The organism is Pseudomonas sp. FG13, from assembly GCF_057809755.1.
The window spans coordinates 1-57,671 of sequence record NZ_JBMDKO010000025.1 but is presented as its reverse complement, the minus strand read 5'-3'; the positions used below and the strand labels follow the sequence as shown (position 1 = coordinate 57,671).

General features: G+C 60.3%; 45 protein-coding genes and 1 tRNA gene (1 of these 46 running past the window's edge). 29 read left to right on the top strand and 17 right to left on the bottom strand.

Features of this window, described 5'->3' with window-relative positions:
• From ACODTO_RS19270 to ACODTO_RS19250, 5 genes are all read right to left on the bottom strand, one after another.
• Nucleotides 1-1,200: the 5' portion of an ABC transporter permease gene (locus tag ACODTO_RS19270; protein ID WP_175362418.1), read on the bottom strand. It extends 48 nt beyond the left edge of the window; only the first 1,200 of its 1,248 coding nucleotides appear in the window; its start codon is at nt 1,198-1,200; the stop codon falls past the left edge of the window.
• 201 nt (nt 1,201-1,401) lie between these two features.
• On the bottom strand, nt 1,402-2,445 hold the full coding sequence (locus tag ACODTO_RS19265) for an ABC transporter substrate-binding protein (protein WP_047702277.1): 1,044 nt from the start codon (nt 2,443-2,445) through the stop codon (nt 1,402-1,404).
• A 53-nt stretch (nt 2,446-2,498) separates the two neighbouring features.
• Complete coding sequence (locus ACODTO_RS19260) at nt 2,499-3,623, bottom strand: ABC transporter ATP-binding protein (RefSeq protein WP_139640577.1); 1,125 nt, start codon at nt 3,621-3,623, stop codon at nt 2,499-2,501.
• A gap of 336 nt (nt 3,624-3,959) precedes the next feature.
• Entirely contained in the window at nt 3,960-4,589 is a 630-nt protein-coding gene (locus tag ACODTO_RS19255) for a response regulator (protein ID WP_041023954.1), read from the bottom strand.
• 114 nt (nt 4,590-4,703) lie between these two features.
• Entirely contained in the window at nt 4,704-7,100 is a 2,397-nt protein-coding gene (locus ACODTO_RS19250) for a PAS domain-containing sensor histidine kinase (RefSeq protein WP_139640581.1), read from the bottom strand.
• 74 nt (nt 7,101-7,174) lie between these two features.
• Between ACODTO_RS19250 and ACODTO_RS19245 the strand changes: the two genes are divergently transcribed.
• Complete coding sequence (locus tag ACODTO_RS19245) at nt 7,175-8,170, top strand: alpha/beta hydrolase family protein (protein ID WP_139640583.1); 996 nt, start codon at nt 7,175-7,177, stop codon at nt 8,168-8,170.
• Nucleotides 8,171-8,273: 103 nt separating this feature from the next.
• Here the strand turns inward: ACODTO_RS19245 and ACODTO_RS19240 are convergent, their stop codons facing one another.
• Genes ACODTO_RS19240 through ACODTO_RS19230 form a run of 3 tightly spaced genes read right to left on the bottom strand, consistent with a single transcriptional unit; the run spans nt 8,274 to nt 10,736 of the window.
• Nucleotides 8,274-9,041 (bottom strand): TerB family tellurite resistance protein, encoded by a 768-nt coding sequence (locus ACODTO_RS19240; protein WP_139640585.1) that lies wholly within the window; start codon nt 9,039-9,041, stop codon nt 8,274-8,276.
• A gap of 1 nt (nt 9,042) precedes the next feature.
• Nucleotides 9,043-9,714, bottom strand: coding sequence for an N-acetylmuramate alpha-1-phosphate uridylyltransferase MurU (gene murU / locus ACODTO_RS19235; RefSeq protein WP_139640587.1), 672 nt, complete (start codon nt 9,712-9,714; stop codon nt 9,043-9,045).
• Nucleotides 9,711-10,736: an aminoglycoside phosphotransferase family protein gene (locus ACODTO_RS19230; protein ID WP_139640589.1), complete on the bottom strand. Its 1,026-nt coding sequence runs from the start codon at nt 10,734-10,736 to the stop codon at nt 9,711-9,713. Before ACODTO_RS19230 ends, murU begins: the two co-directional genes overlap by 4 nt.
• 130 nt (nt 10,737-10,866) lie before the next feature.
• Between ACODTO_RS19230 and ACODTO_RS19225 the strand changes: the two genes are divergently transcribed.
• The 11 genes from ACODTO_RS19225 (at nt 10,867) to ACODTO_RS19175 (ending at nt 24,949) form a co-directional block, all read left to right on the top strand.
• Nucleotides 10,867-13,665: an LPS-assembly protein LptD gene (locus tag ACODTO_RS19225; protein WP_175384782.1), complete on the top strand. Its 2,799-nt coding sequence runs from the start codon at nt 10,867-10,869 to the stop codon at nt 13,663-13,665.
• A complete protein-coding gene (surA, locus tag ACODTO_RS19220) occupies nt 13,646-14,962 on the top strand; it encodes a peptidylprolyl isomerase SurA (RefSeq protein WP_139640593.1) in 1,317 nt (438 codons plus the stop codon). Before ACODTO_RS19225 ends, surA begins: the two co-directional genes overlap by 20 nt.
• Entirely contained in the window at nt 14,959-15,948 is a 990-nt protein-coding gene (gene pdxA, locus ACODTO_RS19215) for a 4-hydroxythreonine-4-phosphate dehydrogenase PdxA (RefSeq protein WP_175362411.1), read from the top strand. Before surA ends, pdxA begins: the two co-directional genes overlap by 4 nt.
• On the top strand, nt 15,945-16,763 hold the full coding sequence (gene rsmA, locus ACODTO_RS19210) for a 16S rRNA (adenine(1518)-N(6)/adenine(1519)-N(6))-dimethyltransferase RsmA (RefSeq protein WP_139640597.1): 819 nt from the start codon (nt 15,945-15,947) through the stop codon (nt 16,761-16,763). Before pdxA ends, rsmA begins: the two co-directional genes overlap by 4 nt.
• 108 nt (nt 16,764-16,871) lie before the next feature.
• On the top strand, nt 16,872-17,252 hold the full coding sequence (gene apaG, locus ACODTO_RS19205) for a Co2+/Mg2+ efflux protein ApaG (RefSeq protein ID WP_041023945.1): 381 nt from the start codon (nt 16,872-16,874) through the stop codon (nt 17,250-17,252).
• Nucleotides 17,252-18,130 carry a symmetrical bis(5'-nucleosyl)-tetraphosphatase gene (locus ACODTO_RS19200; RefSeq protein WP_139640599.1) on the top strand — a complete coding sequence of 293 codons (879 nt, stop codon included), beginning with the start codon at nt 17,252-17,254 and terminating at the stop codon, nt 18,128-18,130. Before apaG ends, ACODTO_RS19200 begins: the two co-directional genes overlap by 1 nt.
• Before the next feature lie 31 nt (nt 18,131-18,161).
• Nucleotides 18,162-18,491, top strand: coding sequence for a thiosulfate sulfurtransferase GlpE (gene glpE / locus ACODTO_RS19195; protein WP_139640601.1), 330 nt, complete (start codon nt 18,162-18,164; stop codon nt 18,489-18,491).
• A gap of 300 nt (nt 18,492-18,791) precedes the next feature.
• On the top strand, nt 18,792-20,714 hold the full coding sequence (locus ACODTO_RS19190; protein ID WP_041023943.1) for a PrkA family serine protein kinase: 1,923 nt from the start codon (nt 18,792-18,794) through the stop codon (nt 20,712-20,714).
• Between the two features lie 111 nt (nt 20,715-20,825).
• Complete coding sequence (locus ACODTO_RS19185; RefSeq protein WP_489106912.1) at nt 20,826-22,097, top strand: YeaH/YhbH family protein; 1,272 nt, start codon at nt 20,826-20,828, stop codon at nt 22,095-22,097.
• Entirely contained in the window at nt 22,094-23,659 is a 1,566-nt protein-coding gene (locus ACODTO_RS19180) for a SpoVR family protein (protein ID WP_175384780.1), read from the top strand. Before ACODTO_RS19185 ends, ACODTO_RS19180 begins: the two co-directional genes overlap by 4 nt.
• A 63-nt stretch (nt 23,660-23,722) precedes the next feature.
• On the top strand, nt 23,723-24,949 hold the full coding sequence (locus ACODTO_RS19175; RefSeq protein ID WP_175362410.1) for a multifunctional CCA addition/repair protein: 1,227 nt from the start codon (nt 23,723-23,725) through the stop codon (nt 24,947-24,949).
• 117 nt (nt 24,950-25,066) lie between these two features.
• Here ACODTO_RS19175 and folK read toward each other — a convergent pair whose 3' ends face one another.
• Both folK and folB read right to left on the bottom strand, forming a co-directional pair.
• Nucleotides 25,067-25,594, bottom strand: coding sequence for a 2-amino-4-hydroxy-6-hydroxymethyldihydropteridine diphosphokinase (gene folK, locus ACODTO_RS19170; RefSeq protein ID WP_139640608.1), 528 nt, complete (start codon nt 25,592-25,594; stop codon nt 25,067-25,069).
• The gene (gene folB, locus ACODTO_RS19165; RefSeq protein WP_139640610.1) at nt 25,585-25,938 is read right to left on the bottom strand and encodes a dihydroneopterin aldolase; all 354 of its coding nucleotides are present in this window, start codon (nt 25,936-25,938) and stop codon (nt 25,585-25,587) included. Before folB ends, folK begins: the two co-directional genes overlap by 10 nt.
• A gap of 74 nt (nt 25,939-26,012) precedes the next feature.
• Here folB and plsY point away from each other — a divergent pair, with 74 nt between their 5' ends.
• Nucleotides 26,013-26,582 (top strand): glycerol-3-phosphate 1-O-acyltransferase PlsY, encoded by a 570-nt coding sequence (gene plsY / locus ACODTO_RS19160; protein ID WP_024777402.1) that lies wholly within the window; start codon nt 26,013-26,015, stop codon nt 26,580-26,582.
• A gap of 5 nt (nt 26,583-26,587) precedes the next feature.
• Here the strand turns inward: plsY and tsaD are convergent, their stop codons facing one another.
• Nucleotides 26,588-27,613 (bottom strand): tRNA (adenosine(37)-N6)-threonylcarbamoyltransferase complex transferase subunit TsaD, encoded by a 1,026-nt coding sequence (gene tsaD, locus ACODTO_RS19155; protein ID WP_139640612.1) that lies wholly within the window; start codon nt 27,611-27,613, stop codon nt 26,588-26,590.
• Between the two features lie 199 nt (nt 27,614-27,812).
• On the opposite strand from tsaD, the gene rpsU reads away from it, so the two are divergent.
• The 5 genes from rpsU to ACODTO_RS19130 all read left to right on the top strand — a co-directional run bounded on the left by rpsU (nt 27,813) and on the right by ACODTO_RS19130 (nt 36,354).
• A complete protein-coding gene (rpsU, locus tag ACODTO_RS19150; RefSeq protein WP_002551877.1) occupies nt 27,813-28,028 on the top strand; it encodes a 30S ribosomal protein S21 in 216 nt (71 codons plus the stop codon).
• Between the two features lie 478 nt (nt 28,029-28,506).
• On the top strand, nt 28,507-30,477 hold the full coding sequence (gene dnaG, locus ACODTO_RS19145) for a DNA primase (protein WP_175384779.1): 1,971 nt from the start codon (nt 28,507-28,509) through the stop codon (nt 30,475-30,477).
• A 67-nt stretch (nt 30,478-30,544) separates the two neighbouring features.
• Nucleotides 30,545-32,392: an RNA polymerase sigma factor RpoD gene (rpoD, locus tag ACODTO_RS19140; RefSeq protein ID WP_139640616.1), complete on the top strand. Its 1,848-nt coding sequence runs from the start codon at nt 30,545-30,547 to the stop codon at nt 32,390-32,392.
• 126 nt (nt 32,393-32,518) lie between these two features.
• Nucleotides 32,519-36,262 (top strand): bifunctional diguanylate cyclase/phosphodiesterase, encoded by a 3,744-nt coding sequence (locus tag ACODTO_RS19135; RefSeq protein WP_139640619.1) that lies wholly within the window; start codon nt 32,519-32,521, stop codon nt 36,260-36,262.
• A 15-nt stretch (nt 36,263-36,277) separates the two neighbouring features.
• Nucleotides 36,278-36,354, top strand: a tRNA-Ile gene (locus ACODTO_RS19130).
• A 128-nt stretch (nt 36,355-36,482) separates the two neighbouring features.
• Here ACODTO_RS19130 and ACODTO_RS19125 read toward each other — a convergent pair.
• Both ACODTO_RS19125 and ACODTO_RS19120 read right to left on the bottom strand, forming a co-directional pair.
• On the bottom strand, nt 36,483-37,679 hold the full coding sequence (locus ACODTO_RS19125) for a type II toxin-antitoxin system HipA family toxin (RefSeq protein WP_489106911.1): 1,197 nt from the start codon (nt 37,677-37,679) through the stop codon (nt 36,483-36,485).
• Nucleotides 37,679-37,930: a helix-turn-helix transcriptional regulator gene (locus ACODTO_RS19120; protein ID WP_047702789.1), complete on the bottom strand. Its 252-nt coding sequence runs from the start codon at nt 37,928-37,930 to the stop codon at nt 37,679-37,681. Before ACODTO_RS19120 ends, ACODTO_RS19125 begins: the two co-directional genes overlap by 1 nt.
• Nucleotides 37,931-38,195: 265 nt before the next feature.
• On the opposite strand from ACODTO_RS19120, the gene ACODTO_RS19115 reads away from it, so the two are divergent.
• The 11 genes from ACODTO_RS19115 to ACODTO_RS19065 all read left to right on the top strand — a co-directional run bounded on the left by ACODTO_RS19115 (nt 38,196) and on the right by ACODTO_RS19065 (nt 51,658).
• A complete protein-coding gene (locus tag ACODTO_RS19115; RefSeq protein ID WP_489106910.1) occupies nt 38,196-40,535 on the top strand; it encodes a hypothetical protein in 2,340 nt (779 codons plus the stop codon).
• A 35-nt stretch (nt 40,536-40,570) separates the two neighbouring features.
• Nucleotides 40,571-41,032: an Lrp/AsnC family transcriptional regulator gene (locus tag ACODTO_RS19110; protein ID WP_024779396.1), complete on the top strand. Its 462-nt coding sequence runs from the start codon at nt 40,571-40,573 to the stop codon at nt 41,030-41,032.
• 279 nt (nt 41,033-41,311) lie between these two features.
• Nucleotides 41,312-42,994, top strand: coding sequence for a flavin monoamine oxidase family protein (locus tag ACODTO_RS19105; protein ID WP_139640625.1), 1,683 nt, complete (start codon nt 41,312-41,314; stop codon nt 42,992-42,994).
• A gap of 26 nt (nt 42,995-43,020) precedes the next feature.
• The gene (locus tag ACODTO_RS19100) at nt 43,021-43,815 is read left to right on the top strand and encodes a carbon-nitrogen hydrolase family protein (protein ID WP_175384777.1); all 795 of its coding nucleotides are present in this window, start codon (nt 43,021-43,023) and stop codon (nt 43,813-43,815) included.
• Nucleotides 43,816-43,870: 55 nt separating this feature from the next.
• The gene (gene pqqF, locus ACODTO_RS19095; protein WP_489106909.1) at nt 43,871-46,303 is read left to right on the top strand and encodes a pyrroloquinoline quinone biosynthesis protein PqqF; all 2,433 of its coding nucleotides are present in this window, start codon (nt 43,871-43,873) and stop codon (nt 46,301-46,303) included.
• Between the two features lie 157 nt (nt 46,304-46,460).
• Complete coding sequence (gene pqqA, locus ACODTO_RS19090; protein ID WP_003177660.1) at nt 46,461-46,535, top strand: pyrroloquinoline quinone precursor peptide PqqA; 75 nt, start codon at nt 46,461-46,463, stop codon at nt 46,533-46,535.
• An 80-nt stretch (nt 46,536-46,615) separates the two neighbouring features.
• Nucleotides 46,616-47,527, top strand: a complete 912-nt coding sequence (gene pqqB / locus ACODTO_RS19085) for a pyrroloquinoline quinone biosynthesis protein PqqB (protein WP_175362404.1) — start codon at nt 46,616-46,618, stop codon at nt 47,525-47,527.
• A gap of 194 nt (nt 47,528-47,721) precedes the next feature.
• Nucleotides 47,722-48,474 (top strand): pyrroloquinoline-quinone synthase PqqC, encoded by a 753-nt coding sequence (gene pqqC / locus ACODTO_RS19080; RefSeq protein WP_489106908.1) that lies wholly within the window; start codon nt 47,722-47,724, stop codon nt 48,472-48,474.
• Nucleotides 48,471-48,746 carry a pyrroloquinoline quinone biosynthesis peptide chaperone PqqD gene (pqqD, locus tag ACODTO_RS19075; protein ID WP_175384775.1) on the top strand — a complete coding sequence of 92 codons (276 nt, stop codon included), beginning with the start codon at nt 48,471-48,473 and terminating at the stop codon, nt 48,744-48,746. The genes pqqC and pqqD overlap by 4 nt, the downstream gene beginning before the upstream one ends.
• The gene (pqqE, locus tag ACODTO_RS19070) at nt 48,718-49,869 is read left to right on the top strand and encodes a pyrroloquinoline quinone biosynthesis protein PqqE (RefSeq protein WP_175362403.1); all 1,152 of its coding nucleotides are present in this window, start codon (nt 48,718-48,720) and stop codon (nt 49,867-49,869) included. Before pqqD ends, pqqE begins: the two co-directional genes overlap by 29 nt.
• Nucleotides 49,835-51,658 carry a S9 family peptidase gene (locus tag ACODTO_RS19065; protein ID WP_489106907.1) on the top strand — a complete coding sequence of 608 codons (1,824 nt, stop codon included), beginning with the start codon at nt 49,835-49,837 and terminating at the stop codon, nt 51,656-51,658. Before pqqE ends, ACODTO_RS19065 begins: the two co-directional genes overlap by 35 nt.
• A 122-nt stretch (nt 51,659-51,780) precedes the next feature.
• On the opposite strand, the gene ACODTO_RS19060 is transcribed toward ACODTO_RS19065, so the two are convergent.
• From ACODTO_RS19060 to ACODTO_RS19045, 4 genes are all read right to left on the bottom strand, one after another.
• The gene (locus tag ACODTO_RS19060; protein ID WP_003177654.1) at nt 51,781-51,939 is read right to left on the bottom strand and encodes a YqaE/Pmp3 family membrane protein; all 159 of its coding nucleotides are present in this window, start codon (nt 51,937-51,939) and stop codon (nt 51,781-51,783) included.
• Nucleotides 51,940-52,268: 329 nt separating this feature from the next.
• Nucleotides 52,269-54,047 (bottom strand): acyl-CoA dehydrogenase C-terminal domain-containing protein, encoded by a 1,779-nt coding sequence (locus ACODTO_RS19055; RefSeq protein ID WP_489106906.1) that lies wholly within the window; start codon nt 54,045-54,047, stop codon nt 52,269-52,271.
• A gap of 223 nt (nt 54,048-54,270) precedes the next feature.
• Nucleotides 54,271-56,067, bottom strand: coding sequence for an acyl-CoA dehydrogenase C-terminal domain-containing protein (locus tag ACODTO_RS19050; RefSeq protein WP_489106905.1), 1,797 nt, complete (start codon nt 56,065-56,067; stop codon nt 54,271-54,273).
• A gap of 91 nt (nt 56,068-56,158) precedes the next feature.
• On the bottom strand, nt 56,159-57,448 hold the full coding sequence (locus tag ACODTO_RS19045; protein ID WP_139640643.1) for a GGDEF domain-containing protein: 1,290 nt from the start codon (nt 57,446-57,448) through the stop codon (nt 56,159-56,161).
• Between the last annotated feature and the right edge of the window lie 223 nt (nt 57,449-57,671).

Genomic DNA, 57,671 nt, shown 5'->3' with positions numbered 1-57,671 from the left:
ATAAAGCACGATGGTCGCCAGCAACAGCAGCCCGCCGAGCGCCGTGGCCATGCCCCAGTTGATGCTGGTGTTGGTGTAGAACGCGACGAAGTAGCTGACCATCTGGTCGTTCGGGCTGCCCAGCAACGCCGGGGTGATGTAGTAGCCGATAGCGAGGATGAACACCAACAGGCAACCGGCGCCGACACCGGCATAGGTCTGCGGGAAGTACACCCGCCAGAAACTGGCAAATGGATGACAGCCCAGGGAAATCGCCGCCCGCATGTAGGTGGGCGAGATGCCCTTCATCACGCTGTAGATCGGCAGGATCATGAACGGCAGCAGGATGTGGACCATCGAAATGTAGACACCGGTACGGTTGAAGACCAACTCCAGAGGCTTGTCGATGACGCCCATGGCCAGCAGGGCACTGTTGATCAGGCCTCCGGATTGCAACAGCACGATCCACGCCGCCACCCGCACCAGGATCGAAGTCCAGAACGGCAGCAGCACCAGGATCATCAGCAGGTTGCTCTGGCGCGACGGCAGGTTCGCCAACAGGTAGGCCAGTGGATAAGCCAGTACCAGGCAGATCGCGGTGATGACCAGGCCCATCCAGAATGTACGGGCAAAAATGTCGAGGTAGATCGCCTGGTCAGGTGTGGCCGGGGCCAGTTCGCCGAGGTCGTCGATGCGATGATCGACGGACGCCAGCAGGTAATAGGGGGTGACGTTGCTGGTATTGCGGCGGATCACCTGCCAATACGCAGGATCGCCCCAACGCTCATCGAGGTTTTCCAGTGCTTCTTTATAAGAAGGCGGCTCGCTGGCAAATGGCAACGCACGAGCGGTCTTGGTCAGCAGGCTGCGATAGCCGGCCGATTCCATGTTCAGGCGCTTGGACAAGTCGCCCAGAGTCTGATTCTTGCGCGCTTCGGCCAGGTCTTCACTGGCGGCCTTGTACACCGGTTCCCCAGGTAAACCGCGCCCATCCCACGCTGCAATAGCAGCCACGGTACGCGGCATGGTGCCGACCACTTCCGGGTTGCTGACGCTTTTGAACAACAGCGCCACGATTGGCACCAGGAACACCAGCAACAGAAACAGCACCAGCGGCGCGATCAAGGCCTGGGCCTTCCAGCGGTTGACCCGCTCGGCGCGCTTGAGCCGCTGCTTCAAGGTGGGGCTGGTGCCCGCGTTCAGTGGAACGGCGATGGCCATGGCGAACTCCGCAAATCTTTTTTTATCGTTACAGGGACGGTGTGCCGCCCCTGTTCTTTTGAAACACCCGAGACTGACGTCCTGTGGGAGCGAGCCTGCTCGCGATGGCTGCGACGCATTCATTATCGATGTGTCTGACAGACCGCTATCGCGAGCAGGCTCGCTCCCACATGGACCCTATCCAGCCTTCAGCGGGTCGGGTTACTTCGCAGCCCAGGAGTTGAAGCGCTGTTCCAGTTGCTCACCGTTGTCAGCCCAGAAGCTGACATCGATCTGTACCTGGTTGGCGATGTTTTCCGGGGTGGTCGGCATGTCTTTCAAGACATCCTTGGACAGCAACGGTACTGCCTGGGTGTTGGCCGGGCCGTAGGCGATGTTTTCCGAGTAGGTCTTCTGCTGCTGTGGCGCCACCGAGTAGGCGATGAATTTCTTCGCCGCTTCGGCGCGGGTCTTGTCCAGGCCGCGCGGGATGGCCCAGGCGTCGAAGTCGTAGATACCGCCGTTCCACACCACTTTCAGGTTGCTTTCTTTCTGTACCGCGGCGATCCGGCCGTTGTAGGCCGAGCTCATGACCACGTCACCGGAGGCCAGGTACTGCGGCGGCTGTGCGCCGGCCTCCCACCACTGGATGTTCGGCTTGAGTTCGTCGAGCTTCTTGAACGCGCGATCCTGACCATCCTTGCCAGCCAACACCTTGTAGACGTCTTTTGGCGCGACACCGTCGGCCATCAAGGCGAATTCCAGGGTGTACTTGGCGCCCTTGCGCAGGCCACGCTTACCCGGGAATTGCTTGGTGTCCCAGAAATCCGCCCAACTGGTCGGCGCGGTTTTCAGTTTGTCGGCGTTGTAGGCCAGGACGGTCGACCATACGAAGAAGCCTACGCCGCAAGGCTGGATGGCGCCCTTGACGTAGTCTTCGGTCTTGCCGAACAGCGCCGGGTCGAGTTGCTCGAACATGTCTTCGTCGCAACCACGGGACAATTCAGGGGACTCGACTTCAACCAGGTCCCACGAGACGCTCTTGGTGTCGACCATGGCCTTGACCTTGGCCATTTCGCCGTTGTACTCGCCAGCCACGATCTTGCCGTTGCCGGCCGCTTCCCACGGTGCGTAAAAGGCTTTGACCTGAGCCGCCTTGTTCGCCCCGCCAAAAGACACCACGGTCAGGTCCGGGCCCGCCGCCATCGCGCTTGCCGCACCCATCATGCCCAGGGTCAGGGCGGTGAACTTCAGGGATCTCAACATTTATTGTTCTCTCCACATGCAGGGTTGGTGTGTTGATTACAGCAGGGGGGCGATCAATTCGCCTCTAGAAGTGGGTCGAGCGCACGCACGTGCTCAACCTGCCAGCCAAGCGGAACCACGTCTCCGACGGCCAGCTCGGGATCGAGCTCGGCAATCGGCTGTTTCACGAAGAAGTCGTTCTTGCCGCAGACTTCCAGGCGAACCCGGACGTGGTCGCCCAGATAGATGAATTCCGCCACCCTCCCTGAGAAGCGGTTGACACATTGTTCGCTTGCGCCGTTGAGGCTCACCCGCTCCGGACGGATCGACAGGGTCACCGGCTCGCCAGGCTTGCCGACATTGACCGCCAGTGCCTCGACCTTTTCGCCACGGCCCAACTCCACCAGGCAGCGATCGCCGGTTTGGCTGTGCAGGCGACCGCTGAGACGGTTGTTTTCGCCAATGAAGTTGGCGACGAACGTATTTTTGGGTTCTTCGTAGAGCGTGCGCGGCGGGGCGATCTGCTGGATTTCGCCCTGATGGAACACCGCCACGCGGTCGGACATGGTCAAGGCTTCGCCCTGGTCGTGGGTCACATAGACCACGGTCACGCCGAGACGCTGGTGCAGGTGTTTGATTTCCATCTGCATGTGTTCACGCAGTTGCTTGTCCAGTGCGCCGAGGGGTTCGTCCATCAGCACCAGTTGTGGCTCGAACACCAGCGCCCGGGCCAGGGCGACACGCTGCTGCTGGCCGCCGGACAATTGCGCCGGGTAACGCTGGGCGAAGGTGTCCAGCTGGACCATGCTCAGTACCCGTTTGACGCGGTCGCTGACATCGCTCTTGTTCAGGCCACGCACGGTCAATGGGAACGCCAGGTTCTCGGCGACGGTCATGTGGGGGAACAGGGCATAGTTCTGGAACACCATGCCGATGTCGCGCTTGTGGGGCGGCACATGGTTGATGGCACGGCCGGCCAACTGGATTTCACCGGCGGTTGGGGTTTCAAAACCCGCGAGCATCATCAGGCTGGTGGTCTTGCCGGAGCCGGACGGCCCGAGCAAGGTCAGGAATTCGCCTTTGCGAATGTCCAGGTTGAGGTCCTTGACGATCAGGTTCTCGCCATCGTAGCTCTTTTGCACACCACGAAAGCTGACCAGCACATCACTGGTCCCCGCGCTTGAATCGACCTGGCTCATACCCGCACCTTTTGTATTGATGACTGCTTGTGAATCAAGCCTAGTGGAGCCTCGTGCCCACGCAAATCGGGGCGCAGGAGAGAATCGCCTCAGGCGGATGGAAGAGTCGGGGTAGGGATCGCCCTACAAGGACGGCGGGATTGGATAAAAGCGTCGGGGCTTTTGTGATAAACGCTGAAATTGCGTGCTCTGAGGCATGTCGCAAATGGACATGCCAACTCGAGCGCCCTGTGGGAGCGAGCCTGCTCGCGATGACGGCGGCACATTCAGCATTGATGCAAGCTGACCCACCGCTATCGCGAGCAGGCTCGCTCCCACAAAGGATCTGTGGCGGGCCTAGAGCAACTTATGCTCCATCGCATACTTCACCAGTTCCGCCAGCGAAGTAATGTTGAGCTTCTGCATCAAGCGCGCCTTGTGGGTGCTGATGGTTTTACTGCTCAGGGCCAACTGCTGGGCGATGTCGTTGACGTTGGCACCTTGGGCAAGACGTTCGAAGACCGAGAACTCGCGCTCGGACAGCAGCGAATGCAACGGGCGCGCGTCGGTCAGGCCGACTTCGAACACCATGCGGTCGGCCAGGTCCGGGTCGATGTAACGACCGCCTGCCGCGACTTTACGAATCGCCATGAGCAGCAATGCCGGGTCGCTGTCCTTGGTCGCGTAGCCAGCCGCACCGACCTTCAGCGCCCGGGCCGCCATCTGCGCCTCGTCATGCATCGACAACACCAGGATCGCCGGTGGATTGTTCAGCGCACGGATTCGCGGGATCGCCTCCAGGCCATTGACCCCCGGCATGGAAATATCCAGCAGCACCACTTCGCAGGGCACGTGCCGCAGGGTTTCGAGCAACTGCTCGCCGTTGCTCGCCTCTCCCGCCACCACCAGATCCTTTGCCAGGCCGATCAATTGTTTGATGCCTTCACGGACGATGGTGTGGTCTTCGGCTACCAGTACACGGATCACGTTCTTCTCCAGATTCAGAATCCAATCGCGAGCAGGCTCGCTCCCACATTAATGTCCACATAGCCCTGTGGGAGCGAGCCTGCTCGCGATTGGCCCGCCCAGGCAACCCACCCATCAGCCATCATGCAACGGCACCCATACCGCCAAGGTAGTCCCCTCCCCCGGTTCACTTTCCAGGGACAATCGCCCGCCCATGATCAGTACCCGTTCGCGCATCCCTACCAACCCAAAAGATGTCGGCCGACCTGTATCGGCAATAAATCCTACACCGTCATCACTCACGATCAGACACAATTCATCGCCTTCGCAAACCAGCGTCAACTCCACGGTGTGCGCTTGGGCATGACGCATCACGTTGGTCAGCGCTTCCTGGAGAATACGGAACAGGCCGATCGCCTTGGCATCGCTTAAGGGCGGCAGATTGTCGGGCACCTGCACCAGACACGGGATCTGCGTACGCGCCTCGAAGCGTCGGGCCTGCCATTCGATGGCCGAGGCGATACCGGCATCGAGAATAGGCGGTCGCAACGCCGTCGCCACATCTCGCACCAACTGGAACAGCTGAGCGATCAGACGCTTCATGCTGTTGAGTCGCTCCTGCAGGCCGGGGTCCAGTTGCGCATAGGCCAATTCGCACATGGAAGTCTCCAGCTTCAACACCGTCAACATCTGCCCCAACTCGTCGTGGACTTCCCGGGCGATACGGGCTTTTTCCTCTTCCCGCACACTTTCCAGGTGCGCCGACAATTCGCGCAGTTGCTCCCGGGAGCTGGCCAGCTCCAGCTCGATACGCTTGCTTTCGGTGATGTCCCAGACAATGCCGTCCCAGACGTAGGCGCCATCCTCGAGACGCCGGGTGATTGCCTTGATCTCGGCCCAGCGCTCCCGGCCTTCACGGGTCAGGATGCGCCCCTGCCACGACCAGTCACTGTCGCTGTCCAACGCCTGGTCCTGGGTACGGTGATAATCGGCCTTGTCCTCCGGATGCACCAGGCTGCGCAGACCGGTGTCGCTGCGAGCCAGGGTCGCGGGGGAGTAACCCACCAGGCTTTCGCTGCCTTCGCTGATGTAGGCAAAATCGATCTGCCCGGTCACCGGTGCCCGTTCCAGGCGAAAGACCAGGCCCGGCACGTTGGCCGCGATGCCTTGCAGACGCGCTTCGCTTTCGCGCAACGCCGCCAGCGCGCGGCGGCGCTCAGTCACGTCGTTGAGGTAGACCACCAGGTATTCCGCATCACGGAAACGCAGGAAGCTCAGGGAAACATCGGCCGGCAGGATACTGCCATCGGCCCGCACGCACTCGGTCTCGAAGCTCTGCGGTCCGTCCTCGCTGGCCCGGGCGCGCTTCCACAGGCTCAACCAGCGATCCATGTGCAGGCCCGGCTCGAAATCGATCAAAGGGCGCTCGATGATCGCACCGGGTCCATAGCCAAGCATGGTTTCAGCGGCGCGGTTGGCATAACGCACATGGCTGTCCCAGTTGACCCAGAGAATGCCGACCGTACTTTGATCGATGGAAAACTGGGTGAGCCGCAGCGCTTCTTCGCTGGCGGCACGCTGGGCGATGTCTTCACGCGCAGAGCGCAGACGACGCTCCAGCCCACGTTGCTGGCGACGCTGCCAGAATACGATGGCGATGGCGCTCAATAGCAAGGCCAGCATCAACAACGTCAGGTTCTGCCAGAACCCCGGGGTTTCGGTCAGGCGCGGATACTTGGGCTTGAGCCAGCGGCTGTGCAATTGCTCCAGTTCCCTGGCGGGAATCGCCTGCAGCCCCTTGTCGACGATCTCAGCCAGTTCCGGCCAGTCCCGACGCGTAGCGACCCGCAGCAGTTGCGGCAGCCCGATGTCACCGACCACCGCCAACTCGGCGAACTCCGGCTCGACCATGAGCCTGCCCAACTGCGCCTCGTCGACCACCGCGTATCGGGCCTGCTGAGTGAGCAGCAGTTGCAGGGCCTCACGTTCCATCGGTACGCCTTGCAGATTCAGCATCGGATAGGTGCCATGCAGGTAATCCGCCGTGGCGCTGGGCATGCGTACCGCGACCCGGACCTGGGCGCCGAGCTTTTCCAGCTCCACGCCCTCGGCGCTTTTCTGCTCACCGACAATCAACTGCGGCACGCGCATGTACGGATCGGAAAACAGCCAGAGCCTGAGTCCACCCGGGGTCTGGGTCAGGCCCGGGGCGATATCCACCTCACCGTCGCGCAGCGCGGCCTCCAGTTGCGCCACGTCCTGGAAATTGCGCCAGGTCAGCTCGACATTCAACATCTTGCCCAGCCACTGCATCAACTCGACGTTGGTGCCGGACAGGCGTTGCAGACGCCGATCGTACTGCGCATACGGCGCCTGCAGGACCAGGCCAACCCGCAGTTGGGGATGTTGTGTCAACCATTGGTGTTGTTCGGCACTCCATTGCACGCCATGGGCTGAAGGCGCGGGCGCCGCCCACGTCATCAAGGGAAGCCATAAACAGCCGATAACCCACAGGCAGCAAAAACGCATCATTGAACTCTCATGCACTGACAAATACTGACCAACCCATTAGGCTGCCGGAAATACTTCTGGCCCTGGAATATCCGATGCCCTTTGTCCACCGCCTGGCATTGCCAGCATTGTGCCTGTCGCTGATCCTGCCGAGTGCGTTTTCTGTACAGGCTGCCGAACCGGCGCCTGCCGTGACGGATCAACCCACCGAGACAAAACCGCTCGAGCGCCAACCCCTGCTCGAGCGTAGCCAGGAAGAAGCGGCCGCGCTGGAACGAAAAATCCCGCCACAGGAACAACAACAGCTGCAGACCGGTAGCGATACCTTCCTGGCTCTCTGGAAACCGGCCAACACCAGTGACCCCAAAGGCGCGGTCATCATAATCCCTGGGGCCGGTGAAACCGCTGACTGGCCTCAAGTCATCGGGCCGTTGCGTAAAAAACTGCCCGATGTCGAATGGAACACCCTGAGTATCACGCTGCCAGACCCACAAGGCGATGTCATCGCACCGCGCGCAGTGGAAACCCCGCCGCAAACCAAACCAGCCGACATGGCTGCCGCTGCCCCGGACGCTACGACTGCGGCGCCGATCGAGCAGGTGGCCGGTGGCGAGGCAGACGCTGTCGACCCGGTCGTCGCCGAAGCCGATGAAGAACATGTCAAGGCCGACGCCGAACGCATTTTCGCCCGCATCGATGCGGCACTGGCCTACGCCGAGCAACAGAGCTCGCGCCGCATCGTGCTGTTGGGCCACGGCACCGGCGCCTACTGGGCGGCGCGCTACCTCAGTGAAAAACAGCCTGCGCAAATAGAACGTTTCGTGATGGTCGCCGCGCAGTCCCCGGTTACCGCCAAACCTGGCCTGGCCGAACTCACGCCGACCTTGAAACTGGCAACCGCCGATGTCTTCTACGTGGACAAACCGCTGGATCGCAACGCAGCGCTGGAACGTCTTCAGGCGAGCAAACGCCTGAAGGGGTCGAGTTTCAGCCAGGTTTCTCTCAAGGCCTTGCCCAATGCGGCGGCGCAGCAGGAGCAGTTGTTTCGACGGGTTCGAGGGTGGTTGAACCCACAGACTCCCGGTGAATGAGGCTTACCCGGTGCTTTCGCCAGGCACCGGCTCGTGGCGAGGGGATTTATCCCCTCGGGCGGCGAAGCCGCCCCAGGGCCTCTCCACTATTTATTCAACGACACTAGCGAAAATCCCGTCGTTCCCGAATCAACCGATAAGCGTTATGCAGCTCCCGGGTCTTGTCCGTGGCCTCGCGCACCTGCAAGGGCGTCGCGCCGCTACCGGCAATTTTGTCCGGATGGTGACGGCTGAGCAGCCGGCGATAGGCCCGCTTGATCTGCGAGGGTTCGGTGGTGGCTGACACCCCCAGCAAACGCAACGCTTCCTGATAGGTCACGCCGCTGTTGGGCAGCGACGGCTTCTGTGGTTCGTAATCAATCGCCAGCGCCTGGACCTGCTGGGGCGTCCAGCCCAACCACTTGCCCCACTGGATGAGCAACTCGCGCTCACTGGCGCCAGCCCGACCATCAGCCCAGACCATCCGCCAACAGGCCCGCAATACACCTTCAGCTGCATGAGGCTGGGTGGCGAGACGGCGTAGATAACCGCGCAAGCGGTCGTTTCCGGACTTACCTCGGTTGAATGCCGCAATGGCCCGGCGTTGTGCCGGCTCGCTCAGGTCCAGCGCACGCATTTCCTGGCGAGCCTGCTGGATGTGACCGTCGACCACCCGACCATCGATTTTCGCCAGTCGCCCCAACAAGACAAACAACAGCTCGTCGTTGCGCAACGCCGGACGACCGCCCAGACGCTCACGTACCTGTGCCCAGCCGTGCAGGTTCAGGCGCCGGTCCAGCGCCTGTCCCAACAACGCACCGAGCATGGCCCCCGGAATGCTGGCTATGGCAAAGCCCGCTCCGGCTCCTATCAGAGTCCCTGGCCACCACATATCAACGGCTCGCTTCTATCAAGGTTTCGACTTGCATCAAACGTTCGTGGGTTCCCACATCGACCCAGTGCCCTTCCAGGCGCTCGCCACTGACTTGCCCCTCTGCCATGGCTCGGCGCAGCAGCGGTGCGAGCTTGAACGCGCCATCCGTGCAGCCCTCGAACAACCTTGGGTGCAGGACGGCAATGCCGCTATAGGTCAGTTTGTCGGCAGCCGGCTCCCCTTCGTGAACCTTTCCGTCGGCCAGGATGAAATCACCGCCTGGGTGATGTTCAGGATTATCCACCAGCACCAGGTGCGCCAGCCCTTCAAGCGGCCCACGCAAGGCACTGAAATCGTAATCGGTCCAGATATCGCCATTGACCACCACGAACGCCTCATCGCCCAACAGCGGCAAGGCCCGGAAAATCCCACCGCCGGTCTCCAGCGGCTCCCCTTCTGGCGAATAACGAATCCGCACGCCAAATCGCGAACCGTCCCCCAGATGATCCTCGATCTGCTGACCGAGCCAGGCATGGTTGATCACGATATCGCTGAAGCCGGCCGCGACCAGCGCCTGCAGGTGATATTCGATCAATGGAATGCCGCCGACGCGAATCAGCGGCTTGGGGGTCGTCAGGGTCAAGGGGCGCATGCGCTCGCCCTTGCCCGCCGCCAGGATCATCGCCTTCATACCGTCGCTCCGGCCGGACGAGGCAGGCTGGACAACAAGGCGTGCAACTGCGCCAGTTCAGGACGACGAGCAATGACGGCTTCTATATAAGCGAAGAAGCGCGGTACGTCGCCCAGATAACGCGGCTTGCCATCACGATGGCAGATGCGCGCGAAAATTCCGATGACCTTGAGGTGGCGCTGTACCCCCATCAGATCGCTGGCCCGCAGGAAGTCTTCGATGTCCGGCTGGACGGGGATGCCGAGCGCACTGGCCTGCCGCCAGTAATCCTCCAGCCAGCCACGCACGCGCGCCTCGGGCCAACTGAGGAAGGCGTCCTTGAACAGGCAGGTCACGTCGTAGGTCACAGGACCGTAGACCGCATCCTGAAAATCCAGCACGCCGGGGTTCGGTTCGCTGAGCATCAGGTTGCGCGGCATGTAGTCGCGATGCACCAGCACTTTGGGCTGGGCCAGGGCGCTGTCGATCAGCAGGTCGCTGGCCTCCTGCCAGAGCCGTTGCTGTGTCGAATCGAACTCGATGCCCAGCTCGCGCTTGACGTACCACTCGGGGAACAGTTCCAGTTCCCGACGCAGCAATGCAACGTCATAGCTGGGCAACGGCGCTACCATCGGCAATTGCTGGAAAGCCAGCAGCGCCTGCAGGGCATCACGGAACAAATCGTCGGCATTTTCCCCATCGATCACGTCCAGATAGGTCTGGTTGCCCAAGTCATTGAGCAAAAGAAAGCCGCTTTCGAGATCTTCTGCATAAATTTTCGGCACGTTTATTCCGGATTTCGCCAGCAAAAACGCAATATCCACGAAGGGTTTGCAGTTTTCCTGGGGTGGCGGCGCATCCATCACGATCAGGCTGCGGCCCTCGCCTTCCCAGCGGAAATAACGCCGGAAACTCGCGTCGCTGCTGGCCGCGGTCAATGTGGCCTGGGGGACGGGGCCCCAGCCTTGTGCAGTAAAAAGGATCGGAAGTTGCTCATCGAGCCAAACTTTCAGGTGTTGCAAGCGTACATCTTGGTCGGGCATTGCAAGGGTCTCCGACGGCCCTAGCCGTCAAGCGGGTCATGCTTTATTATCCAGCATCTTTTTCAGACCATCGAGAGGCGTGCGGCCCACACCGCGGGCAGATGGCACGCAGGAAGCCCGGACTAATAAGATGGCATTGAAATCCCCCGCGTTTCGTAAAAAATTTCCGTTGCTGGTCACCGGCAGTCTGCTGGCCCTGCAACCCCTGGCCTCTTCATTCGTCGTCGCGGCGCAGCAGTATGACTGCTCCGTCTCCGCTTCGGGTGCCTGGGACTGTTCCCCCAAGACCCCGGCCGCCGCATTGCCGCCACGTCCGGTGCATGAAGGCAGTGCCGTTGCCGACAGCGGCGACGCTGCAGCCGGCAGCAGTTCGGTTGAAGCAGCCGGCGACAAGCCGGTGCTGGTCACCGAAGCCAAGGGCCGCGGCCTGAAGTCGCGCAGTGCAGACTACAGCCACCTGGACTGGGTTCCACGGGAGAACCTCACCCCTGCGCAATTGGCCGAAACCGGACCTTATTGCTCCGGTGCCTATATCGAGCCGACCCGTCCTGGCATGAATGACAAGACGGCCAAGAGCGACGCGCCGACCTTCCTCGGCGCCAAGGCTTCACGCTACGAGCAGGAACAGCAGGTGGCGACCCTGGCCGGTGACGTGGTCATGCGTCAGGGCAGCATGCAGGTCGAGGCGGACGAAGCCAGCCTGTACCAGGCCGAGAACCGTGGCGAGCTGAGCGGTAACGTACGGGTTCGCGACAATGGTGCGCTGATTGTCGGCGACCACGCCGATGTCCAGCTGGACACCGGCGAAGCCAAGGTCGACAACGCCGAATACGTGATGCACAAGTCGCGCATCCGCGGTAACGCCCTGTACGCCAAGCGTGCCGAGAACGCGATCATCCGCCTCAAGGACGGCACGTACACCACGTGCGAACCGAACAGCAACGCCTGGACGCTCAAGGGCAACAACATCACCCTGAACCCGGCCACCGGCTTCGGTACCGCGACCAACGTGACGCTGCGGGTCAAGGACATCCCGGTCCTCTACACGCCTTATATCTATTTCCCGATCGACGACCGTCGCCAGTCCGGCTTCCTGCCGCCCACCATCGGCAGTGGCAGCGACACCGGTTTCATGTTGGTTACCCCGTACTACTTCAACCTGGCGCCGAACTACGACGCCACGTTGTATCCCCGCTACATGGCCAAGCGTGGCCTGTTGATGGAAGGCGAATTCCGCTACCTGACCAAGTCCAGCGAAGGTCAGTTCGGCGCCGCGTACCTCAACGACGAGGACGACGACCGCAGCAAGCAGACCGACTACAGCAAGACCCGCTACATGTACAACTGGCAGCACAAGGGCGGCCTCGATTCGCGAGTGCTGACGGAAGTCGACTACACCAAGATCAGCGACCCGTATTACTTCCAGGATCTGCAGACCGATCAGATCGGTGTCGAGTCCAGGGATTACGTGAACCAGCAAGGTGCTGTCAGCTATCGTGGCGACACGTATACAGCACGCTTGAACGTCCAGGCCTATCAGATGGCCACGATCTCGAATATCACGCCTTATGATCGACTGCCACAGATCACCTTCAACGGTGCATTACCACAGCATCCTGGCGGCCTGGATATTGCGTATAACACCGAGTTTGTGCGGTTTGATCGTGATTTGAGGAGCGGCAACTACACCGATCAAGACGGCATATCCTCTCCATTCCTAGACCGCAACGTCTCGGGCTTGGCACGCGCTACTGGCGACCGGATGAACCTGGCCCCAGTCATCAGTCTGCCGATGAACGCGAGCTATGGCTTCATCAAGCCATCGCTCAAGTACCAATACACCCAGTACGACCTGGATCTGGACAATCGCGGCAAAACCGATATTGCCAACCAAAATGCTGAAGGCGACCGTCTTCTCGGCACGTACAGCCGTAACCAGAGCCGTGGCGTTCCAATCGCCAGCATCGACAGCGGCTTGTACTTTGATCGCGACACCCAGTGGTTCGGCAAGAACTATCGCCAGACCCTGGAGCCGCGCCTGTACTACCTCTATGTGCCGGAGAAAGACCAGAGCGACATACCGGTCTTCGATACCAGCGAAAGCACCTTCAGCTATTCGTCGCTGTTCCGGGATAACCGCTTCACCGGCTCCGACCGTGTCGGCGATGAGAACAAGTTGTCCCTGGGTGTCACCAACCGCTGGATCGAAGAAAATGGTTTCGAACGCCAGCGCATCAGCGTTGGCCAGGCCTTCTACTTCAAGGACCGCGAGGTTCAACTGCCAGGTATCGATTTCAAGACTCGCGAAGATGCGCACTCCAGCGTTTCCCCTTACGCCCTGGAATACGAATACCGCTGGAACCGCGACTGGCGCACCACCGCCGACTACAACTGGGACCCGGACACCCATAGCCCTCGCTCGGGTAGCGCGATGTTCCACTACCAGCCGGAAGACAACCCGAACAAGGTCATCAACGCCGGTTATCGCTATCGCAATGACCTGGTCCGCTATGACCAGACCACCGGCCGCTGGCAAGTGGGTGGTGGCGACTACGGCACCCCGGGTACACCTGGGTACGTGAAGGACTATTACAAGATCAAGCAGCACGATTTCTCGGTCATCTGGCCGATCGTTCCACAGTGGAACGCGATCAGCCGCTGGCAGTATGACTACAACCGCAATCGTACCCTGGAAGCCTTCGGTGGTTTCGAATACGACAACTGCTGCTGGAAACTGCGCCTGATCAATCGTTACTGGGTTTCCTATGACGAATTCAGTCAGGAAGCTCCGCAAAACGAAAAAGGCGACCACGGCGTCTTCCTCCAAATTGTCCTGAAGGGACTCGGCGGCCTCACCGGCGCCAAGGTAGAGAGCTTCCTCGACAAAGGCATCCAAGGTTATCGTGAACGTGAAGACCAAGCTTTCTGATTGTCTGCGCCCGCTGATGCTGGGCGCGCTGTTCCTGGGTACCGCGGCCAACGCCGCGGTACAGTCCATCGATAAAGTGGTGGCCATTGTCGATAACGACGTGGTCATGCAGAGCCAGTTGGACCAGCGCGTCCATGAAGTGCAGCAAACCATCGCCAAGCGCGGCGGCGGCCTGCCACCGCCGGGCGTGCTGGATCAGCAAGTGCTTGAGCGCCTGATCGTCGAAAACCTGCAATTGCAGATCGGCGAACGCTCCGGTATTCGCATCACTGACGAAGAGCTGAACCAGGCCGTCGGTACCATTGCCCAGCGCAACAACATGACCATCGAGCAGTTCCGCGCCGCGTTGGCGCATGATGGCCTGTCCTACGACGACGCCCGCGACCAGATCCGCCGCGAGATGATCATCAGCCGCGTGCGCCAGCGCCGAGTGGCTGAACGCATCCAGGTTTCCGAGCAGGAAGTGAAGAACTTCCTCGCTTCCGACCTGGGCAAGATGCAGCTTTCCGAAGAGCTGCACCTGGCGAACATCCTGATTCCCACCCCGGAAAGCGCCAACTCCGAAGCGATTCAGAGCGCTTATCGCCAGGCAATGGATGTCTACCAGCAGCTCAAGCAAGGTGCCGACTTCGGTCAAATGGCCGTCGCCCGCTCGGGCAGCGAAAACGCTCTGGAAGGCGGCGACATGGGCTGGCGCAAACCCGCTCAGCTGCCGCCTCCGTTTGACCGCGAACTGAGTGCCATGGCGGTGGGTGACATTACCCAGCCTGCCCGTACTCCCGGCGGCTTCATTATCCTGAAGGTGCTGGAGAAACGTGGTGGCGGCGCGCAGGTGCGTGACGAAGTACATGTTCGCCACATCCTGATCAAACCCAGCGAAATTCGCAGCGAAGCCGAAACCAAGCGTCTGGCGGAGAAGCTCTACGACCGCATCGAAGCAGGCGAGGACTTCGGCGAACTGGCGAAGAGTTTCTCGGAAGACCCGGGATCGGCCCTCAACGGTGGCGATCTGAACTGGGTTGATCCAAACGCGCTGGTCCCCGAGTTCCGCAAGGTCATGGCCGAAACACCACAAGGCCAACTGTCCAAGCCGTTCAAGAGTCCTTATGGCTGGCATGTCCTGGAAGTCCTTGGCCGTCGCGCCACCGACAGCACCACCCAGGCCCGCGAACAGCAGGCAATGACGGTCCTGCGCAATCGCAAGTACGACGAAGAGCTGCAAACCTGGCTGCGCCAGATCCGCGACGAAGCCTACGTAGAAATCAAACTCCCTGGTGCAGACCAGGCAGCGCAGTGAAACCCAAGCGTTTCGCGCTGACGCCCGGCGAGCCTGCCGGCATAGGTCCCGACCTGTGCCTGTTGCTCGCCGCGCAGCCCCAGCCATATCCCCTGATTGCCATCACCAGCCGCAACCTGCTCCTTGAGCGGGCTGCGCAGTTGGGCGTGGCCGTCGACCTGCTTCCAGTGACACCGGATGCCTGGCCGGACACCCCAGCGCCGGCCAACAGCCTGTATGTCTGGGATACGCCCCTGGGCGCCCCGGTCGTCACCGGACAACTGGATAAGGCCAACGCCAGCTTCGTTCTGGAAACCCTGACCCGGGCCGGCCAGGGCTGCCTGGATGGCGCTTTTGCCGGCATGATCACCGCGCCGGTACACAAGGGCGTGATCAACGAATCCGGTATCGCCTTTTCCGGGCACACCGAATTCCTCGCGGACCTGACCCACACCGCACAGGTCGTGATGATGCTCGCTACCCGTGGTCTGCGGGTGGCCCTGGTGACCACCCACTTGCCCTTGCGGGACATTGCCGACGCCATCACCCCGGAGCGCCTGGAGCGTGTCACGCGGATACTGCACGCCGACCTGCAGGAAAAGTTCGGCATCGCCCACCCACGCATCCTGGTCTGCGGGCTCAACCCCCATGCCGGTGAGGGCGGACACCTGGGCCGCGAAGAAATCGACATCATTGAACCTACATTGGAGCGCTTGCGCAGCGAAGGCATGAACCTGCATGGCCCGCTGCCTGCCGACACTCTGTTTACCCCCAAATATCTGGAGCACTGCGACGCGGTGCTGGCGATGTACCATGACCAGGGCCTGCCCGTGCTGAAGTACAAAGGCTTCGGCGCGGCAGTCAACGTGACCCTGGGCCTGCCGATCATCCGCACTTCGGTGGACCACGGCACCGCCCTTGACCTGGCCGGCAGCGGAAAAATCGATACCGGCAGCCTGCAGGTCGCCCTGGAAACCGCCTACCAGATGGCCGAGACCCATTTATGACCGAGCAATACCAACACCGTGCGCGCAAGCGTTTCGGCCAGAACTTCCTGCATGATGCCGGTGTGATCGATCGCATCCTGCGCTCCATCAATGCCAAGCCCGACGACCGCATGCTGGAAATCGGGCCGGGCCAGGGCGCCCTGACCGAGGGTCTGCTCGGTAGCGGCGCGCAACTGGACGTGGTGGAGCTGGACAAGGACCTGGTTCCGATCCTCAATCAGCAATTTGCCGGCAAGAGCAACTTCAACCTGCATCAGGGCGACGCGCTGAAGTTCGACTTCAACAGTCTGAATGCCGCGCCGAACAGCCTGCGGGTCGTGGGTAACCTGCCATACAACATCTCCACGCCATTGATCTTCCACCTGCTGAGCAACGCTGGCCTGATTCGCGACATGCACTTCATGCTGCAAAAGGAAGTGGTCGAACGTCTCGCCGCCGGTCCTGGCGGTGGTGACTGGGGACGCCTCTCGATCATGGTCCAGTACCATTGCCGTGTCGAACACCTGTTCAATGTCGGCCCTGGGGCCTTCAACCCGCCCCCCAAAGTCGACTCGGCCATTGTCCGCCTCGTCCCCCATGCGGTGCTGCCGCACCCGGCCAAGGACCATCGTCTGCTGGAACGCGTCGTACGCGAAGCCTTCAACCAGCGTCGAAAAACCCTGCGCAATACGCTGAAGTTGCTGCTCAGCAGCGCCGAAATCGAGGCCGCGGGCGTCGATGGCAGCCTGCGCCCCGAGCAACTGGATCTGGCGGCCTTCGTGCGCCTGGCCGACAAGCTTAGCGAACAGGCTGCACCAAAAGCCGAAGCCATCTGACGGACAATCGCCGTCTCGGGTAGGATGCCCCTCTGGTTTACTACCCGATACTTGGCCTAGACTGATCCCTTCAGCCACGCCCGCGTCCCGTTTCTAAGGCCCTTTTGCATGTCCGATCCTCGCTATCAGGTCGACGTCAGCGTCACCACCCGCTTCCTGGCAGAACAGTCACAACCCGAACATAACCGTTTCGCCTTCGCCTACACGATCACCGTGCGCAACAACGGCTCGCTGCCGGCCAGGCTGCTGTCGCGGCACTGGGTCATCACCGATGGCGACGGTCATGTCGAAGAGGTGCGTGGCGAGGGTGTGGTCGGCCAGCAACCGCTGATCGACGCCGGCAACAGCCACAGCTACAGCAGCGGCACCGTGATGACGACCCGAGTTGGCACCATGCAGGGTACCTACCAGATGCTGGCCGAAGACGGCAAACGCTTCGATGCCGTCATCAAGCCCTTTCGCCTGGCGGTGCCCGGAGCCTTGCACTGATGGCCACCTATGCGGTCGGCGACCTGCAAGGTTGCCTCAGCCCACTCAAGTGTTTGCTGGAGCGGGTCGCCTTCGACCCGCAGAAAGACACGTTGTGGCTGGTGGGCGATCTGGTCAACCGCGGTCCGCAATCGCTTGAGACGTTGCGCTTCCTCTTCAGCATCCGCCATTCCCTGGTGTGCGTGCTCGGCAATCACGACCTGCACCTGTTGGCCGTCTGGCAAAACATAGAGCGTTTGAAGAAATCCGATACCTTGAAGGAAATCCTCGACGCCCCCGATTGCATCGAATTGTTGGAATGGCTGCGCCAGCAAAAGCTCATGCACTACGACGAACAGCGCAACCTGGCGCTGGTCCACGCCGGCATTCCGCCCCAGTGGTCCCTGCGCAGGGCGCTCAAGTGCGCCGGAGAAGTCGAACAGGCGCTACGCGACGACAACCTGTTCAGTCCCTACCTGGACGGCATGTATGGCAACGATCCAGTCAAATGGGACAACGACCTCACCGGCGTGACCCGCCTTCGGGTCATCACCAATTACTTCACCCGCATGCGCTTCTGCACCCGCGACGGCAAGCTCGACCTCAAGGGCAAGGAAGGCATCGAGACCGCACCACCCGGCTATGCACCCTGGTTCAAGCACAAGGAACGCAAGACCCGTAACCTGAAGATCATTTTCGGTCACTGGGCAGCCCTGCTGGGCCAATGCGACGAGCCAGGACTCTTTGCTCTCGATACCGGCTGCGTGTGGGGCGAAGCGCTGACACTGATGAACATTGATACCGGCGAACGACTGCGTTGCGACTGCGACGAACAAGGTCACGCCAATCCCCATCAACACCCGACCATTGCGTCATCGCCGACCGGCACCGCCGTCTGATCGGCGCCTGGCCTGCTACAGGAGCCCTCCCATGACTGAATTCAAACGTATTCCCCCGGCCCAAGCCCAGGCCCTGCGAGAGCAAGGCGCGGTCGTCGTCGACATCCGCGACCCTGCCACTTTTTCCGCCCTTCATATCAGCGGGTCCAAGCACCTGGATAACCATTCCCTGCATGACTTCATTACCAAGGCCGATCTTGACGCTCCGGTCGTGGTTGTTTGTTATCACGGCAATTCCAGCCAGAGCGCAGCCGCCTATCTGGTCGGCCAGGGCTTCACCGATGTCTATAGCCTGGATGGCGGCTTTGAACTCTGGCGCACGACTTATCCGTCAGAAACGGCGCAAGGCCCTCACGAATAATTTTTTATCCCGCCCCAAACCCGCGTGGACCGCGGGCTTGAGCGATAGCAGACGAACGGTCTGCCATAACTTATTACGCATTCCACCTGTGCCTCTCCGATTCCGAACTATTCTTAGCCTCAGGCCATCCAAAACAGGGGAGAGCCGGTACACCGGCGCGCGGATCATCGGGAGTCAGCTTTCAGGGACCTTCATCCTGGAAGCATTCTGGGGGGATAAACGGCAGCTGGATTCCCAGCGGCTGACCAGCAACGACTGATTGATCCGACACCGGCTCCACGTATCGAGCGAGGTGACGTCATGAGTATTTTTAGCCACTTCCAGCAACGTTTCGAGTCCACGCGGCAGGAGGAATACTCGCTGCAGGAATACCTCGAACTCTGCAAGCAGGACCGCAGTGCCTATGCATCGGCGGCAGAGCGTCTGTTGCTGGCAATCGGAGAACCCGAACTGCTGGATACCTCGACCAACTCGAGGCTCTCGCGGATTTTTTCCAACAAGGTGATCCGCCGCTATCCGGCCTTTGAAGACTTCCACGGGATGGAAGAATGCATCGACCAGATCGTGTCCTATTTCCGCCACGCAGCCCAAGGCCTGGAGGAGAAGAAGCAAATCCTCTATCTGCTTGGCCCGGTGGGTGGCGGTAAATCGTCCCTGGCCGAAAAACTCAAGCAACTGATCGAGAAGGTGCCCTTCTACGCGATCAAGGGCTCACCGGTCTTCGAATCGCCCCTGGGGCTGTTCAACGCCACCGAAGACGGCGCGATCCTCGAAGAAGACTTTGGCATTCCACGCCGCTACCTCAACACCATCATGTCGCCATGGGCCACCAAGCGCCTGGCCGAGTTCGGCGGTGACATCAGCCAGTTCAAGGTGGTCAAGCTCTACCCATCGATCCTCAACCAGATCGGGGTGGCCAAGACGGAACCGGGCGATGAGAACAACCAGGACATTTCGGCCCTGGTGGGCAAGGTCGATATCCGCAAGCTGGAAGAATTCCCGCAGAACGATGCCGATGCCTACAGCTACTCGGGCGCGCTGTGCAGGGCCAACCAGGGCCTGATGGAATTCGTCGAGATGTTCAAGGCGCCCATCAAAGTGCTGCACCCTTTGCTGACCGCAACCCAGGAAGGCAACTACAACAGTACCGAGGGCCTGGGGGCGATTCCATTCAGTGGCATCCTGCTGGCTCACTCGAACGAGTCGGAATGGCACACCTTCCGTAACAACAAGAACAACGAAGCGTTCATCGACCGGATCTACATCGTCAAGGTGCCGTACTGCCTGCGGGTCACCGATGAGGTGAAGATCTACGACAAGCTGCTGTTCAACAGCTCACTGGCCAAGGCCCATTGCGCCCCCGACACCTTGAAGATGCTGGCCCAGTTCACCGTGCTGTCGCGCCTCAAGGAGCCGGAGAACTCCAACATCTATTCGAAGATGCGGGTGTATGACGGAGAAAACCTCAAGGACACCGATCCGAAGGCCAAATCGATCCAGGAATACCGCGACAACGCGGGGGTCGATGAGGGCATGAACGGCCTGTCCACACGGTTCGCGTTCAAGATCCTGTCCAAGGTCTTCAACTTCGACCCCCACGAAATCGCCGCCAACCCGGTTCACCTGTTGTACGTGCTGGAACAGCAGATCGAGCAGGAACAGTTCCAGGCGGAAACCCGTGAGCGGTACCTGCGCTTCCTCAAGGAATACCTGGCCCCGCGTTATATCGAGTTCATTGGCAAGGAGATCCAGACCGCGTACCTGGAGTCCTACAGCGAATATGGCCAGAACATCTTCGACCGCTACGTGCTGTACGCAGACTTCTGGATTCAGGATCAGGAATACCGCGATCCGGAAACCGGGGAAATTCTCAACCGCGTAGCGCTCAACGAGGAGCTGGAAAAAATCGAGAAGCCGGCAGGCATCAGCAATCCGAAGGATTTCCGCAACGAAATCGTCAACTTCGTATTGCGGGCGCGAGCCAACAACAACGGCAAGAACCCCACCTGGCTCAGCTACGAAAAGCTGCGGGTGGTTATCGAGAAGAAAATGTTCTCCAACACCGAGGACCTGTTGCCGGTCATCAGCTTCAACGCCAAGGCCAGCAAGGAGGACCAGCAAAAACACAACGACTTCGTCACACGCATGGTCGAACGTGGCTACACCGACAAACAGGTACGGCTGCTTTCCGAGTGGTATCTGCGGGTCCGGAAATCGCAGTGAGGCAGTGAAGCGACAAGCAGCAAGCCATGGGCTACAAGGGCGCTCACCGTCCTTGTGCTCACGGCTTGCAGCTTGAAGCTGGGAACTTGAAGCTGCCCCGGAGGGCTCCCCATGAGCTATGTGATCGACCGACGCCTCAATGGCAAGAACAAGAGCACGGTGAACCGCCAGCGATTCCTGCGGCGATACCGTGACCACATCAAGAAGGCCGTGGAAGAAGCGGTCAGCCGCCGTTCCATTACCGACATGGAACATGGCGAACAGATCAGCATTCCCGGCCGCGACATCGACGAGCCGGTGCTGCACCATGGCCGCGGCGGCAAACAGACCGTCGTGCACCCCGGCAACAAGGAATTCACCAGCGGCGAGCACATCCCTCGCCCGCCGGGCGGAGGCGGTGGCAAGGGGCCCGGCAAGGCCGGTAACTCCGGCGAGGGCATGGACGAGTTCGTGTTCCAGATTACCCAGGAAGAATTCCTGGAGTTCATGTTCGAAGACCTGGAGCTGCCAAACCTGGTCAAACGCAACCTGACCGGCACCGATACCTTCAAGACCGTGCGCGCCGGCATCAGCAATGAAGGCAATCCATCTCGGATCAATATCATCCGCACGCTCCGGTCAGCCCACGCCCGGCGCATCGCCCTGTCGGGCAGCAGCCGGGCGAAACTGCGCGAGGTCAAGGAAGAGCTGTCTCGACTGAAGCGCGAGGAACCTGACAATTTCGGCGACATTCAGGATCTGGAAGCGGAAATAGAGAAACTCAGCGCCCGTATCCACCGGGTTCCGTTCCTCGACACCTTCGACCTCAAGTACAACTTGTTGGTCAAACAGCCAAACCCCAGCTCCAAGGCCGTGATGTTCTGCCTGATGGACGTTTCAGGCTCCATGACCCAAGCCACCAAGGATATCGCCAAGCGATTCTTCATCCTGCTGTATCTGTTTCTCAAGCGGAACTACGACAAGATCGATGTGGTGTTCATCCGCCATCACACCAGCGCCAGGGAAGTGGATGAAGAAGAGTTCTTCTACTCCAGGGAAACCGGCGGCACCATCGTCTCCAGCGCCTTGAAACTGATGCAGGAAATCATGGCCGAGCGTTATCCGGCCAATGAATGGAACATCTATGCAGCCCAGGCGTCCGACGGGGACAACTGGAACGACGACTCACCGATCTGCCGTGACATCCTGATCAACCAGATCATGCCGTTCGTCCAGTACTACACTTATGTGGAGATTACGCCACGGGAACATCAGGCCCTGTGGTATGAATACGAACGCATCGCCGAAGCCTTTTCCGACACGTTTGCGCAACAGCAACTGGTCTCGGCCGGGGATATCTACCCGGTCTTCCGTGAACTCTTCCAGCGCAGGTTAGTGACATGACCGCCAAAAAAGAGCAGAAGCGCCAACCCATCTCCACCGGCTCCGAATGGACGTTCGAGCTTATCCAGGCCTACGACCGCGAAATCAGCCGTATCGCGGATCGTTATGCCCTCGACACCTACCCCAACCAGATCGAGGTGATCACCGCCGAGCAAATGATGGACGCCTACGCGTCGGTCGGCATGCCGCTGGGTTATCACCACTGGTCCTATGGCAAGCACTTCCTCAGCACTGAAAAGTCCTACAGTCGCGGTCAGATGGGACTGGCTTATGAGATCGTGATCAATTCCGACCCCTGCATCGCCTATCTGATGGAAGAAAACACCATTTGCATGCAGGCACTGGTGGTGGCGCACGCGTGCTATGGCCATAACAGTTTCTTCAAGGGCAACTACCTGTTCCGCACCTGGACCGACGCCAGTTCGATCATCGATTACCTGGTATTCGCCAAGCAGTACATCATGCAATGCGAGGAGCGCCACGGCATCGATGCCGTGGAAGATCTCCTGGACTCCTGCCATGCCCTGATGAACTACGGAGTGGATCGCTACAAAAGGCCCTATCCGATTTCCGCGGAAGAAGAGCGCCGGCGCCAGAAAGACCGGGAAGAACACCTGCAAAAGCAGATCAATGACCTGTGGCGCACCATCCCCAAGGGTGCCGACAAGTACAGTGAGAAGGACAACGCACGGTTCCCCGCCGAACCCCAGGAAAACATTCTCTATTTCATTGAAAAACACGCTCCGCTGCTGGAACCGTGGCAACGGGAAATCGTGCGCATCGTGCGCAAGATTGCCCAGTATTTCTACCCGCAACGCCAGACCCAGGTCATGAACGAGGGGTGGGCCACGTTCTGGCATTACACCTTGATGAACGACCTGTATGACGAAGGCCTGGTCACCGACGGTTTCATGATGGAGTTCCTGACGTCCCACACCAGCGTGGTGTTCCAACCCGGATTCGACAGCCCTTATTACAGCGGCATCAACCCTTATGCACTGGGTTTTGCCATGTACCGCGACATACGGCGCATGTGCGAAAACCCCACCGAAGAGGACCGCCGCTGGTTTCCGGAAATTGCCGGCTCGGATTGGTTGTCCACGATCAAGTTCGCCATGAGCAGCTTCAAGGACGAGAGTTTTATCCTGCAATACCTCTCGCCCAAAGTGATCCGCGACCTGAAATTGTTCAGCATCCTCGATGACGACCAGAAGGACGACTTGCTGGTGCCCGCCATCCACGATGAAAGCGGTTACCGCACCATCCGCGAAACCCTGGCCGCGCAATACAACCTGGGCAATCGCGAGCCTAACGTACAGATCTACAGCATCGACCGCCGGGGGGATCGCTCGCTGACCTTGCGTCACCAGGCGCACAACCGTAAACCGCTGGGCGACTCCACGGATGAAGTACTCAAGCACTTGCATCGCCTGTGGGGCTTCGACATCCACCTGGAAACCCTGCAGGGCGACCAGGTCATGAAAACCCACCATGTCCCCCCCAGAAACGAACAGACTGAAGGCGATTACGGCCGCCTGGACCTGGCCGTCATCCATCTTTGATCCCGTTTTCGCCTCCGTTGGCCCGACGCAAAGGTTATCCTGTCGGATCAACGGAGGTTTTTTATGCAGATCTATAAAGTCGGCGGCGCCGTTCGCGATCGCTTGCTGGGCATCCCCGTCGCCGACATCGACCGGGTCGTGGTGGGCGCCACCGCCGAGGAAATGCTCGCCAAAGGGTTTCGCCCCGTGGGTGCTGACTTTCCCGTGTTTCTCGACCCGCGCACGGGCGAGGAATACGCCCTCGCCCGCACGGAACGCAAAAGCGGCCGGGGTTACGGCGGCTTCGTGTTTCATGCCAGCCCTGAAGTCACCCTTGAGGAAGACCTGGTTCGCAGGGACCTGACGATCAATGCCATGGCGGAAGATGATCATGGCAACCTCACCGACCCCTACCACGGCCAGCGCGACCTCGAAGCCCGCCTGCTGCGCCACGTTTCTCCGGCGTTTGCCGAAGATCCGCTCCGAGTCCTGCGGGTTGCCCGCTTTGCCGCCCGTTATGCTCCGCTGGGTTTCAAGGTTGCGGACGAGACTCTGGAGCTGATGCGCCGGCTCAGCGATTCTGGCGAACTGGAAGCCTTGACCGCCGAGCGCAGCTGGAAGGAAATTTCCCGCGCCCTCATGGAAAACCAGCCACAGGTGTTCATCCAGGTCCTCCGCGACTGCGATGCCCTGAAGGTCCTGATGCCTGAGGTCGATGCGCTATTCGGCGTGCCGCAACCCGAAGCCCATCACCCGGAAATCGATACCGGCGTACACACCCTGAGCGTGCTGGAACAGGCCGCCCTGCATCAACAACCGCTGACAGTCCGCTGGGCCTGCCTGTTGCATGATCTCGGCAAAGCCCTGACACCCGAGCAGGATTGGCCGCGACACATCGCCCATGAGCACAAGGGATTGAAACCGATCAAGGCGGTTAACGAACGCTTCAAGGTGCCACGGGACTGCCAGGAATTGGCGCTATTGGTTGGGCAATATCACACCCATGGCCATCGTGCGCTCGAATTGAAAGCGTCCACCTTGCTCGAATTGCTACAAAGCTTTGATGTGTACCGCCGCCCCCAGCGCTTCGAAGAGTTTATCGCAGCCTGCGAAATGGATGCCCGAGGCCGTAAAGGCTTGGAAAATCGAAGTTATCCACAAGCGGATTATCTGCGCGGCGCGGCAGCGGTGGCGCGCGGGGTGGCGGTGCAGCCATTGCTGGAGAAAGGCTTCAAAGGGCCTGAACTGGGGGAGGCGATCAAGCGCGAGCGGCTCAGGGCTTTGAAAGCGTACAAGGAGGGAGCGAACTGACAGGGCTTCATGCCCGCTTGCACATTCAACGGACGAGTGACCGCCATCGCGAGCAGGCTCGCCCCCACAGTGTCGGTATCGGATACCTCTGTGGGAGCGAGCCTGCTCGCGATGGCGTCAGGAAATTCGCAACAGGTCCGAAGACGTCAGCTGCTCGCCCCGCCATTCAAAAGCCACCGGCGCCAGGACCTGATCAATCTGCGATTCGTCCCACAACGTGGCAAAACTTTTACCTACGCTTGGGTGAACGCGATCCGGCGCAATCAACGACAATGGCCACAAGACAAAGGCATTTTTCAGAATTTCCGCTCGCGGCAGAATCAGACCATCGAAATTGCCGACCTGCTCGCCATACAACAACACGTCGATGTCCAGCGGCAGCCCCTTGCGGTCCGGTGCATAACGACCATTGTCCGCCTCGATGCACTTGAGACGACGATCCAGCTCCATCAACGGCAGGTCCGTGAAGGCCGACACGACGAAATTGAAGAAAGGCCCACTCTTGATGCCCACCGGCTGGCTCTCGAACACCGCCGAACAGCGCATGTCCACCAGAAACGCCGCAAGGGCTTCAAGCCCCGCGCACAAATGGGTTTCGCGCTCGATATTGCTGCCGAGCCCGAGAAAAACCTGTGTCAGCGACATCCGCGCTCGATCTCCACACCCACTCCGCTGGCCGCCGGAACCGCGCCAGGCTTGGTTACTTTCAGACGCAACCAGGTAATCTTGAACTCATCCATCAGTTCCTGGGCCAGCCGCTCGGCGAAAGTCTCGACCAACTCGAACCGGGCCTGCTCGGCAAATGCCTGGATGCGCGATGTGACACTGGCGTAGTCGAGCGCCAGACTCAGGTCATCGCCTGCAGCGGCCGGGCGATTATCCCAAGCGAAACGCAGATCCAGCCGCAGGCACTGTCGGATGTCTCGCTCCCAGTCGTAGGCACCGATTACCGTGTCGACTTCCAGGCCCTCGATAAACACTCTGTCCAAGCACTCTTCTCCGCAGCACGACAAGGGCGCAATGCGCCGTTAGAATCAGGGCATCCTCGCCCGGAATAGTTAGCATGTTTTGGTTACTGGCGATCCTCGCCTACCTGCTCGGCTCGCTGTCCTTCGCCATTGTGCTCAGCCGCCTGACGGGTCACCCCGACCCGCGAATGAGTGGTTCAGGCAATGCCGGCGCCACCAACATGCTGCGCCTGGCCGGACGCAAACTCGCCGTCCTGACCTTGCTTGGCGACCTCTGCAAAGGCCTTGTGCCAGTCCTGATCGCCAGCCTTGCAGGGCTTTCCTTGCAGCAACAGGCCTGGATCGGTGTCTGCGCGGTCATCGGTCATCTGTTCCCGCTGTACTTCCGCTTTCGGGGCGGCAAGGGTGTCGCCACCGCCGCCGGCATGCTGCTGGGCCTGTATCCGCCCGCCGCACTGCTGGCCGTCTCGGCCTGGCTGCTGATGTTCTACCTGACCCGCACCAGCTCATTGGCTGCACTGATCGCCACTCCGCTGACCCTGCCGTTGCTGGCCTGGCAGGAACCCGAGGCCTTGCTGCCAATGACCGCACTGGTGGCGCTGATCGTCTGGCGTCACCGGGGCAATCTACGCGACCTGTTCGCCGGGCGCGAACGGCATTTTTAAATACTTCACAACGGCGACAGCTGCTCCATGGGCCAGCGCGCCTGCACACTGATCGCCAGGCTTTCCTGTTGGCCGGCCTGCAGGCGCTGACAGCCGGCAAAGGCGATCATCGCGCCGTTATCGGTGCAGAATTGCGGCCGGGCGTAATAAACATCGCCTTTCATGTCGCCAAGCATTTTTTCCAGCGACACCCGCAGGGCCTTGTTCGCGCTCACGCCGCCGGCGATGACCAGGCGCTTGAGCCCGGCCTGTTTCAAGGCGCGCTTGCATTTGATGGTCAAAGTCTCCACCACGGCCTGCTGGAACGCCAGCGAGATGTCGCAACGGGCTTGCTCATGGTCGCCCCCGGCGCTGACGCACTGTTGCCAGGTGTTCAGGGCGAAGGTCTTCAAGCCACTGAAACTGAAATCCAGCCCCGGGCGGTCGCACATCGGCCGGGGAAACAGGAAGCGCCCCTCAACCCCTTGAGTCGCTAGCCGTGCGATTTCCGGTCCACCCGGATAATTGAGGCCCATCATCTTTGCGGTTTTGTCAAAAGCTTCGCCAGCCGCGTCGTCCAGGCTTTCCCCCATCAGCGCGTATTGACCGATACCGTCGACCCGGACCAGTTGCGTATGGCCGCCGGAAACCAACAAAGCGACGAACGGAAACTCCGGCGGCTGCGGCTCCAGCATGGGCGCCAGCAGATGGCCTTCCATGTGATGCACGCCCAAGGCGGGTATGCCCCAGGCAAAAGCCAACGCCTGGGCACAGGAAGCCCCGACCAACAACGCCCCCACCAGGCCCGGCCCGGCGGTGTAGGCAACGGCATCGATCTCGGTCGGCACACAGTCGGCTTCGGCTAGGACCTGACGTATCAGGGGCAGCATGCGCTTGACGTGATCGCGGGACGCAAGCTCGGGCACCACGCCGCCGTAGGCGCGGTGCAGGTCGATCTGACTGAACAGCGCATCGGCCAGCAGGCCGCGTTCACTGTCGTAAAGCGCGACGCCGGTTTCGTCGCAGGAAGTTTCTAATCCCAGTACTAGCATGGGTTTGCGCCTTGTGGAGGCTGAATTCGAAGGCGCGCATAATAGTCGCCACGTTGTGCCCCGACCAGCGGTTTTCGATCAGAGGCTTTGCATTCCTGGCGTTGAGGGGTTAACATCCGCAACCCTTAAAAACCGACGTCTTCAAGTGCTCTTTTGCCGCGAGGATGTTGACCCCGGTAATGAATGAAGGTAGCTCTGGATGCCAGCCGTCAAAGTAAAAGAGAACGAACCCTTCGACGTAGCTCTGCGTCGTTTCAAGCGCTCCTGCGAAAAAGCCGGTGTTCTGGCTGAAGTTCGTAGCCGCGAATTCTACGAGAAGCCGACTTCCGAGCGTAAGCGCAAAGCAGCAGCCGCTGTTAAGCGTCACGCCAAGAAAGTTCAGCGCGAACAGCGCCGCGCCGTACGTCTGTACTAATACACAGACGTTCGTAGCAAGCTTCTGCCAAGCCCGGCCTTCAAGCCGGGCTTATGGCATTTGCGGAATAACGCTTGATGCTTCACTGTCAAAGCCGCAGACGCGACCGAGACAACTGCTTCATCACGTCAGACCTGGCTCTTTTGCCAGCGGTGCACGTCTCTTCTGACGAGCCTTCCAAGGCTACTGACGAGCACACCCTGATTCCTCTAACGACGATCAGCCCATGGCACCTGCTTGCGTGCCCGCTCGATGAGCTATCCGAGGCCTGACCGGCCGTTACCGGATTCAGCGCAACATATTCAAACAGTCGAATACTGATGGTAATTAACGTCAGTGGATTATCGGCAGATACACTTCCCGACAGCAATGATGCAGACAACCCGGTCGAGCCACCGTTTACAGTGTCTCAAAACCAGGACCCGGTTACGCCTGCTGATTCCGGGCCCCTATTTCGCGCAGTGATGATGAGAACGCCATGGCCGGGCTGATTCCCCAGAGCTTTATTGACGACCTCCTGAACCGCACCGACATCGTCGATGTGGTCAGCTCTCGCTTGCAAATGAAAAAGGCCGGCAAGAACTACACCGCCTGCTGTCCGTTCCACAAGGAAAAAACCCCCTCCTTCAGCGTCAGCCCCGACAAGCAGTTCTATTACTGCTTTGGCTGTGGCGCTGGCGGCAATGCCCTCGGTTTCATCATGGACCACGACAACCTGGATTTCCCCCAGGCCGTCGAAGAACTGGCCAAAGCCGCCGGCATGGAAATTCCTCGCGAGGAAAGCGGTCGGGCGCACAAGCCGCGCCAACCCACCGACTCGCCGCTCTATCCGCTGCTGACCGCGGCGGCTGATTTTTATCGCCAGGCCCTGAAAAGCCATCCGGCCCGCAAGGCCGCGGTGGATTACCTCAAGGGCCGCGGCCTGACCGGCGAAATCGCCCGGGACTTCGGCCTCGGCTTCGCCCCGCCGGGCTGGGACAATCTGTACAAGCACTTGAGCAGCGACACGCTGCAGCAGCGCGCCATGATCGACGCCGGCCTACTGATCGAGAACGCCGAAACCGGCAAGCGCTATGACCGCTTCCGCGACCGGGTAATGTTCCCGATCCGTGATACGCGCGGGCGAATCATTGCCTTCGGCGGCCGGGTATTGGGCGACGACAAGCCCAAGTATTTGAATTCACCGGAAACACCGGTGTTCCATAAGGGCCAAGAACTGTACGGCTTGTACGAAGCCCGCAAGAACAACCGCAACCTCGACGAAATCATCGTCGTCGAAGGTTACATGGACGTCATTGCTCTCGCCCAACAGGGCCTGCGCAACGCCGTTGCGACGCTGGGCACGGCCACCAGCGAAGAGCACATGAAGCGGCTTTTCCGTGTCGTGCCCAGTGTGCTGTTCTGTTTCGACGGCGACCAGGCCGGCCGCAATGCCGCCTGGCGCGCACTGGAAGCCACGCTGCCATGCCTGCAGGATGGCCGACGGGCACGCTTTCTGTTCCTGCCGGAAGGCGAGGACCCGGATACCCTGGTGCGCTCAGAAGGCACCGATGCGTTCCGCGCGCGGATCAATCAACATGCGCAGCCATTGGCCGATTATTTTTTCCAGCAGTTGACCGAAGAGGCCGACCCGCGCTCCCTCGAAGGCAAGGCCCACATGGTCACCCTCGCGGCACCGCTGATCGACAAGGTACCCGGCGCCAACCTGCGCACACTGATGCGCCAGCGCCTGACCGAAATCACCGGGCTCAACAGCGAAGCGGTCAGCCAACTGGCCCATAGCACCCCTGCGGAGGCACCACCGGCGTACGACCCGGGCATCGACTACGACGCGATGCCGGATTTCGCCGACTACCATCATCCGCAGCAGGACTATGGGCCGCAGCAGGAATGGACACCGAAAAAAGCCGGTAGCGGCGGCAAGAAATGGGACAAGAAACCCTGGGACAAGAACGGCAAGCGCGGCGATCGCGACCAACCACGTGCCCCACGCGTGCCGGTAGGCGTCGAAGCACCAACTCTGATTGCTCTTCGCACGCTCATTCATCACCCGCAGATGGCTAGCAAGGTCGAAACTGCTGATCATTTCGCAAATGAGAGCAATACCTATGCCCAGCTACTGGTGGCACTGGTCGAGGCCGTGCAGAAAAATCCTAAGCTAAGCTCCATTCAGCTCATGGCTCGCTGGCACGGAACCGATCAGGGGCGCCTGCTTAAGGCGTTAGCAGAAAAAGAGTGGTTGATTGCAAATGACAATCTTGAACAACAGTTTTTAGACACCATTACTAGGTTATCCGCGGGTCAACACGCACAGAACCTGGAAGACCTCATCAGGAAAGCAAGACAGCCGGGGCTGACCGCGGAGGACGCCAGCCAGATAGCAAATGAGATGCGTGAACTATTAAAACGCAATGTCTCCACATCAAACCCGACCTCAACTGGCGCGTGAGGTCACAGCTCAGGTATAATCCTCGGCTTGTTTTTTGCCCGCCAAGACCTTCAGTGGATAGGGTGTTATGTCCGGAAAAGCGCAACAGCAGTCTCGTATCAAAGAGTTGATCCTATTGGGTCGTGAGCAGGGCTACCTGACTTACGCGGAGGTCAACGACCACCTGCCGGAGGATATTTCAGATCCGGAACAGGTGGAAGACATCATCCGCATGATCAACGACATGGGGATCAACGTATTCGAGGTTGCGCCAGATAAGGATGCCCTTATGCTGGCCGACGCCGATACCGACGAGGCGGCCGCTGAAGAAGCGGCCGCAGCGCTGGCGGCTGTCGAGACCGACATTGGTCGCACCACCGACCCTGTGCGCATGTACATGCGTGAAATGGGTACGGTAGAGCTTCTCACGCGTGAAGGCGAAATCGAAATCGCCAAGCGTATTGAAGAAGGCATCCGTGAAGTGATGGGCGCAATCGCGCACTTCCCTGGCACGGTCGACCATATTCTCTCCGAGTACACTCGCGTCACCACCGAGGGTGGCCGCCTGTCCGACGTCCTGAGTGGCTACATCGACCCGGACGACGGCACCACGCCGCCTGCCGCCGAAGTGCCGCCGCCAATCGACGCCAAAGCCGAGAAGGCCGACGACGACAGCGATGACGACGACGCAGAAGCCAGCGATGACGAAGAAGAAGCCGAAAGCGGCCCTGATCCGATCGTCGCCGCACAGCGCTTCGGCGCTGTAGCCGAGCAGATGGAAATCACCCGCAAGGCGCTGAAAAAGCACGGTCGCGACAACAAGCAGGCGATTGCCGAGCTGTTGGCCCTGGCCGAGTTGTTCATGCCGATCAAGCTGGTGCCCAAGCAATTCGAAGGCCTGGTCGAGCGCGTTCGCAGCGCCCTGGATCGTCTGCGTCAGCAAGAGCGCGCGATCATGCAACTGTGCGTGCGTGATGCCCGCATGCCACGTGCCGACTTCCTGCGTCAGTTCCCCGGTAACGAAGTCGACGAAAGCTGGACCGATGCATTGGCCAAAGGCAAGACCAAATACGCCGAAGCCATTGCCCGCCTGCAACCGGACATCGTTCGTTGCCAGCAGAAGCTGAGCGCGCTGGAGACCGAAACGGGCCTGAGCATCGCCGAGATCAAGGACATCAACCGTCGCATGTCGATCGGTGAGGCCAAGGCCCGCCGCGCGAAGAAAGAGATGGTCGAAGCGAACTTGCGTCTGGTGATCTCGATTGCCAAGAAGTACACCAACCGCGGCCTGCAATTCCTCGACCTGATCCAGGAAGGCAACATCGGCCTGATGAAAGCGGTGGACAAGTTCGAATACCGTCGCGGCTATAAGTTCTCGACCTATGCCACCTGGTGGATCCGCCAGGCGATCACCCGTTCGATCGCCGACCAGGCCCGCACCATCCGTATCCCGGTGCACATGATCGAGACCATCAACAAGCTCAACCGTATTTCCCGGCAGATGTTGCAGGAAATGGGTCGCGAACCGACTCCGGAAGAGCTGGGCGAACGCATGGAAATGCCTGAGGACAAGATCCGCAAGGTATTGAAGATCGCCAAAGAGCCGATCTCCATGGAAACGCCGATCGGTGATGATGAAGACTCCCATCTGGGTGACTTCATCGAAGACTCCACGATGCAGTCGCCGATCGATGTCGCCACCGTCGAGAGCCTCAAGGAAGCGACCCGTGAAGTACTCTCCGGCCTCACAGCCCGTGAAGCCAAGGTACTGCGCATGCGTTTCGGCATCGATATGAATACCGACCACACCCTCGAGGAAGTCGGTAAGCAGTTTGACGTGACGCGCGAGCGGATTCGTCAGATCGAAGCCAAGGCGTTGCGCAAACTGCGCCACCCGACACGAAGCGAGCATCTGCGCTCCTTCCTCGACGAGTGACCTTCAAAACCCCCGGCCCTGCCGGGGGTTTTGCCATATGCAGATAAAATCCCCTTCGCTACATCCCCCCCGCCCCATTGCCCGTCTACACTCGAAACATCCTCCCTATGCCATAACGAGACCGTGATGCCCAGACTGACGGCCCTGCTCCTGCTGTCACTGATGACCTGGACCGCAACGGCTGGCGCATTGATGCTCACTGACGAAGAGCGCCGCTGGCTCAAGGACCACCCCGACCTGCGTCTGGGCGTCGATGCCTCATGGCCTCCGTTTGAATTTCGTGACGACCAAGGCCGCTATCAAGGCCTGGCCGCCGATTACGTCGAGGTCATCCGTGAGCGACTGGCTGTCACGCTCACGCCCGTCGAACCTGCCAGTTGGACTGCCCTGCTGGAACAGGTCGCACAAGGCAAGATCGATCTGCTGCCGGGCATCATGTCCACTCCCGAACGCCAGAACTTCCTGGCATTTACGCGCCCTTACCTGGACTTTCCGATTGTCATCCTGGCCCATCGAGGCGGAGCCCAGCCTCACAATCTCAAGGACCTGTACGGGTTGAAAATTGCTGTGGTGGAGAACTATGCGCCCCATGAACTGCTGCGCAATCATCACCCCGACCTGAATCTGGTGGCGCTGCCCAACGTCAGTTCAGCCCTGCAAGCCCTGGCGACCGATGAAGTGGATGCCGTGGTAGGCGACCTTGCCTCCAGTGTCTGGAGTCTGCGCCAGCTCAAACTCGAAGGCCTGTACGTCAGCGGGGAAACGCCGTATCGCTACCAGTTGGCAATGGCCGTCCCTCGCGAGAACAAAATACTGGTGGGCATCCTGGACAAGGTCATCGCCGACATGAGCCCGGCCGAGGTCACTGAAATCCAGGAGAAGTGGGTCGGCAATGTCCGCGACCACCGACAGCTCTGGTCCGACCTGCTGCTTTATGGCCTACCCGGGATGCTGCTCTTGATGGCTATCCTGGTGGCAGTGATTCGTGTCAACCGCCGCCTCAGTTCGGAGATCACCCGTCGAGTCGACCTGGAGCAGGAACTGCGCAGCAGCGAATACCACTATCGCGGACTGGTGGAAAGCCTCTCGGCGATCGCCTGGGAAGCCAAGGTCAGCGACTTCACCTATACCTATGTGTCGCCCCACGCCGAAGACTTGCTCGGCTATCCCCTCTCCCATTGGCTGATCCCAGGCTTCTGGCGCAACATCATTCATCCGGCCGATCTGATCCGCGCCCAGACCTACTGCGATAATGAAGTGCTCGCCGGACGCGACCATTGCATCGATTACCGGGTCATCACCGCCGATGGCCGCTGCCTGTGGGTACGCGACATTGTCAGCCTGATCGAACATGGCCACGAGCCGGTGATGCGCGGGCTGATGATCGACATCAGCGAAGCCAAGCGCACCGAGGAAGCGCTGCGACTCTCCGAGCAGAAATTCGCCTCGGTGTTCCGTCAGTGCCCAGACATTCTGGTGATTGCGCGCCTGCTGGACGGCTGCTTGCTGGAGGTCAACAAAACCTTCGAAGAGCAGATTGGCCTGAGCGCCGACGAGGTGGTGGGCCAAACCGCGACCGAGCTGAACATCTGGGGTATCCAGGGCGTTGGCCCGAGCCTGCTGCAGCGCTTGCAGGCGGGGAGTATCCGCAACCTGGAGATGCCTTTTCGCCGCAGCAACGGCCAAGTGTTCACCGGGCTGATATCCGCCGAACCCTTCGACCTCGACACCACGCCAGCCCTGGTCGTAGTGGTGCGGGACATCAGTCAACTCAAGAAAACCCAACAACAACTGCAAACCTCCGAAGAGAAGTTCGCCAAGGCGTTCCACGCTTCGCCTGACGGCTTGCTGTTGTCCCGACAAAGCGACGGCCTGCTGATTGAGGTCAATGAAGGCTTCAGCCGCATTACCGGATTCAACAGCGCCCTGTCGGTGGACCGCTCCACCCTGGACCTGGGGATCTGGGTCAACCTCAACGAGCGTAAGCAGATGCTCGACCTGCTGCAGCGTGACGGCTACGTCAAGGACTTCAGCTGCCATATCCGGCGCAACGACGGGCAGATACGACTCTGCGAAGTCTCCAGCCGCCCGTTACCCATCGGCAATGAAGACTGCATGCTGACCATCGCCCGAGACATCACCGAACGCCATCTGATGCAGGAAAAACTGCAACAGGCCGCCACCGTGTTCGAAAGCACGGCCGAAGGCGTTCTGATCACCGATACACAACAGCACATCAGCGCCGTGAACCGCGCCTTCAGTGAAATCACCGGCTATAGCGAAACCGAAGCCTTGGGCCATACGCCACGGCTGCTGGCCTCCGGCTTGCACGACAGCGCATTCTACGCCGCGATGTGGCACCAGTTGACGGCAGAGGGACATTGGCAGGGAGAGATCTCCAATCGCCGCAAGAACGGCGAGCTGTACCCCAGTTGGCTGACCATCAGCGCGGTGCGCAATCGTGATCAGCAGGTCACCCATTTCGTCGCCGTCTTCGCCGATATCTCCAGCCTCAAACACGCCCAGGCCAAGCTCGACTACCAGGCTCACCACGACCCGCTCACTGGTCTGCCCAACCGCACGCTGTTCGAAAGCCGCTTGCTGACGGCCCTCAACAACCAGCAGGAAAACGGTGGGCAGGGCGCGGTGCTGTTCCTGGACCTTGACCGCTTCAAGCACATCAACGACAGCCTGGGACATCCGGTCGGCGACCTGCTGCTCAAGGGCATCGCCGTGCGCCTGCGGGAGCAACTGCGTGATATCGATACCGTGGCGCGGCTGGGCGGTGACGAGTTCATCATCCTGCTGCCGGGCCTGCAGCAGCCCAGCGATGCCGAGCATATAGCCCTGAAGCTGCTGAACTGTTTCGCCGCGCCGTTTCAGGCCGGCGAACACGAGTTCTTCATCAGCGCCAGCATCGGCACCAGCCTCTACCCCCAGGATGGCTGCGACGTCGCCACACTGGTCAAGAACGCCGATGCCGCGATGTACCGCTCCAAGGCCAAGGGCCGCAACCGCGTGGAAAGCTACACCCGCGACCTCACCGCCCAGGCCAGCGAGCGCGTGGCCATGGAGTACGAACTGCGCAGGGCAATTGAACGTAACGAGCTGTCACTGTCCTTCCAACCGAAAATCAGCCTCGCCGATAACCGACTGGTGGGCGCCGAAGCCTTGGTTCGTTGGACCCACCCGACGTTTGGCGAGGTGCCACCGGAACACTTCATTCCCCTGGCGGAAGAAAACGGCATGATCCTGCAGATCGGCGACTGGGTCCTGGAGCGCGCCTGCCGACAGCTGTACGAGTGGAACAGTGCCTACGAAAGCCTCGGCCCACTGTCGGTCAACCTGGCCGGAGCGCAACTGCGCCAACCGAACCTGCTGATACGTATCGAACAACTCCTGAGAGAGAACCACCTGAAGCCCGGTTTACTGCAACTGGAAATTACCGAAAACTTCATCATGAGCCAGGCCGAAGAAGCCCTGACGGTGCTGCATCAACTCAAGAAGCTCGGTGTCCAACTGGCCATCGACGACTTCGGCACCGGCTACTCCTCCCTGAGCTACCTCAAGCGCCTGCCGCTGGACATTCTCAAGATCGACCAATCCTTCGTCCGCGGCCTGCCCGACGACCCCCACGATGCAGCTATCGTGCGGGCAATCATTGCCCTGGGCCGCAGCATGCAATTCACCATCATCGCCGAGGGCGTCGAAACCCTGGCCCAGCAGCAATTCCTGGCCGAAGAAGGCTGCGAACAGATCCAGGGCTATATTGTCAGCCTGCCCCTGGGCGCCGACGAATTCGCCGCGACGTTTCTGCGTATGACCGTATCGGATTTTTCGGATAGCACAGCTGAGAAACCGTCGCTATAATCCGCGGCCTACTGAGGGCCTATAGCTCAGTCGGTTAGAGCAGAGGACTCATAATCCTTTGGTCCACGGTTCGAGTCCGTGTGGGCCCACCAACTTGAAAGCCGCGCATTGCGCGGCTTTCATCGTTTCAGATAGCTGAAAATCGCCATCTCCTCACCTTGCAAAACGCAGTTCCGTCTAAGGTCCGTCCAATTTAATTTGGACATCCCCATAGACAAAATCAGCCAAAGGTTTTCATAAAAGGCTCAGCACAGCGGCGGATCGCAGCCACCACATCAGGCGCCTGCTCACAAAGCTCAGTCGAGCGGGCCAGCACACGCTCCAATGCCTGTAATTGATTGCGGATTATCGTTTCCGGCTCGGCGATGTCACATACCTGAGCGAAGTCCAGCACGCCTTGTCGGGAAGCAAATAAGGACTTGTTTCCAACCAGATCAAGTGCCAAAACGTCCGCAGGAATGTACGCCGTTGTATTAACAATATCGTAGGCCGGAGCCAAGCGTGCGTCGCGCTGGGTTGGCTCGGAGTACAACAGTCCGAAGTTTTTCAGGTGGGCGTCACCATTACCAACGATACAGCTCAAGGTTACGATGGCAAATAGTTGCGCCAGTGAATCTTCTATATGCTCCGAAGGGCAGAACAGGCGTATAGCCTTGGCAATAGCAGAATAGCTCTTGCTATATTTTTGCTCGGCAGGAAGCCCCATCAGTACTGCCATATCCTCAAAACCCACGGGATTGAGCTGCTCGTCCCGGTCAAAACGGCGCATGACAAACAGTTTGGCATTATCGGAAAGGTAAAACTCTGGAACAGGAATTCCCGCTTCTCTGGCCACGGACATGCACAGGAATTCGTTGATTGCCAATCCGGGAAATTCATCACGACCGCTTTTGATGATCAGATCAGAGGTCTTCGAGGTGAAACGCTGTGTGGCGCTAGCCTGACGCTCTGGAACCAGGACTTTTGGCTGCACACCCGATATCCCAGCACGCAAGATGTAACGATCGACCAAATCGACGAAGATGTCCTCCGCACCATCCCAAGCCAGGATTTCCTCCAGCTTTTCTCCGGGAAACTCTTGACGTCGCAAGAGCGCATCAACGTTCGCAGAGGTGATTGCTACACGCCCGATAGGCGAGCTGCTGCCAGACAAGGCCAGCAGCAACATGGGATCGACGTTTGCCACTTTAGCCAAGCGATTGCGCAACTGCTCCAGGACGTAACCCTCCGGCAAGTTCATCTGGAAGATTGGGTGCAGGTCCCGATGACGGTACTCATCCAGACGTACTGGCATCAACAAGCTGATCGCCGCCTGTGCTGCCGCATCCTCATGGTAGCGAAACAGATAGTACCCAGCGCTGCAGAGGATCTTTCCGCTGTCGCCTTCTGGCGTCGTGACCTGCAATGAGGCAACCATCAGTCAAACACTCCTTGGATTTCATCCAGCGTGGGCATGACTGCAGGAATTACAGAAAGTTCGCAGTCCAGGGCTGCCACAACCCGTGCATAAGCAGCCATGCCCACCGAGAGGTCACCCTTCTCGATTGCGATGACCTTCTGCCGGGTAATACCAGCTAATCCCGCTAGCCTGGCTTGTGTCAGCCCACGATTGAGGCGACGTTGCTTAAGCTGCTCGCCAAGGCGAGCTGTGATGAGAGGATAATCCATGTTCTGTATACATAACAATGCGAGATAAATGTAACGTATACAGAACTTTTCACGTAAGGCAAAACAAATTTTCTTCAAGATTAGGAAGCACGTGCGTGTATAACCACGCATTGCACGGCTTTCCTGTTTTTGAGAGGGTAGCCGCCTCGCTTACCTACCTCCTCATCGAGATTCCATCATCGCCACCCCCACCCTCCCCCGACTGTTCCTGGAGCTGTTCTGGCAACTCGCCATCCTCCTGGTGCCGGCCTTTTTCGTCGCGGTCATGCCATCCCCGCTGGCACTGCTAACGGTGCTGTTCTTCGGCCTGTTGATGGGCATCGCGGCGAGGCTGGGCTCCTTATCAGTGGGGCGGGGCTGCGCCCGGTTGATGGTCGGCGCCGTGTTTGGCCTGGGTTTCAGCCTGGGCAGGGCGCTGCCCGAGTGGTGGGGGATTCTGGTGGCAATCGTCGCCATCATCGGCGGGCTCGCCTGTGTCAGCAAATGGGAGCGACGTCTCGGCCTGGTGTCGCCCCCTGTCAAAGGACCCAGTGCCTGGGGCGGATCCGAGCCACAACTGACTCCGGAGGGTGAGTCGATCCGGACGTTCAACCACGGCGAAATCGCCATGGGCGGGCCGACCTATTGCGACTATCTGTTTCCCGATGGGGTGCTCCTGCAAGGCCTTGGTTCCTCAGCGGTGTTTTCCAGCGATGGGCGTTATTTCGCCGCGCCGGTGCCGTCCCGGCAGAGCTGGGGGCTGCTCGTTCTCGACCGTCATCAACGCCAGGTCTACCGCTGCGACAACAGTGAGTTCTGGGAACTGGACACGCTGGACCTCAACAGCCTGAGCGGTCGCTATAGCCCGTTGGTGGACAACAGTGTTCGCCAGACCCGAATCGATGAACTGCTGCAAACCGCCGATGCCGCCAATCTGGTGCCCGTTGCTGATCTCTGGCTGGAGCCTGGCAGTTATCCGGACAATATTGCGCACACCTTCGAACGGCGCTCCGCTGACGGACAACAATGCCTGATAGGTGACATCGTCTTGCCCCCGGCTTTTCGCGATCTGCCCCAGCCTTTGGAACCATTGCGTTCACCGCGTTATGCCATCAGCGTCAATGGACAGCCGTCAGCCCTGCTGATGGCTGCCGACACAGCATTGGTATGGAGCACCGATCAGCGCGCGCTGGTGTGTCAGGCCCAGGAGCAAACCGAGCATCCGAGCGGCGACCTCTACTGGTTGTGGCAAGTTGATCAGGGCTGGCGGGCACTGCCTTCGCCGTGGGTGAAGCGTGAGGCCGAACCCTCTTTTTATTGGCATGACGTGTCGGGCCTCGACGCGCACCATGTGCATATCGAGTCGTACCTCGACTACCCGCGTCCATCCCTTGGCCGCTATGGCTATCGCCTCGACAGCATCCACAGCGATACCGAAATCCAGGCGGGCCATGACGCCCAAGGTCGGGTGCAGGTCGCCGAGTTTCAATTGACCCGGATGAGCATTGTCATGCCATTGGACAGTCAGGGCCGGCGAGGTGAGTCGTTCATAGCGACGCAGCCGATGCTGGACGGTATTTGCGCGCATCTGATCTGGCTCTGCGACAACAACGAGGGGCTGGGGGCTTATCGCTGTCAGATCGGTGACTGGCGGTTGCCCGGGCGTTGGTTACTGGATCATCGAGTCTCCGACTGCGGCCGTTACCTGGCGCTGTTGCCTTTTGCAGACTCGATGACAGTCGCCACTCACGCCGCCGTTGTCGACGTGAAGGCGCGATGCCTTCTGGAGGGCCCCTCCATGTGGGTGGCCCGCCTACTCGATTTCCGTGATGGCGTGCTGAGCCTGGCGGCGATCACCGGCCGTCTGGACCAGGACCTGAACGGCAACGCACTGCAGCGCTTCAATGTGCCTGCGCCGAACGTCGGTAGCGATCCTTCGTTCTTTCATCCCGATGCGCAATCCCGTCTGTTCTACACCACCGTGGAATTGCAGGTGAGCGATTCACAGTTATGCCGTGTTGCCCCTTGGCGCCTGGTGGATCGACCGCAGGTTGCCATTGCCGAGGGCGACTTCATCCAGCCCTCCCCCACCCACCAGGATGCCGCCTGGCTGTTCGGCAGCGAGACGGAATATGGCGACAGTTGGGTTCATGCGAATACGCCGCGGCTCGGAGGCCATCTGTTGACCGCATCCGGTTGCGCGTTGAGTGACCTTGCGCCCTCGATGATCTGGTCACCGGATGGCCGCTATCTCGCGCTGACCCGCATGGCTACCGATGTGACAGAGCTTTGTGGAAGCTACCGCGGCTGGCAGTTACTGCTACTCGATGTTCAAGCGCACACGCTACGGGTGCATTCGCAATGGTTGGGCAACCGTCCGCTGTTTGAAGGTTTCGACGACCAGCAGGTGCTCACACGCTGTTTTGAACGGGATTGGGAAGCGGAGGACGACGAGGACCCTGGTTCTATCCAGTCATTGCCATTGGCGCTGTTGCTGCAACTGCCCGTTGAACAGCTGGTCTGCCAGGACGGTTTCTGGCTCAGGGCCTCGCACTTACATCTGGCGCCGTACTGGCAAGCGTTGGCGTTACCTGCCATCCACTATTTCGAGCACAGGAGCCTGTAACATGCCTACCACCGATGCCCGCGCCGGAGCCCACCTTGTCTGACACCCGCCCTCCCGTTCTCGACGAAATCGATCGCCAATTGATTGCCGCCCTGCAAATCAATGCCCGGGAAAGCGTCGCCATGCTCGCTCGGCAACTGGGCATCGCCCGAACGACCGTGACCTCACGGCTGGCCCGGCTGGAAAAAACCAAGGTGATTACCGGCTATGGCGTGCGCCTTGGACAGCGGGTGATCGATGGCGGCCTGCAGGCTTACGTCGGCATCAAGGTCCAACCGCGCTCCGGCAAGGATGTGCTACGGCGTTTGAGCGCCATGGCCCAGGTCCAGCAGTTATGCGCGGTCAGTGGCGAGTTCGATTATGTGGCCTGGCTGCGCACGGATTCGCCGGAACAGCTGGATCAGTTGCTGGACCAGATCGGCAGCGTGGACGGCGTGGAAAAGACCACCACCTCCATCATCCTCAGCAGCAAGATTGATCGGGGGCAGCCGGTCTAGGGCTGTGCCACCCGAATCAATGTGGGAGCGAGCCTGCTCGCGATAGCTTCAGTCCAGCCACCATCTACCTGGGCTGACAAACCTCTATCGCGAGCAGGCTCGCTCCCACAAGGAAGTGCGCTTCGTCATTACGACTTTTAAACGCATCAAAATGACGTTTAATAATTCATAACGACGACACATTGCGTCTTATTAACGTGTTTAACGCGCTCTAGAATGGCCGGCATCTTTCCTATACTCAGACGCGAGTCAGCGTCGAGTCGCCCCTCAAGGTCAGCCATGAACAAGCACAATCGCCACCCAGCAGACGGTAAGAAGCCCATCACCATTTTCGGGCCGGATTTTCCTTTCGCCTTTGACGACTGGATCGAGCATCCGGCCGGTTTGGGCAGTATTCCGGCTGACAATCTCGGAGCGGAGGTGGCGATCGTCGGGGCCGGGATCTCTGGCCTGGTGGCGGCGTACGAACTGATGAAGCTGGGCCTCAAGCCGGTGGTCTACGAGGCGTCGAAAATGGGCGGGCGGCTGCGCTCGCAGGCGTTCAATGGCGCCGAAGGGATTGTTGCCGAATTGGGGGGGATGCGCTTCCCGGTGTCGTCCACGGCGTTCTACCACTATGTCGACAAGCTGGGGCTGGAAACCAAGCCGTTTCCCAACCCGTTGACCCCGGCTTCCGGCAGCACCGTCATCGATCTCGAGGGCCAGACTTACTACGCGCAGAAATTGGCGGACCTTCCCGCGTTGTTCCAGGAAGTGGCCGACGCCTGGGCCGATGCGCTGGAGGACGGCTCGCGCTTCAGCGAGATCCAGCAGGCGATTCGTGACCGTGACGTGTCGCGCCTCAAGGCGCTGTGGAACACGTTGGTGCCGCTGTGGGACGACCGCACCTTCTATGATTTCGTCGCCACCTCCAAGGCATTCGCCAAGCTCTCGTTCCAGCATCGTGAAGTATTCGGCCAGGTCGGTTTCGGCACCGGCGGCTGGGATTCGGACTTCCCCAACTCGATGCTGGAAATCTTCCGCGTGGTGATGACTAACTGCGACGATCACCAGCACCTGGTGGTGGGCGGCGTGGAACAGGTGCCCCACGGTATCTGGAAACACGTGCCGGAACGTTGTGCACACTGGCCGAAAGGCACCAGCCTGAGTTCGCTGCACCTGGGCGCACCCCGCAGCGGTGTGAAGCGCATCGCTCGCGCCGAGGACGGCCGGTTCAGCGTGACGGACGTCTGGGGCGATACCCGGGAATACGCCGCGGTGCTGGTCACCTGCCAGAGCTGGCTGCTGACCACCCAGATCGAATGTGAAGAGGCGCTGTTCTCGCAAAAGATGTGGATGGCCCTGGACCGCACCCGCTACATGCAATCGTCGAAGACTTTTGTCATGGTCGACCGCCCGTTCTGGAAGGACAAGGACCCGGAAACCGGCCGCGACCTGATGAGCATGACCCTCACCGACCGCCTGACCCGCGGTACCTACCTGTTCGACAACGGCGACGACAAGCCAGGCGTTATCTGCCTGTCGTACTCCTGGATGAGCGATGCGCTGAAAATGCTGCCCCATCCCGTGGAAAAACGCGTGAAGCTGGCCCTCGATGCCCTGAAGAAGATCTACCCCAAAGTGGATATCGCCGCCCGGATCATCGGCGATCCGATCACCGTTTCCTGGGAAGCCGACCCGCACTTCCTCGGCGCCTTCAAGGGCGCCTTGCCGGGTCACTATCGCTACAATCAGCGCATGTACGCGCATTTCATGCAAGACGACATGCCGGCAGAACAAAGAGGGATCTTTATCGCTGGCGATGACGTCTCATGGACACCAGCCTGGGTTGAAGGCGCGGTACAGACCTCACTCAATGCCGTGTGGGGAATCATGAAGCACTTCGGCGGTGAAACTCACGCCGAGAACCCGGGTCCAGGTGATGTATTCAACGAGATCGGTCCGATCGCGTTGCCTGAATGACACGGCCCGAATAAAAGGAGTTGTCGATGCGCGTAGCCCTCTATCAATGCCCACCGCTGCCACTGGATCCGGTCGCCAACCTGCAGCGCCTGCATCAGGTGGCGCTGGAGGCCAGGGGCGCCGATGTGCTGGTGCTGCCGGAGATGTTCATGACCGGCTACAACATCGGCGTCGACGCGGTGAATGTATTGGCCGAGGTCTACAACGGTGAATGGGCGCAGCAGATCGGCCGCATTGCCAAGGCCACCGGCCTGGCGATTCTCTATGGCTACCCTGAGCGCAGCGAGGACGGGCAAATCTACAACTCGGTCCAGTTGATCGACGCCCAGGGCGAGCGCCTGGCCAACTATCGCAAGAGCCATCTGTTCGGTGACCTCGACCATGCGATGTTCAGCGCGGGTGATGACTCGCTGCCGATCGTGAGCCTCAACGGCTGGAAGCTCGGTTTCCTGATCTGCTACGACCTGGAGTTCCCGGAGAACGCCCGACGCTTGGCCCTGGCCGGCGCCGAGTTGATCCTGGTCCCGACCGCCAACATGCAGCCCTACGAATTCATCGCCGACGTGACGGTGCGCGCCCGGGCTATCGAAAACCAGTGCTTCGTGGCCTACGCCAATTACTGCGGCCACGAAGGTGAATTGCAGTATTGCGGCCAGAGCAGCATTGCCGCGCCGGATGGCAGCCGTCCGGCCCTGGCGGGACTGGATGAAGCCTTGATCGTGGGGGAGCTGGACCGTCAATTGATGGAAAACTCACGCGCAGCCTACAACTACCTGCATGACCGCCGTCCTGAGCTTTACGGCGACCTGCACAAGCACTGATTGAGAACATCCTGCAATCCGCTAGCATGAGCGCATCTCTACCTTGGAAGCGCTCATGCCGGCCCCCGATTCCCTCCGCTCCTCCACTGAAACCCTGGTCAATGGCCTAAAGGTGACATTGCGTCATGCAGCCGGTCTCAAACGCAGCGCGGCCGTGCTGCGGGTAGCCGCCGGCAGCCATGATGCGCCATTGGCCTGGCCGGGCATGGCGCACTTCCTTGAGCACCTTTTCTTCCTCGGTACTGAGCGTTTTCCTGCGGGAGAACATTTGATGGCCTACGTGCAACGGCATGGCGGCCAGGTCAACGCACGGACCAGCGAACGCACCACGGACTTTTTCATCGAGCTGCCGCCTGCCGCCTTCGCCGGCGGACTGGACCGGTTGCAGGACATGCTTGCCCATCCGCGCCTGGACGAAGCCGACCAGTTGCGGGAACGGGAAGTGTTGCAGGCGGAGTTCATCGCCTGGTCCCAGGACCCGGCGGCCCAGCGCCAGATTGCCCTGCTGGAAGGCCTCTCGATGGCCCACCCGCTGCGGGGTTTTCACGCCGGCAACCGTGACAGCCTGGCCGTGTCGCCGCCTGAATTCCAAACGGCACTGCAGGACTTTTATCGACGGTTCTACCACAACGGCCAAATGACCCTGAGCCTGGTTGGCCCGCAAAGCCTCGATGAGTTGAGCGCTCTGGCAGAATCATTCGGCAACGACCTGCCCGCCGGCGACGTAGCTGCCCGGCAGTCACCACCGAAACTGATGGAATCGGCCGATACCGGTTATCAACAGCTCAGCGACCGTCGCCTTGATCTGCTATTCGCCTTCGAAGACCTGCCCAGCGCTTCTCCCCAAGCTTTGGATTTTCTCTGCACCTGGCTGAACACCGGCAAACCGGGCGGCTTGCTGGCCACGTTGCGCCAACGTGGTCTGGCTGACAGCCTCAATGCCACGCCGTTGTATGAATTTGACGGACAGGCGCTGCTGCACATCGAACTCAAGCTCGACGAGCCTCAACGGCACGACGAAATACAGCCGTTGCTGCGCGACTGGTTGGGATTTTTTGCCGCCCAGGATGACTGGGCATCCTTGCGCAAGGCGTTGACTGCCCTGCTCCATTGCCGGCAGGAGACCGCATCGGCGCTGCAATTGGCGCGCTCGGACAGTGAAGGGCGGGGACTCCCCCTGTCGGAGAACGATCTTGTGAGGCTCAGAGAAATCCTCAGGCAGTTGCACCCTGCGACTCACATCACCGAAGCATGGCAACTGCCCGCGCCCAACCCGTTCCTGCAAACGGCCGTCGAGCCACCCCGCGCCGGTCTGATACGCGGTCAGACAAGCGCCCACCGCGGTTTACGGACCTTCGCCCAGGACCGCTCCCGGGGGCGACGCGACCGCTCACCCATGCAATTCAGACAGGGACTGACGGATCACCCCCGTGAAGGCGTGGTGTACCTGCGCTGGCGACTGGCGGCTCAAACGCCCCACGGTCTTCAGTCCAGGCTGGAACAGCACCTGCAGGAATTGCGAGAGGAGGCCCGGCAGGCCGGTGTTGAAGTCACCATGGAGATCTCCGGAAACCAAAGCCTGCTGAAGCTGATCGGTTTGCAGCCACCGATACCGCTGGTGCTCGAACAGGTCCTGACAAAGTTGGGGGAACCGCTGCCCAACGCTGCAGACGAAGCGCCGCTGATGCCGATTCGACATTTGTTGCAGGCGCTGGCGGATCACTGTCGACCGTCGTCTCCACCAGAAACCAGGCCACGGCCCGACAGCGACCAAAGCCTGTGGGCGACCGCCGAATGGGACGGCTTGGCCATCGGCCTTTCTGAAACAGCCCAGGGCGCCATGGGGCCTGCCCTGGCCAGGGTCCCCGGCATTGCCGCCCAGCCAGTCGAGCCGGCGCCGCTCTTGGCTCAGCGTATCTGGCACAGGTTGCCGACCCAGGGCGACGAGCAGGCCGTGTTGCTGTTTTGTCCGACCCCCACCCTGGCGTTGCCCGACGAAGCCGCCTGGCGGTTACTGGCACAGCTGTGTCAAACGCCGTTCTACCAACGCCTGCGGGTCGAGTTGCAGCTGGGCTACGCGGTGTTCAGCGGATTGAGGCAGATCGATGGGCAAACCGGTCTGCTGTTCGGTGTCCAGTCGCCCAGCGCCTCGGCGACTGAATTGATCACGCACATGGAACAGTTCCTGGAAGCACTACCGCAACTGATCCGACTGATCGACGATTCGACCTTGCTCGGCCAGCAACGGGCACTCGCCTCCCAGTTCCACAGCGACACCCTGCCCTGCGCCCAAGCGGCCGAACTGCTTTGGCAGGGTAAACTGGCCGGCCGCCCGTCGGATTACCTTGAGCAACTTTGCGCTGCGATCGCGGGACTGAATCGCGCGCAATTGCTCGATGCCGCCGGCCGCCTGATCGACGCCGAAGGTGGCCGGTATTGCCTGAGCAACGGTGTTTGCCCGGATGAACATTGGCACATAGCGAAATGATCATTACAGCGTCTGCAATGAGCTTTCTCGGAGAATCGAGGCGTGGAATTTTGTTTAATTTAGTAACATAGCAGCCTAAGCATCTGAACATCTCCGAACGGAGGTGGACTATATGTATAGATCTCAACCGTCCCACCCCAACCAAAGGAGTATTTCCATGTCCTGGTCCAAACCCGCATATATCGACCTGCGTATCGGTTTCGAAGTCACCATGTACTTCGCCAGCCGTTAATTGCTGCAGTCGGTTGAATGCGCAGCAAACGCCTCGGTCTCCCGGGGCGTTTTTTATTTCGGTTTGCAGATGGAGCGGCCATGTTCGTCCAGATTCTAGGTTCCGCCGCTGGCGGCGGTTTCCCTCAATGGAACTGCAATTGCGCCAATTGTGCAGGTTTTCGCAACGGCAGCCTGCGGGCCCAGGCGCGCACCCAGTCGTCCATCGCGATTTCCGATGACGGAGTGAGCTGGGTTTTGTGCAACGCCTCTCCGGACATCCGCGCCCAGCTCCAGAGCTTCGCGCCGATGCAGCCTGGCCGGGCCCTGCGCGACACGGGCATTGGCGCGATCATCCTGATGGACAGCCAGATCGACCACACCACCGGCCTGCTCAGCCTGCGGGAAGGCTGCCCGCATCAAGTCTGGTGCACCGACATGGTCCACGAAGACCTGAGCAGCGGTTTTCCCCTGTTCAACATGCTGACCCACTGGAACGGTGGACTGAGTTGGAACCGCATCGAACTCGACCAGAGCTTCACCGTGCCGGCCTGTCCAAACCTGCGCTTTACCCCGCTGCCCCTGCGCAGCGCCGCGCCCCCTTATTCGCCACACCGCTTCGACCCGCACCCGGGGGACAACATCGGCTTGATCGTCGAAGACCTGCGTACCGGCGGCAAACTGTTCTACGCACCGGGCTTGGGCAAGGTGGATGGACCGCTGTTGGAGATCATGGCCGGCAGCGATTGCCTGTTGGTGGATGGCACGATGTGGGACGACGATGAGATGCAGCGCCGCGGCGTCGGCACCCGCACAGGTCGGGAGATGGGCCATCTGGCGCAGAACGGTCCCGGCGGTATGCTCGAAGTGCTGGAGCAACTGCCCGAGCCACGCAAGGTACTTATCCATATCAACAATACCAACCCGATTCTTGATGAAGATTCACCGGAACGGGCCGAACTTGTACGCCGAAAGATTGAAGTGGCCTACGACGGAATGAGTATTGAGTTGTAGCAAGGGTGGGATGATTGTGGGAGTGAGCGTGCGCTGTGTCAGCCTGGTTGTGCTGGCCGGGCTGGCCCCATCGCGAGCAGGCTCGCTCCCACAGTAGTCCGAGTGCGCCACAGAACCCATGTGGGAGCGAGCCTGCTCGCGATGAGGCCAGCCCAGACGCCACAGAACCCACGGTTATTCCCCGGAGAACCGCAATGACTGATAGCCCCCTTTCCCCCGCCGAGTTCGAAGCGGCCCTGCGTGCCAAGGGTGCGTATTACCACATCCATCACCCGTATCACGTGGCGATGTATGAAGGCCGTGCCACTCGCGAGCAAATCCAGGGCTGGGTCGCCAACCGCTTTTACTATCAGGTGAACATTCCGCTGAAGGATGCTGCGATCCTGGCCAATTGCCCGGATCGGGAGATCCGCCGCGAGTGGATCCAGCGCCTGCTCGACCACGACGGTGCACCCGGCGAAGATGGCGGCATCGAGGCCTGGCTGCGGCTGGGCCAGGCCGTGGGGCTGGATCCCGATCAACTGCGTTCCCAGGAACTGGTGCTGCCAGGGGTACGATTCGCCGTGGATGCCTACGTCAACTTCGCCCGCCGGGCCAGTTGGCAGGAAGCCGCCAGTAGCTCGCTGACCGAGCTGTTCGCCCCGCAGATCCATCAGTCTCGCCTGGACAGCTGGCCACAGCACTACCCGTGGATCGATCCGGCCGGCTATGAATACTTCCGCACGCGCCTCGGTCAGGCCCGCCGTGACGTGGAGCATGGCCTGGCGATTACCTTGCAGCATTACACCACCCGCGCGGGTCAGGAGCGCATGCTGGAGATTCTCCAGTTCAAACTGGACATCCTCTGGAGCATGCTCGACGCCATGAGCATGGCCTACGAACTGAACCGCCCGCCCTATCACAGCGTGACCGGACAACGGGTCTGGCACAAAGGAATCCCCTTATGAGTTTCGACCGCAGCAAAACTCCTCGCTGGCGCCCCGGCTATCGCTTCCAGTACGAACCGGCGCAGAAAGGTCATGTGTTGCTCTATCCTGAAGGCATGATCAAGCTCAACGACAGCGCTGCGCTGATCGGTGGCCTGATCGACGGTGAGCGGGATGTCGCGGCCATCATCGGCCAGCTGGCCAAGCAGTTTCCCGACGTGCCCGAACTCGGTGACGACATCGAGCAGTTCATGGAGGTCGCCCGTGCAGAGCACTGGATCGAACTTGCCTGACCAGCCGGCGATCGGCTTGCCGCTGTGGTTGCTGGCGGAGCTGACCTATCGTTGCCCGCTGCAATGCCCCTACTGCTCCAACCCGCTGGACTTCGCCGAGCAGGGCAAGGAGCTGAGCACTGAGCAGTGGTTCAAGGTGTTTCGCGAAGCCAGGGAAATGGGCGCCGCGCAGCTGGGCTTTTCCGGTGGCGAACCGCTGGTGCGCCAGGACCTCGCCGAACTGATCGGCGAGGCGCGCAAATTGGGTTTCTACACCAACCTGATCACCTCCGGCATCGGTTTGACCGAACAGAAAATCAGCGATTTCAAGAAGGCCGGCCTGGATCATATCCAGATCAGCTTCCAGGCCAGCGACGAGCAGGTGAACAACCTGCTGGCCGGCTCGAAGAAAGCCTTCGCACAGAAACTGGAAATGGCCCGGGCAGTGAAGGCCCACGGCTACCCGATGGTGCTCAACTTCGTCACCCATCGGCACAACATCGACAAGATCGACCGCATCATCGAGCTGTGCATAGCCCTTGAGGCCGACTTCGTCGAACTCGCCACCTGCCAGTTCTATGGCTGGGCGCAGCTCAACCGGGTGGGGCTGCTGCCTACCCGGGAACAACTGGAGCGCGCCGAACGCATCACCAACGAATATCGCGCCAGGCTCGAAGCCCAGGGCCATCCGTGCAAGCTGATCTTCGTCACCCCGGACTACTACGAAGAACGTCCCAAGGCCTGCATGAACGGCTGGGGCAGCCTTTTCCTGACGGTGACGCCGGACGGCACCGCGTTGCCTTGTCACGGCGCCCGACAGCTGCCGGTGCAATTTCCCAACGTGCGCGACCACAGCATGCAGCACATCTGGTACGACTCCTTCGGTTTCAACCGCTTCCGCGGCTATGACTGGATGCCTGAGCCGTGCCGCTCCTGCGATGAAAAGGAACAGGACTTCGGCGGTTGTCGCTGTCAGGCGTTCATGCTCACGGGCGATGCCAGCAATGCCGACCCGGTGTGCAGCAAATCCGAACACCACGGGGTGATCCTCAAGGCCCGGGAAGAAGCCGAGCACGCCACCCAGACCATCGAACAACTGGCCTTTCGCAATGAACGAAACTCGCACCTCATCGCCAAAAGCTGACCCCTTCAGCGCCGCCCAGGCCGTTGCGGCGGGGATCGACTTCGCCGAGTTGAAGCTCGGCCCACTGGGTCTGTTCTGGAACGAATATCGCCCGGAAGACGGGGCCTGCCGGATCTGGCAGTGGCAAGACGCCCAGGCCCGCTGCCTGACCCCGGACGGCTTCAGCGCGCGCAGCCGGGTCTATGAATATGGCGGTGGATCGTTCTGCCTGGGCGACGACAGCGTGCTGTTCGTCAACGACGCGGACCAGCAACTGTACCGCCAATCGCTGAGCGACGAGAGGCCCGTGGCGCTGACGTCGGGAGACTGTCGCTACGGGGATCTCGGTTTTGCCGCCGGCCAGGTATTGGCGGTGGAGGAGCAGGCCAACCGGCATCGTCTGGTAGCGATTGACCTGACAGATCGACAACGGCATCTCTTGGTCGAAGGCGCCGACTTCTATGCCGCGCCAACCATGAGCCCGGACGGCCAACGGCTGGCCTGGATCGAGTGGAGCCGTCCGCATCAACCGTGGACAGCCACGCGACTGATGCTGGCCGAGCGCACCGCTTCCGGTTGGAGTGAAGCACGCTGCGTGGCGGGCGACACTGAAGAGGAATCCATCCAACAGCCGCGTTTCGATCATGCCAGCCGCTTGTACTGCCTGAGCGATCGCGGCGGCTACTGGCAGCCGTGGGCTGAGTCGACGGACGGCTTGCAACGGCTGCCCTGCGCTGAAGCCGATCATGCTCCCGCACCCTGGCAACTCGGCGGTTGCACCTGGTTGCCATTGGACAGCACCACGTACCTGGCGAGCTGGACCGAAGCGGGTTTCGGGCGGCTCGGCCTGTGCCGCAGCGACGCTGGGCAGGAAGATTTCACCGGCGTCTACAGCCGCTTTCGCAACCTGGCACTGGACGAGCGATTCATCTACGCCATCGTCGCCTCACCGGTCAGTCCGTCCGCAGTCATCGCGATCGAACGCCACAGCCACGACACACAGGTCCTGGCCGGCGGCGTCGCGCCTCTGCCCGTCGAGCAGATCAGTCGCCCGCAGACCCTGCACTATCCGTCGACGTCGGGCATGGCCCATGGGTTCTTTTACCCAGCCATGGGAGCGGAAACCAAGCCGCCATTGCTGGTTTTCATTCATGGCGGTCCCACCTCGGCCTGTTATCCCCTGTTCGATCCGCGCATCCAGTACTGGACCCAGCGCGGCTTCGCCGTCGCGGACCTCAATTACCGTGGCAGCAGCGGCTATGGCCGAGCCTATCGGCAAGCGCTGCATTTGAACTGGGGCGTGGTGGACGTCGAGGATGCCTGCGCGGTGGTTGGCTACCTGAACGAGCAAGGCCTGATCGATGGCCGCTGTGCGTTCATTCGCGGTGGCAGCGCCGGTGGCTACACGACGCTCTGCGCGCTGGCGTTTCACGACGTATTTCTTGCTGGCGCCAGCCTTTATGGTGTCAGCGATCCGGTCGCCCTGGGTCGCGCCACGCACAAGTTCGAAAGCGATTACCTGGACTGGCTGATCGGCGACCCGCAACAGGACGTCGACCGTTACCGCGCCCGTACCCCGCTGCTGCATGCCGACCAGATCCGCGCGCCGGTGATTTTCTTTCAGGGCGAACTGGACGCCGTGGTGGTGCCACAGCAAACCCGCGATATGGTCAGGGCACTGGAGGACAACGGCGTGACGGTCGAAGCGCACTACTACGCGGATGAACGCCACGGCTTTCGCAAGGCGATGAACCAGGCCCATGCGCTGGAGCATGAGTGGTTGTTCTATCGGAAGGTGATGGCGTTGTAAGGAGATGAAGAACCTGTGGGAGCGAGCCTGCTCGCGATAGTGGTGGATCAGTCGACATCCATGTTGGATGACAGACAGCTATCGCGAGCAAGCTCGCTCCCACATGGGTTTTGCTGCAATGTTCAGCGCTTGGCGATGATATAGACCGCATGGACGATGCCGGGGATGTAACCCAACAGAGTCAGCAGAATATTCAGCCAGAAAGCCCCGCCGAAGCCGACTTGCAGGAACACGCCCAATGGCGGCAACAGAATGGCGATGATGATGCGAATGAAATCCATGGTGGGCTCCTGATGGGCGATGGCTACATTGCCATATAGCACATTGACCCATGACCGCTCGTCAGGGTTCAAACCATCAGTGAGTAGGGCGAAGCCAGGCACGAACAAAAAACGCAGGCAAAAGAAAACCCCGCCGAAGCGGGGCTTTGCAGACTGTTTCCCTGATATCCCTTTCACTCCACCTTCCTGGCGGAATCCTACGTGTCCGTGTTGTTTCTCTGCGCATCCTGCGCGACGTCCATGTGAAGTAGATTAGCCTTGGATCCAATCGACCGATAGAGGGAAATCGACATCACGTAATGTAAGCATTTGCTTACATTACCCTGTTTTCAGAACTGCGCCGCTTCCAGCAGGAACAACGACTCACTGCCCGCCTTCACCGAAGCGCTCAAGGAATGGATCCGTGGCAGCAGGCGGGCGAAATAGAACCGCGCGGTTCCCAGCTTGCTGGCATAGAAGTCGTCCTGGTTTTCCTTCCCCAATGCCGCCTTGGCCATCAACGCCCACATGTAGGCGTAGGCGGTGTAACCGAACGCTTGCAGATACTCCACCGACGCCGCGCCGATTTCGTTCGGGTTGCTTTTCGCCCGGTCCAGCAGCCAGTCGGTCAGCTCGTCCAGGGTAGCGACGGCATCATTCAACGGCCGGGTGAACTCGGCCAGATCGCTGCTTGCAGTGGCGGTGAAGTGACGGATTTCGTCGGCGAACAGCTTGTAGAACGCACCGCCGCTGCCGACGATCTTGCGCCCCACCAAGTCCAGTGCCTGGATACCGTTGGTGCCTTCGTAGATCTGGGTGATGCGAACATCACGCACCAACTGCTCCTGGCCCCACTCGCGAATATAACCGTGGCCGCCGAAAATCTGCTGGCCATGCACAGTAGTTTCCAGGCCCAGGTCCGTCAGGAACGCCTTCGCCACCGGCGTCAGCAACGCAACCAGATCTTCGGCGCGCTTGCGGGTGGCTGGGTCTTCGCTGAACTTGGCGGTATCCAGTTGCATCGCCACGTAGGTGGAGAATGCCCGGCCGCCTTCGTTCGAGGCTTTCATGGTCAGCAACATCCGGCGCACATCGGGGTGGACGATGATCGGGTCGGCGACTTTGTCCTTGTTCTGCGCACCGGTGGGCGAACGGCTCTGCAAGCGATCACGGGCGTATTCGATAGCGTTCTGGTAGGAGCGCTCACCAGACGCCAGGCCCTGGATACCAACACCCAGGCGTTCGTAGTTCATCATGGTGAACATCGCCGCCAGGCCTTTATTCGGCTCGCCGACCAGATAACCCATGGCTTCGTCGAAGTTCATCACACAGGTGGCAGACGCCTGGATGCCCATCTTGTGTTCGATCGACCCGCAGTTGGCCGCGTTGCGCGCGCCCAGGCTGCCGTCGGCATTGACCATGAACTTGGGCACCAGGAACAACGAAATGCCTTTCGGGCCAGCCGGCGCATCCGGCAGTTTTGCCAGCACCAGGTGAATGATGTTCTCGGTGAGGTCGTGCTCGCCGCCGGTGATGAAGATCTTGGTGCCGCTGACCTTGTAGGAGCCGTCGGCCTGGGGTTCGGCCTTGGTGCGAATGATCCCCAGGTCCGTCCCGGCATGGGGCTCGGTCAGGCACATGGAGCCCGCCCAGATGCCGGCGTACATGTTCGGTAGATACGCCGCTTTCAACTCTTCGCTGGCGTGGGCGTTGATCGACAGGCAAGCCCCGGCCGTCAGCATTGGGTACAGACCGAAGGACAGGCTTGCGGAGTTGACCATTTCTTCGACCTGGGCCGAAACGGCCTTGGGCATGCCCATGCCACCGTAGGCAGGATCGCCGCCGACACCAACCCAGCCGCCTTCAGCGTAAGTCTGGTAGGCCTGTGGGAAACCTGCCGGCGTGGTGACGGCACCGTTCGCCCAATGGCAGCCTTCTTCATCAGCGGCACGGCTGAGGGGCGCAATGCTTTTGCTGGTGACTTTGCCGGCTTCTTCGAGAATCGCTTCGACGGTTTCAGCGTCGACGGTCTCGGCCAGTGCCGGCAGCTCGGCCCAGAGTTTCGCGACCTCGAACACTTCATTGAGGACGAAGCGCATATCGCGCAGGGGCGCTTTGTAGTCAGCCATGGCAAACCTCGCAGGATCTAAACAGTTGGTCCGTGGGAAAACGGTTTTAGCAATGGTCGGAGTGTACCTCAACAACTTTTGAGACACATAGGGTCAACACATGACTGTTTTGTTATTTTTAGTCAAAACAAAAGATCACAGGCTTCGCCAGCTCCTACATGAAAATGCGTATTCCCTTTAGGAGCTGGCGAAGCCTGCGATCTCTGTTGGGATTCCCTCTAAATCAAAGCGCAAACAGCTCGGCCGGCAGCTTCATCAGACAGTCGCTTCCCGCCTCGATGGCGGCCCGATGGGCAGCCGTGCGCGGCAACAGGCGCTTGAAGTAGAACTCGCAGGTCGCCAGTTTGCCCCGGCAGAAATCTGCGTCACCGCTACCACCGTCGAGTTGCGCCTGGGCCACCAGCGCCATGCGCAACCACAGGTAGGCCAGGATGATATAGCCGCTGTACATCAGGTAATCCACGGAGGCGGCGCCCACTTCGTCCGGGTTCTTCATGGCGGCCATGCCGACCCCGGTCGTCAGTTCGCCCCACTGCCGGTTGAGTCCGTCGAGTTGCGCGATGAAATCCTTTAGCTGCGGGTGTCCGGTATTCGCGGCGCAGAATGTGTGAACGATCTTGGTGAACCCGCGCAGCAACTTGCCCTGGCTGCCCAACACCTTGCGTCCCAACAGGTCCAGGGCCTGGATTCCGTTGGTGCCTTCATAGATCGGCGCGATGCGGCAGTCCCGCACCAACTGCTCCATCCCCCATTCGCGGATGAAACCGTGGCCGCCAAACACCTGCATGCCATGGTTCGTCACCTCCAGTCCGGTTTCGGTCATGAAGGCCTTGCAGATCGGAGTGAGGAACGCCAGCAGATCCTCAGCCTGCTGACGTGCGTTTTCATCGGCGCCCAGGTGCGCCGTGTCCAGCAGTTGCGCGGTGAAATACGTCAGTGCCCGATTGCCTTCATTGAAGGCTTTCATGGTCAGCAGCATCCTGCGCACATCGGGATGGACAATGATCGGATCCGCGACTTTTTCCGGTGCCTTGGGGCCGGTGAGCGAGCGCATCTGCAAGCGGTCGTTGGCGTATCTGATCGCGCCCTGGAAGCTCGTTTCTCCCAGGCACAAGCCCTGCATGCCGGTGCCGAGCCGCGCATGATTCATCATGGTGAACATGCAATTCAGGCCCTTGTTGGGCTTGCCAATCAGGAATCCCTTGGCGTCGTCGAAATTCAACACGCAGGTGGCAGAAGCCTTGATGCCCATCTTGTGTTCGATCGAACCGCAGGTCACGCCATTACGTTCCCCCGCCTCGCCCGTGGCGTCAGGCAGGAACTTGGGCACGATGAACAGCGAGATGCCCTTGGTGCCGGCGGGGGCATCCGGCAGTTTGGCCAGCACCAGGTGAACGATGTTTTCACTCATGTCGTGTTCACCGGCAGAAATGAAAATCTTGCTGCCGGAGACCTTGTAGCTGCCGTCGGCCTGGGGCACGGCGCGGGTCTTGATAATGCCCAGGTCCGTGCCGCAGTGAGCTTCGGTCAGGCACATGGTGCCGGTCCATTGACCGGCGGTGAGCTTGCTCAGGTAGGTCTGTTTCTGCTCTTCGGTGCCATGGGCGTGAATGGCCGACATGGCGCCGTGGGTCAGGCCCGGATACATGCCCCAGGACGTGTTGCTGGACGCGATCATTTCGCTGATGACCAGGCCCAGGGAACCGGGCAGACCCTGGCCACCATAGCTCGGATCGGCGGCCAAGCCGTGCCAGCCGCCCTCCACGTACTGTGCGAAAGCTTCTTTGAAACCGGTAGGCGTGGTCACCACACCGTTGTCGAAATGACAGCCCTCTTCGTCGCCGGAACGATTGAGCGGCGCCAGTACGTTTTCACAGAAGCGCGCACCTTCCTCGAGGATCGCGTTGACCATGTCCGGGCTGGCATCGCTGGCCCCCAGTTCGGCATAACGGCCATGAAAATCGAAAACGTGGTCGATCAGGAAGCGCATGTCACGCAGGGGAGCTTTGTACTCGGGCATGGTGGTTTTCTCCGGTAGCAGATCGTTCAAACCTACTGCCGGCCACCAAGGCCCACAATCACAGTCCAGGCGCTGAATGCGCCGTCATCACTCAACCCGCGGCGGCTTCCATGCGTACCGCGCCACGGCGGTTCTGACCGAAGGCAACCACACAATTGCGTCCGGCGCCCTTGGCGTTATAGAGGGCCTGGTCGGCGGACTTGAGGACTTCTTCAGGGGTGCGCTGCTCGACACGTTCCGCGACGCCGATGCTGACCGTTACCGACACGCTGGACGCACCCGCGCCGGAACGCCGCTGGCGGCCTTGTTGGTCATCCTGGGGTCGGCTGTCCGGATTGCGCAGTTGAATGCTGTACGTCTCGATGGACTGACGGATGACCTCAAGGTGAGGCATGCACTCGTCGATGGTCTTGCCTGCAAACACCAGCGCAAACTCCTCGCCACCGTAGCGATAAGCCCGACCGCCGCCGCCGATTTTCGACAGTTTACTGGCCACCAGGCGCAGCACCTGGTCGCCCACGTCGTGGCCATGGGTGTCGTTGAATTTCTTGAAGTGATCCACATCGCTCATGGCAAGCACATAGTTGCGACCCAGCCGTTGCATGCGCTCGTTCAGTGCCCGCCGTCCCGGCAAGCCGGTCAGCTCATCACGAAACGCCATTTGATAGGCCTCATGGGCAACCGCCGCAGCGATCATCAGCATCACCTGGCTGCACATGATGTTCAGGGTGAATGGCAGGATGAAGGTTTTCGGCAACATCCAGAACAGCCCCAGCACGCCCACCAGTTGCGCGGCATGCAAGGGCCGGGGATTGCGCCAGTATTGCCATGACAGCAACAGGAATACGCCGATGAACACCGGATAGGACAACTGGATCAGGCTCATCCACGCACCATGCAACGCCGGCCAGCGGATCTCCGAAAGCCACAGCAGCAAGGCTTGAGGAAAGCTCTGTTCCAAGGCCAATGCCACACTGCCAAAGGCCAGCAGCACCGCAAACCGCGCCACCATGTCCTGGAACAGGTGGGTGCGCTCCTGCCATGCCGCGAACAGGCCAAACAACAGCGGCAACAACAGACAGACCAGGTGGAACACCACGGCCGCGTCTTCTCGCACCTTGCCGTTGTCCCGGTAGAAATCGGTCTGGGTGTCCAACAGAAAGTAGCCGATGTACACCGTGACCATCAGAAACAGCTCACGTTGACGTCGGTAAACCGCGCAGTACGCACCGCCCAGCAGCAACACCAGCGTAGGAAGAACGTTGAACAACGAGGTGAAGAAAACGTTGAGATCCTTGACGTAGGCAGCCGCAAGCCCCGCCAGCAACAGCAACAGCGAAGGTAGGAAATGACTGAAACGTACAGCGGAAGAACGCGGCAAGGGTAAAGCTCCAACCCGGCTGATCAAAGATGGCATTGTGCCTGCAATCGGGGCAGTAAGGCACGGGAGATGTGACAGATGTCACACTGCCATCGCTGTAACGGCAGGAAGGGATGTTTTCTTAAAGGCCTATTGGATGAATATTGTTTCAGGATCAGCGCATACCCCCTGTGGGAGCGAGCCTGCTCGCGAAGCGGTGTATCAGATAATTTTTTTGTCGACT

Coding starts and splice junctions, on each gene's coding strand:
- ACODTO_RS19265 (WP_047702277.1), bottom strand. CDS start 2,445: ATGTTGAGATCCCTGAAGTTCACCGCCCTGACCCTGGGCATGATGGGT.
- ACODTO_RS19260 (WP_139640577.1), bottom strand. CDS start 3,623: ATGAGCCAGGTCGATTCAAGCGCGGGGACCAGTGATGTGCTGGTCAGC.
- ACODTO_RS19250 (WP_139640581.1), bottom strand. CDS start 7,100: ATGATGCGTTTTTGCTGCCTGTGGGTTATCGGCTGTTTATGGCTTCCC.
- ACODTO_RS19245 (WP_139640583.1), top strand. CDS start 7,175: ATGCCCTTTGTCCACCGCCTGGCATTGCCAGCATTGTGCCTGTCGCTG.
- ACODTO_RS19240 (WP_139640585.1), bottom strand. CDS start 9,041: ATGTGGTGGCCAGGGACTCTGATAGGAGCCGGAGCGGGCTTTGCCATA.
- murU (WP_139640587.1), bottom strand. CDS start 9,714: ATGAAGGCGATGATCCTGGCGGCGGGCAAGGGCGAGCGCATGCGCCCC.
- ACODTO_RS19230 (WP_139640589.1), bottom strand. CDS start 10,736: ATGCCCGACCAAGATGTACGCTTGCAACACCTGAAAGTTTGGCTCGAT.
- ACODTO_RS19225 (WP_175384782.1), top strand. CDS start 10,867: ATGGCATTGAAATCCCCCGCGTTTCGTAAAAAATTTCCGTTGCTGGTC.
- rsmA (WP_139640597.1), top strand. CDS start 15,945: ATGACCGAGCAATACCAACACCGTGCGCGCAAGCGTTTCGGCCAGAAC.
- apaG (WP_041023945.1), top strand. CDS start 16,872: ATGTCCGATCCTCGCTATCAGGTCGACGTCAGCGTCACCACCCGCTTC.
- ACODTO_RS19200 (WP_139640599.1), top strand. CDS start 17,252: ATGGCCACCTATGCGGTCGGCGACCTGCAAGGTTGCCTCAGCCCACTC.
- glpE (WP_139640601.1), top strand. CDS start 18,162: ATGACTGAATTCAAACGTATTCCCCCGGCCCAAGCCCAGGCCCTGCGA.
- ACODTO_RS19190 (WP_041023943.1), top strand. CDS start 18,792: ATGAGTATTTTTAGCCACTTCCAGCAACGTTTCGAGTCCACGCGGCAG.
- ACODTO_RS19185 (WP_489106912.1), top strand. CDS start 20,826: ATGAGCTATGTGATCGACCGACGCCTCAATGGCAAGAACAAGAGCACG.
- ACODTO_RS19180 (WP_175384780.1), top strand. CDS start 22,094: ATGACCGCCAAAAAAGAGCAGAAGCGCCAACCCATCTCCACCGGCTCC.
- ACODTO_RS19175 (WP_175362410.1), top strand. CDS start 23,723: ATGCAGATCTATAAAGTCGGCGGCGCCGTTCGCGATCGCTTGCTGGGC.
- folK (WP_139640608.1), bottom strand. CDS start 25,594: ATGTCGCTGACACAGGTTTTTCTCGGGCTCGGCAGCAATATCGAGCGC.
- plsY (WP_024777402.1), top strand. CDS start 26,013: ATGTTTTGGTTACTGGCGATCCTCGCCTACCTGCTCGGCTCGCTGTCC.
- tsaD (WP_139640612.1), bottom strand. CDS start 27,613: ATGCTAGTACTGGGATTAGAAACTTCCTGCGACGAAACCGGCGTCGCG.
- rpsU (WP_002551877.1), top strand. CDS start 27,813: ATGCCAGCCGTCAAAGTAAAAGAGAACGAACCCTTCGACGTAGCTCTG.
- dnaG (WP_175384779.1), top strand. CDS start 28,507: ATGGCCGGGCTGATTCCCCAGAGCTTTATTGACGACCTCCTGAACCGC.
- rpoD (WP_139640616.1), top strand. CDS start 30,545: ATGTCCGGAAAAGCGCAACAGCAGTCTCGTATCAAAGAGTTGATCCTA.
- ACODTO_RS19135 (WP_139640619.1), top strand. CDS start 32,519: ATGCCCAGACTGACGGCCCTGCTCCTGCTGTCACTGATGACCTGGACC.
- ACODTO_RS19125 (WP_489106911.1), bottom strand. CDS start 37,679: ATGGTTGCCTCATTGCAGGTCACGACGCCAGAAGGCGACAGCGGAAAG.
- ACODTO_RS19120 (WP_047702789.1), bottom strand. CDS start 37,930: ATGGATTATCCTCTCATCACAGCTCGCCTTGGCGAGCAGCTTAAGCAA.
- ACODTO_RS19115 (WP_489106910.1), top strand. CDS start 38,196: ATGCCATCCCCGCTGGCACTGCTAACGGTGCTGTTCTTCGGCCTGTTG.
- ACODTO_RS19105 (WP_139640625.1), top strand. CDS start 41,312: ATGAACAAGCACAATCGCCACCCAGCAGACGGTAAGAAGCCCATCACC.
- ACODTO_RS19100 (WP_175384777.1), top strand. CDS start 43,021: ATGCGCGTAGCCCTCTATCAATGCCCACCGCTGCCACTGGATCCGGTC.
- pqqF (WP_489106909.1), top strand. CDS start 43,871: ATGCCGGCCCCCGATTCCCTCCGCTCCTCCACTGAAACCCTGGTCAAT.
- pqqB (WP_175362404.1), top strand. CDS start 46,616: ATGTTCGTCCAGATTCTAGGTTCCGCCGCTGGCGGCGGTTTCCCTCAA.
- pqqC (WP_489106908.1), top strand. CDS start 47,722: ATGACTGATAGCCCCCTTTCCCCCGCCGAGTTCGAAGCGGCCCTGCGT.
- pqqD (WP_175384775.1), top strand. CDS start 48,471: ATGAGTTTCGACCGCAGCAAAACTCCTCGCTGGCGCCCCGGCTATCGC.
- ACODTO_RS19065 (WP_489106907.1), top strand. CDS start 49,835: ATGAACGAAACTCGCACCTCATCGCCAAAAGCTGACCCCTTCAGCGCC.
- ACODTO_RS19060 (WP_003177654.1), bottom strand. CDS start 51,939: ATGGATTTCATTCGCATCATCATCGCCATTCTGTTGCCGCCATTGGGC.
- ACODTO_RS19055 (WP_489106906.1), bottom strand. CDS start 54,047: ATGGCTGACTACAAAGCGCCCCTGCGCGATATGCGCTTCGTCCTCAAT.
- ACODTO_RS19050 (WP_489106905.1), bottom strand. CDS start 56,067: ATGCCCGAGTACAAAGCTCCCCTGCGTGACATGCGCTTCCTGATCGAC.